39 protein-coding genes (2 of these 39 cut by a window edge) are annotated in these 57,671 nt (G+C 39.8%); 26 read left to right on the top strand and 13 right to left on the bottom strand.

Annotation, left to right across the window (positions count from 1 at the left end; translation table 11 throughout):
• Window positions 1-709, top strand: partial view of a 1-deoxy-D-xylulose-5-phosphate reductoisomerase gene (locus tag C1A09_RS11215; RefSeq protein WP_101544114.1) — the 3' portion only. Its footprint begins 446 nt before the window's first position; only the last 709 of its 1,155 coding nucleotides appear in the window; its start codon lies beyond the left edge, outside the window; the stop codon is at window positions 707-709.
• A 96-nt stretch (window positions 710-805) separates the two neighbouring features.
• The gene (gene rseP, locus C1A09_RS11210; RefSeq protein ID WP_101544113.1) at window positions 806-2,140 is read left to right on the top strand and encodes an RIP metalloprotease RseP; all 1,335 of its coding nucleotides are present in this window, start codon (window positions 806-808) and stop codon (window positions 2,138-2,140) included.
• Between the two features lie 134 nt (window positions 2,141-2,274).
• Here rseP and C1A09_RS11205 read toward each other — a convergent pair whose 3' ends face one another.
• Window positions 2,275-3,174 carry a diaminopimelate dehydrogenase gene (locus tag C1A09_RS11205; protein WP_101544112.1) on the bottom strand — a complete coding sequence of 300 codons (900 nt, stop codon included), beginning with the start codon at window positions 3,172-3,174 and terminating at the stop codon, window positions 2,275-2,277.
• Between the two features lie 181 nt (window positions 3,175-3,355).
• Between C1A09_RS11205 and ruvA the strand changes: the two genes are divergently transcribed.
• Window positions 3,356-3,955, top strand: coding sequence for a Holliday junction branch migration protein RuvA (gene ruvA, locus C1A09_RS11195; protein WP_101544109.1), 600 nt, complete (start codon window positions 3,356-3,358; stop codon window positions 3,953-3,955).
• Window positions 3,956-4,001: 46 nt separating this feature from the next.
• The gene (locus tag C1A09_RS11190; RefSeq protein ID WP_101544106.1) at window positions 4,002-4,997 is read left to right on the top strand and encodes a DUF3843 family protein; all 996 of its coding nucleotides are present in this window, start codon (window positions 4,002-4,004) and stop codon (window positions 4,995-4,997) included.
• Between the two features lie 164 nt (window positions 4,998-5,161).
• Here C1A09_RS11190 and C1A09_RS11185 read toward each other — a convergent pair whose 3' ends face one another.
• Both C1A09_RS11185 and gdhA read right to left on the bottom strand, forming a co-directional pair.
• Window positions 5,162-6,325, bottom strand: coding sequence for a M24 family metallopeptidase (locus tag C1A09_RS11185; RefSeq protein WP_101544104.1), 1,164 nt, complete (start codon window positions 6,323-6,325; stop codon window positions 5,162-5,164).
• 149 nt (window positions 6,326-6,474) lie between these two features.
• Window positions 6,475-7,812, bottom strand: coding sequence for an NADP-specific glutamate dehydrogenase (gene gdhA / locus C1A09_RS11180; protein WP_101544101.1), 1,338 nt, complete (start codon window positions 7,810-7,812; stop codon window positions 6,475-6,477).
• A gap of 360 nt (window positions 7,813-8,172) precedes the next feature.
• Between gdhA and C1A09_RS11175 the strand changes: the two genes are divergently transcribed.
• The 9 genes from C1A09_RS11175 to C1A09_RS11135 all read left to right on the top strand — a co-directional run bounded on the left by C1A09_RS11175 (window position 8,173) and on the right by C1A09_RS11135 (window position 23,688).
• A complete protein-coding gene (locus C1A09_RS11175; protein ID WP_101544270.1) occupies window positions 8,173-10,566 on the top strand; it encodes a glycoside hydrolase family 9 protein in 2,394 nt (797 codons plus the stop codon).
• 29 nt (window positions 10,567-10,595) lie between these two features.
• Window positions 10,596-11,408, top strand: coding sequence for a ThuA domain-containing protein (locus tag C1A09_RS11170; protein ID WP_101544098.1), 813 nt, complete (start codon window positions 10,596-10,598; stop codon window positions 11,406-11,408).
• Window positions 11,409-11,416: 8 nt separating this feature from the next.
• Window positions 11,417-13,453 carry a pectate lyase-like domain-containing protein gene (locus C1A09_RS11165; protein ID WP_233519896.1) on the top strand — a complete coding sequence of 679 codons (2,037 nt, stop codon included), beginning with the start codon at window positions 11,417-11,419 and terminating at the stop codon, window positions 13,451-13,453.
• Window positions 13,454-13,801: 348 nt separating this feature from the next.
• Window positions 13,802-16,945 carry a SusC/RagA family TonB-linked outer membrane protein gene (locus C1A09_RS11160; protein WP_233519895.1) on the top strand — a complete coding sequence of 1,048 codons (3,144 nt, stop codon included), beginning with the start codon at window positions 13,802-13,804 and terminating at the stop codon, window positions 16,943-16,945.
• A gap of 17 nt (window positions 16,946-16,962) precedes the next feature.
• Window positions 16,963-18,912 carry a RagB/SusD family nutrient uptake outer membrane protein gene (locus C1A09_RS11155; protein ID WP_101544096.1) on the top strand — a complete coding sequence of 650 codons (1,950 nt, stop codon included), beginning with the start codon at window positions 16,963-16,965 and terminating at the stop codon, window positions 18,910-18,912.
• 26 nt (window positions 18,913-18,938) lie between these two features.
• Window positions 18,939-20,342, top strand: a complete 1,404-nt coding sequence (locus C1A09_RS11150) for a DUF4959 domain-containing protein (protein ID WP_158557829.1) — start codon at window positions 18,939-18,941, stop codon at window positions 20,340-20,342.
• Window positions 20,343-20,355: 13 nt separating this feature from the next.
• The gene (locus C1A09_RS11145; protein WP_117737661.1) at window positions 20,356-20,748 is read left to right on the top strand and encodes a DUF4998 domain-containing protein; all 393 of its coding nucleotides are present in this window, start codon (window positions 20,356-20,358) and stop codon (window positions 20,746-20,748) included.
• 185 nt (window positions 20,749-20,933) lie between these two features.
• Window positions 20,934-22,271, top strand: a complete 1,338-nt coding sequence (locus C1A09_RS16355; RefSeq protein ID WP_180949213.1) for a TolB family protein — start codon at window positions 20,934-20,936, stop codon at window positions 22,269-22,271.
• 4 nt (window positions 22,272-22,275) lie between these two features.
• A complete protein-coding gene (locus C1A09_RS11135) occupies window positions 22,276-23,688 on the top strand; it encodes a DUF6057 family protein (RefSeq protein WP_145998983.1) in 1,413 nt (470 codons plus the stop codon).
• Window positions 23,689-23,795: 107 nt separating this feature from the next.
• Here the strand turns inward: C1A09_RS11135 and C1A09_RS11130 are convergent, their stop codons facing one another.
• From C1A09_RS11130 to C1A09_RS11110, 5 genes are all read right to left on the bottom strand, one after another.
• Window positions 23,796-25,517, bottom strand: a complete 1,722-nt coding sequence (locus C1A09_RS11130) for a glycosyl hydrolase family 18 protein (protein ID WP_101544082.1) — start codon at window positions 25,515-25,517, stop codon at window positions 23,796-23,798.
• A gap of 14 nt (window positions 25,518-25,531) precedes the next feature.
• Window positions 25,532-26,791, bottom strand: coding sequence for an MFS transporter (locus C1A09_RS11125; RefSeq protein WP_101544080.1), 1,260 nt, complete (start codon window positions 26,789-26,791; stop codon window positions 25,532-25,534).
• A 30-nt stretch (window positions 26,792-26,821) separates the two neighbouring features.
• Window positions 26,822-27,556, bottom strand: coding sequence for a 6-phosphogluconolactonase (locus C1A09_RS11120; RefSeq protein ID WP_101544078.1), 735 nt, complete (start codon window positions 27,554-27,556; stop codon window positions 26,822-26,824).
• 14 nt (window positions 27,557-27,570) lie between these two features.
• Window positions 27,571-28,512, bottom strand: a complete 942-nt coding sequence (locus C1A09_RS11115; protein WP_101544075.1) for an ROK family protein — start codon at window positions 28,510-28,512, stop codon at window positions 27,571-27,573.
• Between the two features lie 128 nt (window positions 28,513-28,640).
• Window positions 28,641-32,531 (bottom strand): hybrid sensor histidine kinase/response regulator transcription factor, encoded by a 3,891-nt coding sequence (locus C1A09_RS11110; protein WP_101544073.1) that lies wholly within the window; start codon window positions 32,529-32,531, stop codon window positions 28,641-28,643.
• A gap of 104 nt (window positions 32,532-32,635) precedes the next feature.
• Here C1A09_RS11110 and C1A09_RS11105 point away from each other — a divergent pair, with 104 nt between their 5' ends.
• The 9 genes from C1A09_RS11105 (at window position 32,636) to C1A09_RS11065 (ending at window position 46,453) form a co-directional block, all read left to right on the top strand.
• On the top strand, window positions 32,636-35,605 hold the full coding sequence (locus C1A09_RS11105; protein WP_101544071.1) for a PEP/pyruvate-binding domain-containing protein: 2,970 nt from the start codon (window positions 32,636-32,638) through the stop codon (window positions 35,603-35,605).
• A 197-nt stretch (window positions 35,606-35,802) separates the two neighbouring features.
• Window positions 35,803-37,233, top strand: a complete 1,431-nt coding sequence (locus C1A09_RS11100) for a DUF4493 domain-containing protein (RefSeq protein WP_233519894.1) — start codon at window positions 35,803-35,805, stop codon at window positions 37,231-37,233.
• A gap of 16 nt (window positions 37,234-37,249) precedes the next feature.
• A complete protein-coding gene (locus C1A09_RS11095; RefSeq protein WP_101544068.1) occupies window positions 37,250-38,515 on the top strand; it encodes a DUF4493 domain-containing protein in 1,266 nt (421 codons plus the stop codon).
• 5 nt (window positions 38,516-38,520) lie between these two features.
• Window positions 38,521-40,701, top strand: coding sequence for a DUF4493 domain-containing protein (locus tag C1A09_RS11090; RefSeq protein WP_101544066.1), 2,181 nt, complete (start codon window positions 38,521-38,523; stop codon window positions 40,699-40,701).
• A 12-nt stretch (window positions 40,702-40,713) separates the two neighbouring features.
• Window positions 40,714-41,445, top strand: coding sequence for a hypothetical protein (locus C1A09_RS11085; RefSeq protein ID WP_370738736.1), 732 nt, complete (start codon window positions 40,714-40,716; stop codon window positions 41,443-41,445).
• Window positions 41,446-41,450: 5 nt separating this feature from the next.
• Window positions 41,451-42,356, top strand: coding sequence for a hypothetical protein (locus C1A09_RS11080; protein ID WP_101544063.1), 906 nt, complete (start codon window positions 41,451-41,453; stop codon window positions 42,354-42,356).
• Between the two features lie 9 nt (window positions 42,357-42,365).
• Window positions 42,366-43,994: a PCMD domain-containing protein gene (locus tag C1A09_RS11075; protein WP_101544061.1), complete on the top strand. Its 1,629-nt coding sequence runs from the start codon at window positions 42,366-42,368 to the stop codon at window positions 43,992-43,994.
• 4 nt (window positions 43,995-43,998) lie between these two features.
• Complete coding sequence (locus C1A09_RS11070; RefSeq protein ID WP_245875012.1) at window positions 43,999-45,639, top strand: DUF4493 domain-containing protein; 1,641 nt, start codon at window positions 43,999-44,001, stop codon at window positions 45,637-45,639.
• 19 nt (window positions 45,640-45,658) lie between these two features.
• Complete coding sequence (locus C1A09_RS11065; RefSeq protein ID WP_101544260.1) at window positions 45,659-46,453, top strand: DUF4493 domain-containing protein; 795 nt, start codon at window positions 45,659-45,661, stop codon at window positions 46,451-46,453.
• A 481-nt stretch (window positions 46,454-46,934) separates the two neighbouring features.
• On the opposite strand, the gene C1A09_RS11060 is transcribed toward C1A09_RS11065, so the two are convergent.
• Window positions 46,935-47,816, bottom strand: a complete 882-nt coding sequence (locus tag C1A09_RS11060) for a metallophosphoesterase (RefSeq protein WP_101544059.1) — start codon at window positions 47,814-47,816, stop codon at window positions 46,935-46,937.
• Between the two features lie 91 nt (window positions 47,817-47,907).
• Here C1A09_RS11060 and menA point away from each other — a divergent pair, with 91 nt between their 5' ends.
• Complete coding sequence (gene menA, locus C1A09_RS11055) at window positions 47,908-48,819, top strand: 1,4-dihydroxy-2-naphthoate octaprenyltransferase (RefSeq protein ID WP_101544057.1); 912 nt, start codon at window positions 47,908-47,910, stop codon at window positions 48,817-48,819.
• 3 nt (window positions 48,820-48,822) lie between these two features.
• Here the strand turns inward: menA and rfbB are convergent, their stop codons facing one another.
• From rfbB to C1A09_RS11040, 3 genes are all read right to left on the bottom strand, one after another.
• A complete protein-coding gene (gene rfbB / locus C1A09_RS11050; protein ID WP_101544055.1) occupies window positions 48,823-49,962 on the bottom strand; it encodes a dTDP-glucose 4,6-dehydratase in 1,140 nt (379 codons plus the stop codon).
• A 57-nt stretch (window positions 49,963-50,019) separates the two neighbouring features.
• Window positions 50,020-50,892, bottom strand: coding sequence for a glucose-1-phosphate thymidylyltransferase RfbA (gene rfbA / locus C1A09_RS11045; RefSeq protein ID WP_101544053.1), 873 nt, complete (start codon window positions 50,890-50,892; stop codon window positions 50,020-50,022).
• A 174-nt stretch (window positions 50,893-51,066) separates the two neighbouring features.
• Entirely contained in the window at window positions 51,067-51,558 is a 492-nt protein-coding gene (locus C1A09_RS11040; protein ID WP_101544050.1) for a metallophosphoesterase family protein, read from the bottom strand.
• 121 nt (window positions 51,559-51,679) lie between these two features.
• Here C1A09_RS11040 and C1A09_RS11035 point away from each other — a divergent pair, with 121 nt between their 5' ends.
• Both C1A09_RS11035 and C1A09_RS11030 read left to right on the top strand, forming a co-directional pair.
• The gene (locus tag C1A09_RS11035; protein WP_101544047.1) at window positions 51,680-53,740 is read left to right on the top strand and encodes an RNA degradosome polyphosphate kinase; all 2,061 of its coding nucleotides are present in this window, start codon (window positions 51,680-51,682) and stop codon (window positions 53,738-53,740) included.
• A 76-nt stretch (window positions 53,741-53,816) separates the two neighbouring features.
• Complete coding sequence (locus C1A09_RS11030) at window positions 53,817-56,060, top strand: inorganic phosphate transporter (RefSeq protein WP_101544045.1); 2,244 nt, start codon at window positions 53,817-53,819, stop codon at window positions 56,058-56,060.
• Here the strand turns inward: C1A09_RS11030 and C1A09_RS11025 are convergent.
• Entirely contained in the window at window positions 56,017-57,477 is a 1,461-nt protein-coding gene (locus C1A09_RS11025) for a CCA tRNA nucleotidyltransferase (RefSeq protein ID WP_101544042.1), read from the bottom strand. The genes C1A09_RS11030 and C1A09_RS11025 overlap by 44 nt on opposite strands.
• An 81-nt stretch (window positions 57,478-57,558) precedes the next feature.
• Between C1A09_RS11025 and C1A09_RS11020 the strand changes: the two genes are divergently transcribed.
• On the top strand, window positions 57,559-57,671 hold the 5' end (the start) of the coding sequence (locus C1A09_RS11020; protein WP_101544039.1) for an outer membrane protein assembly factor BamD. It continues 718 nt past the right edge of the window; the window shows 113 of its 831 coding nt (coding positions 1-113); the start codon lies at window positions 57,559-57,561; its stop codon lies beyond the right edge, outside the window.

The following is a 57,671-nucleotide window of genomic DNA, read 5'->3' as shown; positions in this document are numbered from 1 at the left end:
TTCCGAACATTCCGCAGTATTTCAATGTTTAGCAGGAGAGACAGGCAACCCGATAGAAAAAGTCATATTAACGGCTTCCGGTGGTCCGTTCCGCACTTATACAATAGAACAACTGGCAACCGTTACGAAAACGCAGGCGTTGAAACACCCGAATTGGGATATGGGAGCTAAAATCACCATTGACTCTGCCTCCATGATGAATAAGGGTTTTGAGGTCATTGAAGCCAAATGGCTGTTCGGTGTGCGGCCAGACCAAATAGAAGTAGCAGTACATCCGCAATCGGTTATCCACTCCATGGTACAGTTTGAGGACGGTGCCGTAAAAGCGCAGTTGGGAATGCCGGATATGCGGTTACCCATTCAGTATGCATTCTCCTATCCAGAGCGATTGAAAGCTTCTTTCCCGCGTCTGGACTTCAAACTGTGCACGGAACTCACTTTTGAACAACCCGATACGACCCGTTTCCGTAATCTGGCACTGGCCTACGAGGCCCTGCATCAGGCAGGAAACATGCCTTGTATTGTGAATGCCGCCAATGAAGTGGTAGTCAATGCTTTCCTGAAGGATAAGATTTCATTCTTGGGGATGAGTGACGTGATAGAAAAAACGATGGCACGTATATCTTTCATACAGAAACCTACTTATGAAGATTATGTGGCTACGGATGCGGAAGCCAGACGGATAGCGGAAGAATTGATCAAGCAGTGATAAAATAATAACGTTATAAAGTATAATAGAGTGATAGATAAATAAGACTACATGTCTTAAATAGTAAATAGTAATTTGTAATTTGTAAATAACTAGATGGAAACATTCTTAATTCGTGCCCTGCAACTCATCATGAGCCTTTCGTTGCTCGTTATCGTCCATGAGGGAGGGCATTTTCTCTTCGCCCGCCTGTTCAAAACCCGGGTAGAAAAATTTTGCTTATTTTTTGATCCATGGTTTACCCTGTTCAAGTTCAAGCCTAAAAACAGTGAAACAGAATATGGCATAGGTTGGTTGCCTTTGGGCGGCTATGTCAAAATAGCCGGTATGATAGACGAATCTATGGATACCGAGCAGATGAAACAACCCATGAAACCGTGGGAGTTCCGCGCCAAACCGGCATGGCAACGATTGCTGATCATGGTGGGCGGTGTATTGTTCAACTTCCTGCTGGCATTGTTCATTTATGCTATGATACTTTTCACCTGGGGTGACCAATATGTCCCGGTACAGAAAGCCCCGCTGGGTATGGACTTCAACGAAACGGCGAAAGCCATCGGTTTTCGTGACGGTGACGTATTGATTTCTGCCGATGGTGTACCTTTCGAGCGTTATGGAGGCGATATGCTGACCAGTATTGTTGATGCCCGCCAAGTAACGGTATTACGCAACGGACAAGAAACATCGGTTTATATCCCCGAAGATATGATGGAAAGGTTACTGGCAGACAGTGTACGCTTTGCCGATTTCCGCTATCCATTTGTAATAGACAGTATAGCACCCGGTTCTCCGGCAGCCCTTGCAGGATTGCAACCCGGCGACAGCATCACACAACTGGATGGACGCATCATATCTTATACGGACTTTGAAGAAGACAAGGCCCAACGCCGGAAAACAGCTGATGCTTCACACGATATCTTGTTGACATACGCACGCAACGGTATAACCGATACGTTGACAATGACTACCGATTCTGTTTATAATATGGGAGTATTTGCACGTACACAAACCAGCAAGCTGCTTCCGGTCATTAAGAAAGAATACAGTTTCCTCGCTTCTCTGCCTGCCGGTGCCACTCTCGGAGTGAACACATTGAAAGGTTATGTCAGCCAGATGAAGTATCTGTTCTCGAAAGAGGGAGCCAAGCAGCTGGGAGGTTTCGGTACTATCGGCAGCATTTTCCCCGCAACTTGGGATTGGCATCAATTCTGGTACATGACAGCTTTCCTTTCCATCATTCTCGCCTTTATGAACATTCTGCCAATTCCGGCACTGGATGGTGGCCATGTGCTGTTCCTGATATATGAAATTGTGGCTCGCCGCAAACCCAGTGACAAATTCATGGAGCGTGCACAGATGGTAGGTATGTTCCTACTGTTTGGTTTGTTGATATGGGCGAACTTCAATGATATACTGAGGTTCCTTTTCTAGAAACGAAGAAGACGAGAATATGTAACTACGAAGTGAACACCGCGTAGTTACGGAACACAAAATGCGTAGTTACGGAATTTTATCCGCGCAACTACGCATTTTTTATTCTGTAATGAAGGGTGTGTTCTTCTCCCTTATACCAAATGTCCTATCCACTCTTCACGGTCACCCGGCAGGAGATCGATCACCGGGATTTCTACCATTGTATAGCAACCCGGCTGCTGACGCATGGCGGCACGAGCCACACATACCAGCACTTGTGCGGTAAGCGCGGGATTGTTGATACGCATATTGAATTCAAAAAGTTGATTTTGTGTCTTACCGGATACACCTTTGCGTGTCAGGTTCACGCCGTGTCCCATATCAAGCAAGGCATCCACACTGGGAACAAGTTTCACATGCGTTTCATCATTCACAAAGTAAGGATCAGCCTTGATGGCAGCGGCCACTTTGTCAAACTCATAACCGTCTTTCAGTTCGATGTAAACCATACGACGGTGGATACCTGTCCCGGTAGGAATGGTCATGGAAAGAGCCGCCTTCACTCCTTCGACAGCTTTCACGGCAACGGTATGCCCCATACTCATGCCCGGACCGAAATTGGTATAAGTGATACCTTTAGGAGCAATTGCTTCCAGTAGAGTGCGGACGATAGAATCGCTCCCCGGATCCCAGCCGGCGGAAATAACAGATACGGTATTATATTTCTTTGCTTCAGCATCCAATGTACGACGCAAATCCTTGATACCGGTATGAATATCAAAGCTATCTACAGTATGAATGCCCAATGCGAGTATTTCCTTTGCATATTTCTCGACGCTACGGGTAGGTGTACAAAGAATTGCCACATCTACGGCTTCCAATTCCTTAATATCTTTAACGACAGGATAATCGCTCAATTCGGCAGGACGGTTTTCAGCACCTGCACGACGTACTACACCGGCTATTTCAAAGTCGGGAGCAGCTTGTAAAGCTTCGAGTACAAAATGTCCGATATTGCCATAACCTATGATGGCAGCTCTTACTTTTTTCATTCTTTTATCGATTTTAATTATCAACTTTCTAGTTTATCGGCACAAAAGTAAGCATTTTAATTCACTTTCGCCACAGAGTAGCACAGAGTTTCACAGAGTTTTTTCTTTTTTTAGTGAGTGATAGTTCAATAATAATGCTTACATTCGCCAGCAGAAAGTAACAAAGTAGTAAAGTGAAAGTATGATAGAATATATCAAAGGCGGAATTGCTGAACTGAGTCCGGCTACCGCGATTATAGATTGTAACGGATTGGGATATGCCGTCAATATTTCCCTGAATACTTATGCTGCTATACAAGGGAAAAAAGATTGTAAACTGTATATTTACGAAGCCATACGTGAAGATGCCTATATTCTTTATGGTTTTGTAGATAAACAAGAACGTGAGTTGTTCTTATTACTGATTTCCGTATCAGGTATCGGTGGTAATACAGCACGAATGATTTTATCGGCATTATCACCTTCTGAATTAATAAATGTCATCAGTACTGAAAATGTCACTTTATTAAAAACGGTGAAAGGTATCGGACTGAAAACGGCACAACGCATCATTGTTGATTTAAAAGACAAGATAAAAACCGGAGGCATGTCGGCCGACGGTGTAACAATGGGCAATATGACCTCCCTTGCCAATGCACAAGTACAAGAAGAGGCCATATCAGCCCTCACCATGCTGGGCTTTGCACAAGCACCATCACAGAAAGTGGTATTGAGTATATTGAAAGAAGAGCCCAATGCCCCGGTAGAGCAAGTCATCAAACTGGCGTTAAAAAGACTTTAGGTTTTTATTTGATATAAATTTAATGAAATATTAACCGGAAGAAACGATGAGAATAGTCCCTATACAAATGAAACAATGGCTAAGGATGAATAAACGTAGCCAGGTTTTGCCATCCGATTTGTGGTACTTAAATTTTGCCATAAGACTTTTGCCTATTATAAAGGCATCGGGCTTATTTATCACAGACAAAGAACAAGTTGGAGCAGCCTTATCGCTCTGCTTATACTTTCAAGATGCAATTGCCCAGAAAGGCGGTTGGAAATCTTTCTCGGATGCATATTATGCTTTATATAAAACACATCTGCCTTTCTATTCATTATCCGATGAATATGTCGCAGATGAAATAAATACAGAAGATATTGCGTTCGTATTATGGACTTTGAAGTCCCATCCTGTGCTCCGGAAAGGCGGATCGTATACTATCCACAATCCTTTTGATAATAAATTAACAGAGTTGAGCAGCTCGGTATACAAACTGATGGATGAGACTTTTGAAGAAGCTCCCATCTGTGAAATTCCATCCTCCATCATGTGGGTTATGGAACCAAATCTTTTAGAAATTCCTGTCACTCCGTTGCCTGAAATAACTCCGGGAACAAAACTGAAAAGAGATGTGGAACATTGTTTGGAATATAATGACGGGAAACCGTTACTGTATTTTGCGACCTATCAGGACTTATGTAAGTTCTTCGTGAATGTATTGAAATGGGAAAACAAGCCTTCTTCCCTCCTTCCCGATTTGAAAGGAAACAGCGAGTTCATAGTTTATGCCAATGCTAAAGGAATATTAGTGGCTCCTAATGTTGCCGCCTATTTCTGTGAACCTCATAACCCCCTGTATGATGCTGAACGTACAAAAGTTAATGGTTATGAGCTTTTCTGCCGTCCGGGTTTATGTCCGATCGATTTATTAAAATATGGAATGATGAAGAATGTTTTGCCGGAAGTACAATTTGCTTATACGAATGGGAAAGAAGTATTACATAAAAATTGGGACTTCATTGCCCGTTATTATTTAGATGAATACTATGAGGGACTCTAAAAAAAAACAAATACCTACCCAACGAACAGGTAAAGCAAAACCTACGGGAAAAAGAATTGGTAAATCAAAACCAGCCAAAGCGAATAACCAGTTGAACAGGAGAGTGAAATAAATGAAAATTCAGGGGCGTTACGTCCCTGAATTTTCATTTATAGTCTCATTCCTCACAACTCTACAATCTCCTCTTTACACAGCGTCAGTTTCTCCAGTCCCGTAGCTGTTACAGCCCACGAGTTTTCAATGCCGACAGGACCTATACCCGGCAATACGATCTTCGGTTCTAAAGCAAATACCATACCAGGTTCGAGTTCCTGCTTCATTCGGGGAGCCAATACCGGCATCTCATTAATTTCCAATCCGATGCCATGACCAATGAATTTAGCTTTCTGCCCTACTCCCATAAAATAGTCTGCAAATCCGGCTTTATCTACGATCTTAATGGCTGTATTATAAAGGTCTTCACAAACAATGCCCGGTTTTGCCATTTCTACAACTGCATTCTGTATTTCCAAACAAGTCTGATGAGCAACATACGCTTTTTCCGGTAATTTACCAATGGAGAACACACGGCTCATATCACCCATATATCCGTAAAAGTTTCCTCCCATATCTACCATTATACTTTGTCCGGCTTGTAACAAAGTACCATTTACACCACCCGGAAGTGACGGATCCAGCCCCTCACCTCCCAAGGCAAAGTCGTAAGGGGAAGGTACAGCCGCATTATCACCCGCCAAAAGACTTCCCATGAATATTTCCATACTTTGACCGAACACACGAAAAATGCCCAAGCACCCTTCCAGGCGCATCAACCTTTCAATCTCAATAGATAATTGGCGATCAGTCATTCCAGGCTGATAAACAGAAGGTATCTGCTCGTAGGCTTGGGTATGGGCAGCTCCCGAACGACGCAACATCTCAATTTCCATGTCAGTCTTCACCGTTCTTGCCTGACGGATAAGAACAGTGCCACAGGATACTATCTCTGTCTCCGGAAAACAAGCAGCAAGACGATTGTACTCGGTAAATGAAAGTTCATCTCCTTCCAACATCAGTTTAGTCGGGAGCGAGAGTCCACATTCCTTCAAAAGTTCGGGAAGTTGTTCGGGTTTACGGATAGCATGGATATGTTCACCTTCAATATTATTGGGCCGTTTAATGAATAAACGTGCCGGTGCATTCAATGGCAGGTATAAATAACCGCTGACAACGCGTCCATACGTATAGATTAAATTTACATTGCAAGTAATAAGAGCGGCATCAATCTCTTGCTGAGCCATGAGGACACGTATTTTATCGCGTCTCTGTTTCAATTCTGGTTGTAACATCTCTGTTTTATTATTAATAATCGAGATACAAAGGTACAACCTTTTTGATAAAAAATAAAGACGGAAGAATTAAAAAAAGTACTGCCCATACCTTCACAGACGCGGGCAGCACAAACCACAAATACAAATACAACTAAACAAAGTTTCTTTTAGATAATTCCCTGACCCATCATCGCGTGAGCAACCTTCATGAAACCGGCAATGTTAGCCCCCTTCACATAGTTGATGTAACCGTCAGGTTCCGTTCCATATTTCACACACTGGGCATGAATACCGTGCATAATGGCATGAAGTTTCTCGTCCACTTCGACCGCACTCCAACTGAGATGCATGGCATTCTGTGACATTTCCAAACCAGAAGTTGCTACACCCCCTGCATTTACAGCTTTACCCGGTGCATACATTATCTTGTTCTCAATAAAGAGGTCGATAGCCTCAGGAGTACATCCCATGTTAGAGATCTCGCCTACACATTTCACTTTATGACTAATTAATTGACGGGCATCTTCGCCATTCAATTCATTTTGTGTAGCACATGGTAATGCTATATCGGCAGAAATCTCCCACGGACGTTTGCCGGAAACAAATGTGGAACCGGGGAACTTATCAGCATACGGAGCCACGATATCGTTACCAGAAGAACGAAGTTCCAACATATAATCTATCTTTTCACCACTGATGCCATTCGGATCATAAATGTAACCGTCGGGACCGGATATCGTAACCACTTTAGCACCTAATTCTGTAGCTTTGGTTGCAGCACCCCACGCTACATTTCCAAAACCGGAAATGGCAACGGTCATACCTTTAATATCCAAACCTTTTGTCTGTAACATTTGATTAACGAAGTACAATCCACCGAAACCAGTTGCTTCAGGACGAATCAATGAACCACCAAATTCCAAGCCTTTACCAGTAAAAGTACCTGTAAATTCACGGGTCAACTTTTTATACATACCAAACATATAACCTACTTCACGGCCACCTACACCGATATCACCGGCAGGGACATCCATATCAGGACCGAGATGACGCCATAATTCCAACATAAAAGCCTGACAGAAACGCATAATCTCCGCATCGCTCTTACCACGTGGGGAGAAATCGGAACCACCTTTACCGCCACCCATAGGAAGGGTAGTAAGAGCATTCTTAAAGGTTTGTTCAAAACCTAAGAACTTCAGAATAGAAAGATTTACCGAAGCATGGAAACGTATACCGCCTTTATATGGACCAATGGCGTTATTGAACTGTACACGATAACCCAAATTCGTCTGTACCTCACCCTTATCGTCTACCCACGTAACACGGAAAGTAAAAATACGATCAGGTTCTACCAACCGTTCTATAATCTTAGCTTTCTCGAACTCAGGATGTTGATTGTATATATCTTCGATGGAAAGAAGTACTTCCTTTACGGCTTGAAGATATTCAGACTCGCCGGGATGCTTTGCCTCTAAAGAGGCCATGATACGTTCGATATTCATAATATTACGTTTTAAAGGTTATTACCTTATTGGCTTAAAGTTATCCGAGCAAAATGTCAACGAATAACACTGCAAATATAATAAAACTTTTCAATAAACCTACATTTACAGCCAATATTTTGATTGAATAACAATAAAATGTCAAATCATTAAGATTACAGGAGCAGAATAGAACGAAGATAATGAAATAATTTATAAGAAAATAAACTGGTTAAAAAAATATCATCATAAGGTTTATATTCCATCAAATCGGTCTGTTTTGACGTTTTTTAGAACATTTATGGCAATTATCAAACCTTATTCTGATAAATATTGGTTATCCTTGCATCAGCGACAAAAGGCTAATATGAGATGAATAATATGAAAAAGACATTATTAATTCTATATCTGCTATCAGTAAGTAATACCTTTTTACTCGGACAACTCCGTTTAACTCAAGATAGCTGTTTGGAAAAACAGATACTGGAAAGTGGATTGATACATCAGCCCTTACCTTTGAATACTGAAAACTCTTTTGAAACCAATGGATGGAAAAAAGAAATATTACAGAGTGTTCCCCTCGTATCTTCCGGAAGTCTAAAACTTCAAATTCCAACTTATACGGGTAAAAGAGCTGTCGGTTCACCTTCAGATCCAGACTATGCCACCTATGGTAACGGTAGTGTTTCCTATTATCTAAATGGAGCCAATCTGGAAAAATATAACCGGATTGCATTCTCTATTTATCCTGATTGTGACGGTACACGTGTCGTTAATATGAACCTAACCTTTGTAAACGCTAATACACCTGTCAAAAGGGGGTATAATCAGCCTTCCGGTTCTCACTTAATTAACCTCGTGAACAAGAAATGGAATCAATGTTTCCTCGAGATTGATGAATACCAACGCGATAAAGTAATGGAAATCAGCTTTAGTACAGCTTCAAAAGGAAAAGACCGTACCACGGGTGATTCGGCCATTTATTATATTGATAGTCTGCAATTGCAAACAGTGAAAAATCCCGAAAAAGTGAGCGGTTGGATACCTGCTGATGGAAAAATCATATATTCTACCACAGGATATCCAATTAATCATCGTAAAACCGCTATTGTCAACACAAACTACCCTCTATATAACAGTAAGCATTTTCAATTGTTAAACTCAAGAAACAGGCAGATTGTCTATGAAGGCGAAATTAAGGATATACAAACGAGTATCGGTGAATTCGGATATATAGACTTTACTCCTTTTAATCATTCCGGAATGTACCAATTAAAGGTAGGTGATACAATAACCCCCGCTTTCCGCATTGGAGAACGTATCTGGGAAAATTCACAATGGAAAGTACTGAACTTTATTTTCTGCCAGCGGTGTGGATATCCTGTACCGGGTAAACACGCTACTTGCCACATCGACTTGATGTCCAAGCACAATGGGCGCAGAATTTCATACGCAGGAGGATGGCACGATGCAGGTGATTTATCACAACAAACACTTCAAACAGGAGACGTTACATTCTCCCTACTTGAAGCATACAATAAACTGAAAGATAAAAATCCTGCCCTTGCCGCCCGTTTGCGGGAAGAGGCCGAATGGGGTCTGGAATTTATTCTGAAAAATCGTTATGGTGATGGTTATCGCGCCAGTAGTATGGGACTTCTTATTTGGCAAGATGGTATATTCAATACTTTGGACGACATTTCTTCGGTACGTGTACAGAACATGGCATTCGACAATTTTTTGTATGCCGGATATGAAGCTTATGCTTCTATGACCCTGAGTCAAGATCCGATGCTACAGGAATATCTGCAAAAAGTTGCTGAAGAGGATTTTATGTTTGCTATGAATAAATTCAAAAAAGATGGCTTTGATAAATTTATCCAACCATACGAACACAGTTATAACACTTCCGAAAGTCAATATATGGCTACCATATCGTGGACAGCCAGTCAACTTTACAAATTGACGAGCAAACGTTATTATGCAGATATTGCAGCTGAATATATCCGATATACCCTGGATTGCCAACGTACAGAACCGTTGGAAGATAAAGACAATACGCGAGGTTTCTTCTATCGCAATAAGTCAAAAAAATCTATCGTACATTATATACATCAATCACGCGAGCAAATTTATATGCAAGCAATGGTATTGTTGTGTGAAACGCAAAAAGGACATCCGGATTATCATAAATGGACCAACTCCATACAGCTTTATGGTGAGTATCTGAAAGGCTTGATGAAATATACCTATCCATACGGAATGATACCAAGCGGGGTATATCATGCTGAAGAATACAAAGACTCAACCGGCTTTTATGCTCTTCACCTTTTTCCACCCCCCCATGCAAAAGAACTTTATACAGAACAACTAAATCGTGGAATAAAGTTAGACAAAGAACATTATATTAAACGTTTCCCTATTTGGTTCAACATTTTCAATGGTAATACCGCCGTACATCTTTCTACCGGAAAGTCCGCAGCAATCTGTGGCAATTTTCTAAATGATAAAGAACTACTAAATATCGGTCTTGAACAATTATATTGGACTGTAGGCAAAAATCCATTTGGACAATCACTTATCTATGGAGAAGGGCATAATTACCCACAAATGAACAGTTTCTCTTCCGGAGAAATGACAGGAGAAATGCCGGTCGGTATCCGGACCTTGGGTAATGGGGATATTCCTTATTGGCCACAAACCAACAATGCCTGTTACAAAGAGGTTTGGGTTACATCTGCCGGTAAGTGGTTGTCTCTTATCGCTGAATATTAAATGAATTATTAATTAAAAAATAGAATACTATGAAAATCATCAAAATCTGTCTTATTCTGTTATTTACAATATGTACATTATTTGTAAATGCACAAGTGCCTCAAGGTTATCCTGCCAACTATGCGCGCTTTCCACGCTTCAAAGCACTAATTTATTACACCAATCATGCAGAAGAAGCACATGTGCAATTTTCTCTGCAATCTATAGAATTTTTCAAGAAATTGAATTATGGTGAAGGATTCAAACTTGACATTACAACTGACTTATCCGAATATCCTTATGAAAAACTGAAAGAATATAGTGTTGTGATAATGTTAGACGGATATCCTATGGGGAAATCGGAAAGAGAAACATTTGAGAAATATATGGAGAATGGCGGTGGTTGGGTAGGCTTCCATGCCGCTGCCTATAATGACAAAAATACAAATTGGCCTTGGTTCGTTAAGTTTCTCGGTGGCGGAGTGTTTTATTGTAACAACTGGCCCCCTCAACCCGTATTGGTTGAAGTTGATAATACAGAACACCCTGTCACCAAAAACTTACCAACCTCATTTGTCGCTCCTGCAAGTGAATGGTACCAATGGAATCCCAGTCCAAGAGAAAATAAGGATGTAGAAGTTTTACTTTCTATTTCTCCCCGAAATTATCCGTTAGGTATCAAAGATGTAGTGAACTTTGGTGATTTCCCCATTGTATGGACCAACAAGAATTACAGAATGATTTACCTGAACATGGGACATGGCGATGAAGAATTTATTGACGCAACCCAAAACTTATTGCTCGTAAATGCCTTCCGATGGGTGGTAAGTACTGACAAGAATGGTGATCCTTTCCTTAAATAACAAATAATATGATGAAGTTTATAAAAACAATACTACTAGTATGTGGTATTTTGACAATCGTAACACTCCAAGCCAAAGAGGTTGAAATCAAAAACGGTAATATAGTTCTTGATTTCAGTTCAAAAGTTTCCCAAACTTCTTCTGGAAAATATATCGTTAAAAGGGCAATCGGAAGATTTGGTGAATATACAATAATCGGGAAAACCTCTTCAACAACCTTTATAGATAAAAAAGTAAAAGAAAACCCATACAGCTATTATTATCAGATAATAGACGATGCAGGCAACCTGTTAGCCCTAATGGGTATGGATATTGAACTCTTCGGCGAAAATGTACATATATATAATGATATGGACGATAAACAAAGTATAGGAAATGATGTCAACGGTATTCACGAAGCAATGTTTGGTAAGGAATTCAGTCCCGACCGTTACGCTCTTCTATTCAAACCCGGAAACTATCAAGAAGCCGGATTACTGAAAATACCTTTCTACGTGCACCTTGCCGGACTAGGTAGAACTCCATACGAAGTCGAGATTTATAATGTACACACTCCGCCTCATTTACGGAACGGAAACGGTACTTGCACTTTTTGGCGTTCCATGGAAAATATGGCAGTCATAGGTCCGGAAACGTATGATGAAGAACAAACATTCAAATGGGCTGTCTCGCAAGCGGCTCCTATCCGTCGTGTTTATTCCCAACGTATTGTACGTAATCAATGGGAAAACGGTTGGGTAAGTGGTGGTTTCACTGCTGATTGCTATTTTGATGCAGCTGCCGGTTCCAAGAACCAGCAACAATGGTATACTCGTAACTCTTATTTGAACAAAGGACGTGGAAAATTTGAAGAAATTAAGTATAACTATTGCTTCCAAGGTGTTGAACTAGGTTCTGAAGTAGATAAAGATACCTATAAAAATAATTGGGACAAAGGTGGAAATGTAACTTTCATTCCAACAACCCCAATCATTCGTGAAAAGCCTTTTCTTTTTATAGATACAGACGGTAGATATAAAGTCTTCCGTCCTGCTCTAAGGCGAGATTGCCTAGGTGTATCTTACAGTCGAACCGACATGGGTAAAGGAGATATTATTGACTTGTTGGACTCTTTCTATGTAGTAAAACCCGGAGTCTCCGCAACAGAAATGAATCGGCAACTTAAAAACAAAAAACATCTGCTCATTACTCCTGGCATGTATGAACTTTCCGAACCATTACATGTCATCCATCCCAATACAATCATACTCGGTATCGGATGGGCAACATTGATTCCCGGAGCAGAAAATTCAGACACAGCAATCCGGATAAACAATGTAGACGGAGTAAGCGTCGCTTCTATCTTGTTCGATGCTCACTATACTTCAAACACCTTGATTCAAATCGGTAATAAAGAGGAGTTTGACAGGCACATAGAAAACCCTACTTTGCTTGCCGACTTATTTTTCAGAATTGGAGGTTTCCGTCCAGCTAAAGTACACGTTGACCATACAGTAGAAATCAATAGTAATGATGTTATCGGTGACCATTTTTGGATATGGAGAGCTGATCATGGCGTTCATGGTAGTGTAGGATGGGAAATTAATACAGCCAAGAATGGTTTAGTAGTCAATGGTAACCATGTCACGATCTATGGGTTATTCAACGAGCACTTCCAAGAATATCAAACCTATTGGACGGGAGAATATGGTCGAACCTATTTCTATCAATGCGAAACACCGTACGACGCTCCTTCACAGAAACATTATATGAGTGAGAATAATACCCGTCCTGGATATGCGGCTTATAAGGTGGCTGATAGTGTCAATATACACGAGGGTACAGCTTTTGGGATTTATGACGTTCTCCATCGCGACATCATGATAGAAAATTCGGTAGAAGTACCTGATAAAATAGGGATAAAGATGTACCATATCTGTAATAATACACTTTCCGGTGGAGGTTTAAAAGGGTTCAACTACATATTGAACGGCATCGGGAAAAGTACCTACAATACTTATCATGACAATAGGGTTTATATTAATGAATTTAAAGGAAACAAATAAAGACCAATAGCATCTATATATATTCTTTCATTGTGTTTTTATAGCTATTTTTTCTAAAGTACCTTACTATCCCAACAAAGTAAGGTACTTTTTTTAGTTCATGAGGTTTAAAGTTCATCCGAAAAAGGTTTAATTTTCATCTTTTTTTATATTCATAAACGAAAATCAAACCCTTTATAACAGATATTCAACTTCCCTTCACATTTTTTTCAAGAATATTGCAATCATATATAATATAACAAAGAAATACTATGAATATCACAATATTCTCTTCAATGCCAAGTCAATAGGTTCAATATATTATGATGTTATTAGAACTAATTTTTGTTTCACTTAAATTTAACTACAATGATTAAAAAAGTTTTTTTTGTACTTCTGTCTTGTATGCTACTCAGCCCGCATCTCTCGACATTAGCACAGACACAAGTTGTTAGAGGACTTGTAGTGGATGTAGACGGAACTCCGTTGCCGGGTGTCAATGTCTATGCCAAAGGAAAAGAAAGTAAAGGCGTCATCACCAATATTGATGGAAAGTATGCCGTATCCGGTCTTGCAGCTAATGACTCCATTTTCTTTACTTATATTGGCTACAAAACACAAACGTTCCGTGTTGGCAACAAATCAACATTAGATGTCATCATGGAAGAATCTGCAACCGAACTGGAAGAGACTGTTATCGTGGCTTTCCAGAAACAGAAAAAAGAAAGTGTTATCGGTGCTATCCAGACCGTTACTCCCAAAGACTTGAAGGTACCACAATCTAATTTAACAACCGCTCTTGCCGGTCGTGTTGCAGGCTTGATTTCCTATCAACGTTCTGGCGAACCCGGTCGGGATAATGCAGAATTCTTTGTTCGTGGTGTTACCACCAATGGTTATGCAAGTTCTCCACTTATCCTAATTGATGGCCTGGAAGTATCCTCTGAAGACTTGGCACGTTTGGAACCAGAAAATATTGCCAGCTTTTCAATTATGAAAGATGCGACTGCAACAGCTTTGTACGGTGCACGTGGTGCCAATGGCGTAATCTTAGTAACCACCAAATCCGGTCAGAAAGGTAAAATCAGAATTACAGCCCGTGTAGAAACATCTATATCCACTCCTACCAAAATACAAGAATATCTAGATGGTGTATCTTACATGGAATTATATAATATAGCAGAACGTGCACGTAACCCGGAAGCTACCCCTACTTATTCTAAAGAAAAAATAGAAAATACTCGTTTAGGAAATAATCCGATGTACTATCCCAATGTAGATTGGTATGGTGAGTTGTTCAAAGATCAAGCTATCAATACTAAAGCCACTGTAACAGCATCTGGTGGTGGTGAAGTTGCCCAGTACTATCTTTCTGTAGCTTATACCAATGAAAACGGTTTGATGAAAGTTGATAAGCTTAATAATTTTAACAACAATATCAGTATCAATCGTTATAATATTCGAGCCAATATTGATGTCAACTTGACTAAAACGACAAAAGGTTCCGTAAAGGTATACTCTTTACTTGAACGCTACAACGGTCCATCAGCTGAAACTAGTAGTATCTTTGATGCCATCATGCGTGCTAATCCAGTCAATTTTGCCAAGACCTATGACAAGAGTATTGACAAAAGTTATTATTATGCCAACCATATCTTGTTTGGAAATACCGGTCAGGCTCAGTATCCCAACCCCTATGCTCAGCTTGTATCTGGTTACAAAGATCGTTTCACCTCCAATACTAACGCACAGTTCCAATTGGAACAAGATTTAAAAATGATTACGGAGGGTTTGAAACTACGCGGTTTAGCTTCATTCCAATCTTATGGACAAAACACAAACACTCGTACCATGACACCCTTCTACTATGGCTTATCAGCATCTACTACAGAATTGGGGACTCAATATTCATTAACCCAACTGACTGAAGGTTCTGAAACATTAGGAGATCCGGCCTCCACGAGTACAGCAACCAGTAGTTTTTATTTTGAAGCAGCTTTACAATACAATCGAATATTCGGTGAAAAACATGATATCGGCGCCCTATTAGTTGGCCAGATGAAAGAATCACTGAATACTATTAGTAATGACAATGCTTATGCAACTTTACCCTCTCGCAATTTAGGCCTTTCCGGTCGTTTAACTTATGGATATGATGGCCGTTATTTCATTGAGGGTAATTTCGGTTATAACGGTTCTGAGAAGTTCGCCATTAAACATCGTTTCGGTTTCTTCCCTTCTGTCGGTTTAGGTTGGATTGTTTCTAATGAAAAATTCTATCCGTCAAGTTTCAAGAAAATTATTCCAACCCTTAAATTCAAAGGAAGTTATGGATTGGTCGGTAACGATGCAATCTCTGCAGCATCTGACCGTTTTTTCTATCTTTCAGATGTTAACACAAACAATGGTGATTATGGTTATGCTTTCGGTTCTGATTTTGGAAATGGATATAATGGATATTCAATAAACCGATATGCTAATGCAGAAATCGGTTGGGAAATAGCAAAAAAAGCCAACTATGGTATTGAAATAAATCTGCTGGATATCTTTAATGTCCAATTTGAGTACTTTACCGAGAGACGTAGCGATATTTATCAAACTCGCGAATCAGTTCCATATACTACAGGTACAACGGCAGCTATTAAGGGGAATATCGGTAAAGCAAAATCACATGGTATAGACACCTCAGTAGACCTAAACTGGAGTATAAATAAAGACTGGTGGATTTCCGGTCGTTTTAATTACACTTGGGCTACCAGTGAATATGTAGAAGGTGGTGACATTAAATATCAAGAACCCTGGAGAAACAAAACCGGTTACTCTCTAAATCAAAAATGGGGATACGTTGCCGAACGTCTGTTTATCGACAAAGAAGACATTCGTAACTCTCCTGTTCAATTTGACGCAAAATTATCAGACAGTCCATATGTAGAGGCATCGGACGACGTAATGCCAGGTGATATCAAATATGTAGACATCAATAAAGATGGTAAGATTGATGAAAAAGATCAAGTTGCCATAGGTTTTCCTGATACTCCGGAAATCATCTATGGTTTCGGTATCTCTACCGGTTATAAAATTTTTGATTTTTCTTTCTTTTTTCAAGGATCAGCACGTTCATCATTTTTCATAGACCCGAGTAGCATCGAACCATTCACCAATTATCGTAATGCACTCCAAATTGTAGCTGATGACTATTGGTCAGAATCCAATCCCAATCCTAATGCTTTTTGGCCTCGTTTATCAACCCGTTCCATCGCTAATAATAATAAAACTTCCACATGGTGGTTACGTGACGGTTCTTTCTTACGCCTAAAGACTCTTGAATTCGGTATTTCCATACCAGAAAAGACTATTCGCAAATGGGGACTAAACCAAGCTCGTCTTTTCTTCTCAGGAAACAATCTGCTTTGTTTCAGTAAATTCAAAATGTGGGATCCCGAAATGGGAGGATACGGTATCGGTTATCCGACACAACGTATTTATAATGTCGGCATAAATGTTTCATTTTAAAGATATGCATAAGTAATATGAAAAAATTAATAAAATATACATTCATCTCATTGCTAGCTATTATGAGCAGTGGATGTGCGGATTACCTGGATGTGGTTCCAGATAAAACACAGGAAATATCCTTACTTTTTGATCGTAAAGAATCGGCTTATCGGGCACTTGCCACCTGTTACCATTACATTCCAGTTTATGACAACACCTATGGTATGATCGGTGCATCCGATGAAATGATCATGAATCTTGATCGTGTAACTCCAGGTAAACAAGTTGTTCTTGGACAATTAAATGCAGATTATCCAGTCTTAGGGTATTGGAATGACGCTGTAGATAACTGGAAAGCTTTATCTCCTGCTGATAAATCATTTTTCGTCCCTATTCGTATCTGCAATGAATTCCTAGAAAATATCCAGCGTGTACCGGATATGACACAAAGTGAAATCAGTCGTTGGAGCGCAGAAGTAAAATTCTTAAAAGCCTACTATCATTTCATGTTATTCTCCCAATATGGTCCTATACCCTTGATTAAAGAAAATATCCCTATTGATGCAGAAGGTGAAGCAGCCATGCCGAAACGTCAGCCGGTAGATGATGTGGTAAATTATATCGTTTCGCTATTAGATGAAAGCATCGAAGCATTACCTACTAAAGTTACAAGTGCTACAGAATTGGGACGTATCGACCAAGTGATAGCTAAAGGTCTTAAAGCCAAAGTATTATTATATGCTGCCAGCCCTCTGTTCAATAATAATCCGATGTATGCTGGTTTTACCGATAAAGATGGTGTCAAGCTATTTCCATCAGGTGATACACAAGCAGAGCATCAAAAATGGGTAAATGCTGCCACAGCATTAAAAGAAGCCATTGATGCCGCAGAAGGAACAGGTAGTAAACTATATAAATATACAGATAGCTACCCGGAATATGATACAGAATACATAAAAAGTGATCCAGACCGGCTACCTTATATGTATAACTATCAATATATGATGGTAGATAAGTGGAATGAAGAATTAATATGGGGACTTTCACGGATATCAAATAAAGGAGCATACGGCAGTCAGGATTGGCATTATATACAACGTTCCGTAAATTTCAAACATAAAGACGAATCAAGTACCGGTGATGCATGGCAATGGTTTAGTCCTTCCATGAACGCAGCAGAGTTTTTCTATACCAAGAACGGTCTTCCAATGGATGAGGATCCTGACTTCGATTATGATAACCGTTATGAACTCACCACTATTACCGATGCGGATGCCGACGTAGCAATCCCCGGTGAACAAACAGTGAAAATACATATGAATCGTGAACCACGTTTCTATGCTTCTATCGGTTTCGACCGCTCCAGAGTACGAGGATATGGTCAAATTTATGACTTAAAATTCCGTTTTAAGGAAAGTAATGGACGGCCCAAAGAAAATGACATTGATTTCAGTCTAGGTTATTTTTTGAGAAAAGTAGTTCATCCAGACAGCAAGGGAACTAATTCCAGTTACGTTCTTTACGCATGGCCCATTATTCGTTTGGGGGAACTTTATTTAAGTTATGCAGAAGCCTTAAATGAAGCTTACGGAACAGAAAAGCAGAGTGATATATTATTCTATCTGAATGAAATACGCAGACGTTCTGGAGTTCCAGATATCGAGGAGGCATGGGCTAAAGCTAAAAAACACCCTGATTACTATAAAACTCAGGAAGGTATGCGTGAAATTATTCATCAGGAACGTACTATTGAGTTATCATTCGAAGGCTATCGTAACGATGATGTGCGCCGTTGGTTAAAGGGAGATATATTCAACTCAGTTATCAGAACATGGAATGCCAACTCGAGTACCGCCGAAGGTTTTTATCAAATACAAGAACTGAAAAACATGCTTCATGTATTTACCCAACGTAATTATCTCTGGCCTATCGCCACTAAAGAATTGGTGAACAATACAAACCTGGTACAAAACCCCGGATATTAAAAATGATTTATTAAAATAATATGAATATGAAAATAGATTATTTAAAACGATTAACTTTATTCTTGCCAGTACTGTTACTTTGCTTGGCAAGTTGTAAAGATGATGATAACATCTCAAGTTTAGGAGCTGTGACAAACATAAACTGGACACCTATCAGCGGTGGAGCAATCATTACTTTTACAGCTCCAAACAGTAATGAACTTCTCTATGTGAAAGCAGCCTATACCAATTCGTTAGGCAAAGACGTCTTCAATGTAGTAAGTATTTATGATAATAAAATTGAAATCAGTGGATTGGCAGACGAAGCGAAAGAATATCCGGTAGCTATATCCGCAATCGATAAAGAAGGAAAAGAATCTCCGGTAGAAACAATCAAAATAAAACCTGGACGATCATATATTAACATTATCAATGACAATCTTCAAATTATTGAGATTGTAGGAGGTGTAGAGTTACGATGGACCAATCCTTCTGGTGAAGATAATGGTGCCGGCGGAAAAGCTGTATACATAACGCTGAATTATACGGATGGTGACGATATAAAAACACGTTATCTGAGTTCAGCTAAAGAAACAGCCAAAGTCAAAGTTCGTGGCATTACCCCAGGTGTCCATAAATTCAGTTTTACTGTAGAAGACATGATGGGAAATAAAACAACCGAGTCGTCCCAAATAGAATATGATATCAAGGAAGAAGTAACCATTCCCAAATATATAGATGATGAAAACGGTTACAGAACCTATATTTGGACATTGGTTGACGACCAAACTACACTGAAAGAAAAATGGGAAAATACGAACAGAGCTATTTTTGACGGTGTAATAGACAATAAGGATATAAAGGAGGTAATTACTGACGCATCCGGTTCCTATGACCAAAGTTATGCGGGAACAGAAAAAGGCGAATATGGAAACTCTTGGCCATGGGATACAGACCAAATGGATATTGTTATCGACTTACACCAAACAATTAATATCTCCCGTATCAGAGCATGGCAACGTGCCCATTGGTATGGTTGGAGTAATTATGCCCAACATTGGTCTACAGATGGTACAAGTAAGGATTATTTTTACTATGAACCTGAAAATCTTAAATCATTCAAAGTTTTTGGTTCAATGAATACACAAGAATGGTTCTTGATACAAGATTGCGATATCGCGACAAATACTGACCAAGGGCCACTTCCTGTTCGTGAAAACAGAACAGTATATTCATTTGAACAAAAAGCCGACTGGACGACATGGATGCCCAACCAAGCTTCATACGACGCAGCATTGGAAGGACATTTATGGGAACTGGATACTATGTCACCGGAAGTACGTTATATAAGGATACGATTTACGTCTAATTGGGATACCAGTAAAGGTAGTTGTTCCGGACTCTCAGAAATCACATTTTATGGTGGTATTATCGAAGAAGAATTAGATTAAAAGGAGGAACATTATGAAAAAAGTTATATATTTTATATTATGCTCTTTTACAGTATTAATCAACATATCTTGCGAAGGTATGGACGAGAACTATAAAGACTATCGGGATGAACATCCCACTTATTCACCAGCAGTGACCGAGGTAAATGCCATATCACCGGAAGCGGGTTCATTAACACTCACTTGGACTTTTCCAAAAACAGATCGTATAAAATCTGTAGAGATTGTTTATAAAGAATCAAGTACGAAGTCCGAAAGTGTAGAAGTCGGTATGAAAACAGAGTATACTCTCAGTGGATTATTACTGCAAAGTTATACTTTTGAAATATATACCATTGATATATATGGTAATCGTTCCATACCTATTATCAAAAACTATACTCCCATCCCTGGGCGTGAAGGATAAGTAACAGTTAGTTTGACACTAAATCTGAAGAGTGTGTCCGGTATAAAACCGGACTCACTCTTGTTTTCATTTTATTAGAACCCTTATCTATCATGAAACACATTCCTTTTATACTGATCTATTATTGGTCGTTTTTTATAATTTCAGCATGTTCCAACAGCCATAGCAATACTATTGAGAAATCAATGGAATATCCGAAGATTTTCCCTGACTACACCTTTGTGACCATTCCTGCAAATATTGCTCCCTTAAATTTCCGGGTAGAAAAGGCTAATAATATCAAAGTTGAATTTACAACTCTCAATGGGACTCCATTGTTAACTGTATCAGGGGGAAAAAGACTTAATATTCCAGAGAAGAAGTGGAAACAACTAATGAATAATCAAATAGGTAATACACTTTGCGTTACCGTTTCTATCTGGAGTCCCCAATATCCGCAGGGTATCATTTACAAACCTTTTGAAATAAATATCAGTAATGACCTCATCGACCCATACATTGTTTACCGTCTGATTGACCCCGGCTACGAGCCATGGAATCACATGGGAATTTATCAACGTGAGCTGTCATCCTTCAAAGAGAAAACCATAGTAGACAATCATAAGAACACATTGAAATGCTTTAACTGTCACTCTTCTTGCAAAAATTCGTCTGATATGTTTCTTTTCCATGAACGTGGAAAAGAAGGGGGAACTATTATCGTAAAGAATGGAATAGTTCAAAAAATAGACCTAAGTAAAATGGGAAAGCACCAACATGGTGTCTATCCAGCTTGGCATCCCAATGGAAGATGGATACTATTCTCGTCCAACATGACCTTGCAATCATTCTATAATAGAGGGAAAAAAGCCATAGAAGTATATGACAGTAGTTCTGATTTACTACTTTATGATTCAGAAAAGCAGCAGGTTCTGACAGATACACGTTTTAACCAATCAAATAATTGGGAAACCTTTCCCACATGGAGTCCTGACGGAAAAACACTTTATTTCTGTTCAGCAATCCCGGAAGAAAATATTCCTGTAAAATGTACCAACGTGAAATATGCTATTTTATGTGTTAATTTCTCAGCGGATAACGGGACATTTGGACAACAAATTGATACACTATACAATCCGAAAAAACGCCATGGCAGTGCATCTCATCCACGCGTTTCGGCAGACGGACGTTATCTGCTTTATTCGGAAGCAGCTTATGGTACTTTCCCCATATGGCATTCGGAAGCAGATCTTAAAATTATAGATTTAAAAGAAAATAAAGAATTAAATACCAATATTCTGAATAGTCCGGAAGCTGAAAGTTTTCATTCCTGGTCATCCAACGGACGATGGATTCTCTTTACCAGCCGCCGAATGGACGGAAGACATACACGGTTATATATCGCACATTTCAGTAAAAATGGACAAATAGGAAAGCCATTCCTACTTCCACAAAAAAATCCGGAAGACAACTGGACACGTATACAGTCATATAATGTCCCTGACTTTGTAAAAGGTGAGATTAAATTTAAGTATAATTACTAACATTATGAAAAAGATTATTCTATTCCGGTTACTTTTGGCTGGTATCCTATTCGGGCTCTGGTATATTTGTTATCCTCATACAATCCAACATCTCGAAGAAACCACTTTCTATGCTAATATTCCCGACTATTTCTATAAATATCATTCATTACCTACAGATTTTATCAAAATAATCGGTAACTATATCGCACAATTCTATCAATACCACTGGGTAGGTGCAATTCTACAAACGATCTTCGTTCTATTCGTTTTAGCAGCTTGTGATATAATATTTTATCGGTTATTAGGTAACCGAAAATGGCTTTGGATATCCTTTATTCCATCTTATATATTTGCCATACAGCAAACAGAGAAAGTAGGTATTGAGTTTTCCATAACATGGGTTATCATTATTTGGATATTGGCTATAATCAGCCTATTGATACGAAAAGTTCCTATTATTACTCATATCCCCCAAACAGATAATAAATACCTATTAAAGATTTGTGAATATTCTGTTCCCATCATCTGTATATTATTAGTTATACACAATTTGTTGTATAACCCCAATCGCCTATACTTTGAAAAGATGCAACGGATAGAGCACGCCGCTGTCAACCATCAATGGGATGTAATACTAAAAGAAATTCCCAATGACATACAGCCAATAAGAGAAGTACAGTTCCGCTATTTCCTGTTAGCACTTAGCGAAAAAGAACTATTGGGCGAATACCTGTTTCACTTTCCAATAAGAAATGAAAAAGATTTTTTATTTGATACACAAGGTTCTGTCCCATATCGTTTCAATTCTCTATTTTATTGGAATTTAGGATTACCTAATGAGGCGATACGATTCGCTTTTCAAGAAAATCAGGCTGGAGTTTCCGGTGACATGACTTTTGCAGCCACACGGCGCTTGGTAGACTGGTACATGCAAAAAGGAGACATTAGACAAGCCAAATTCTATCTAAATATACTTTCACATAGCACTTGTCACAAAAAATTTATCAGAACTCGTAATATCTTTCTACAACAGACTACCCAACCGGATATACCACACAGAGTATTTTTTATCAATGCCAAATTATCAGTAACAGCACTCTATTTATTAGAATTAGACTGTACAGATCAACGTGCACTTAACTATCTGCTCTGTTGTTTATTATTAGAAAAAGAACTGGATTCTTTCTATAGTATGTTCCGAACTTATTGGTCTGAAGAAAAGGCTATTCCTACTCACTATGCAGAAGCCCTACTAATGCTTTCCGACAAATATCCTGAAATTTTAAGCCACTATGACATCAGTAGACAAAAGCAAACCGAATACAAAGAATATTCAGAATTACTTCAAAAAGGTTCATCCGGTCTCCAAACAATAAATATGAAATATCGTAATACATTTTGGAGATATATGTTATTCAACCAACAAAACTATTAACAAATAATAAATAGAAGCGTGGATTACTCAACCGGAAATGAGAATATAAACTTCCGGAAGAGTAACCCACAAAATTTACATCAGAAAAAGATAGCTAAATCTAATTATTACTTATCCAATACCCATTGTATCGCATTATGGAACATTTGGGTGAAAGCTTCTGTCTGATATAACTTCGAGCTATGTCCTATTTGGAAATAAACATTCCGTGCTTTCTTATACGGATTTATCCAAATTATAGGATGATCACCCATTTTTATATCAGAAGCCGGTTGGTAACTGTATTCATCCACATGTGCCAAGACATGCACATTGGGACGTGGACTTTTATCATAGGTGTACCATTCATCATCAGGAATTACAAATGTATCGGGTATCCCTTGCATCACCGGATGTTGCGGATCTTCTACCACAGCTACACCATCGGCAAGCGGTGCTATATAGCTTTTGAAACGGATACCACCCATAAAATTCGAGAACCATTGCCATAAGGGATATCCATCAAACTCTCCCAACAAAGTAGCATGATGAAAACCAATCCAGCCACCATAACCTTTATCAATATAATTAATGAAAGCCTCTTGAGCCTCGTTACTCCAAGTATAAGGCGGGAAGTCGAGTTGAATGATCAAATGGAATTGCTTGAGATATTCTTCTGTTATCGGTTTTGTATTATTGATTTCCGTTACTTCAAAGTTCAACTTCTCACTTTCTTCATTGAGCCATTGTAAACCAGCATCCGTAAAGCCTTCATGTTGTCCACCGCGTTCTGTCAGCACCAATACCCGACGAGTAGCAATCTTTCCTTTCTTATATTGAATTAAACTTTCATAGAGCGTACGGCTCATATCCCCTTGAAAATTATCACCTGCATAGTCCCAATACATACCTCCCAGTAAGTTATTATCCAATACATATTGACATTTGATTGCAAGCGAACGGGGATTTTCAAAACCAAAAACAAGAGTACCCTTCTCATCAGCCAAATATGGAACTTTTGCCACTTCATCCCATTCTTGAGTAAATCGCTTATCCGAAGTATCTATCTTATTAAAATCCTGAAAATTAGGATATTTTTTTCCACCACGGCCATAGAAAGGTATCCCCATCACCAATTTGGAAGCAGGAATACCTGCTGTTAGATGAGCCTCAACTGCTTTGGAAGCAGTCATCCATCCACTGTTGTCCGAGGAATAAAGAGCAGCATGGTGTTTGGGAGCAGTTCCCATATCATAAGACATGATATTAACAAAATCGATATAGGGCAAAATTGCTTTAAAATCAATATATTCAGCCGAAGCCACTGTAGCAAGAGTAAGTAATTTTTTCTTACCGATAGCTTTCCGGATATCACGCATCAAGAAAGTAAAGTTCTTGGTATCATCCGGTGAAGAAGAAATATCAGCGGCAGAACTAGTAGGATATTCCCAGTCAATATCTATACCATCCAACCCATACTCTTTTACTACACGTTGGCAATCTTTAGCAAAAGATTTACGATAATTTTCATCAGCTGCCATCTCACTAAAACGGCCACTTCCCCAACCACCGATAGACAACATGACTTTCAATTCCGGCTTCTGTTTTTTTAATTCAACGATCCGACGCAAACGTGTTTCATTGGCTATCCCTACACCGTTAAATGTCTCACTAACGTGTCCAAAAGCATAATTAATATGTGTCATGTATTCAGGATTCGGTATAACCTGACTCCAAGAAGTTACATAAGCCACAATAACTTTTTCACTCAAGATACTTTTGGTCTGCGCACTGCCGTATGAAACAAATATTGCCAATACAGCCATCATGATAATTTTCAGTTTCTTCATAAGTATAATTTTATTTAATCAGCAAATTGACGAATACGTGAACCTATCAAAGCATAATACAACATAAACATTTCTCCCAAAAGAACAATAAGCCAGGACCATCTCCAACTACCCAAAATGTCTGCCAATACTCCTTGTAACAAGGGTAATATAGCTCCGCCCACTACTCCAATCATAAATACTCCGGAAGCAATCGATGTATATTTCCCCAAATGAGCTACGGACAGAGTAAAAATTGCCCCCCACATAATTGAATGGAACAATCCAACGGCTGTAAGCAACCAGGGATTATTAAACAAAATGGCCAGTAAAGCAAATACTCCCGCTACTATCGTTGTAACCGTCAATTGTACACGAGGAGAAATTTTACTCAACGAACTACCCACCAAACGCCCTACAAGCATACCACTCCAATACAAAGTAGCCATTAATGCAGGAGAGGCATAATTCATTTCAATAGCATAAAGATTGATATTGGCACCTATACATACCTCCACTCCTACATAAAAAAAGATAGCGCAAACCCCAAAAGTCAAATGTTTGAAAGACCAGATGCTTTTTTCGAGTTTTTCACCTTTTTCTACACGCGTCCCTTGTATATCGGGTAAAGATAACTTTATCAATAGAAATACAATCAAAGAAATGACTACCATTAACACTAAAAACGGCATCATTAATTGATTAATTTGGATATCTTCCATTGCTAAACCGCCAAATACAACACCCGTCACAAAATAAGGAGCAAGTGTAGTACCCACGGAGTTGGCGGAGCCACCTATAGCCAGGCGTTGAATGGATTGAGTTCCCTTTACGTGGCATGCAGTAAGATAAGGATTAATGACTACTTGCAAAATAGTGGCAGATGCACCTACCACAAAAGAACCTGCCAAGAAAATCAGAAAACCGATAGGTATCACATTCCCACTTACTCCCCAGTTGACATCCGGGTAGTGAACCGTGAAATAGGAAGAAACAAAAAAAAGTCCCAAGCCTGTTATCATCACCAATAATCCACGAATCAGGGTTCCCTTATAACCATATTTACTAATCCAGGATGAACCGATACCGCCACAAACGGGATAAGCCAAAAACCAGGAAAAAGTAATCAAGGTAGCGAAAGTATTTTTCAACCCTCCGACTTCGGCAAGGAATGTTGCTTTCAACGGACCTTGAAACTGCGTATTGGCAGTGGTCAAAAAACCTACTATCAAGAATAGGAATACCATTGTGATGAATGGTCCTATGTGATTTACCTGTTTTTCTTGTTGTGTCATAAAACCATAGTATTAAATAAATGAACCGAATTATCTATTGGTTAGCGCCGCAGCCGAAGTATCATCCAACAAAAACTCGCAATTAGGATGCAGCTGAAGGACAGATGCCGGAACATCAATAGTTACCGGTCCTTCAAGCATCTTCTTTACAATCTCTGCCTTATTCTCTCCTTTAGCTACTAATACGATCTTACGAGCCTGCATAATATTCTTTATTCCCAATGTTACTCCTCCTAACCGCATTTCGAGTGATGAATTAGTCTCTCGTCGAATACGTTCTTCCAGACGATTGTCCATCTGGGTAACCCATGTTTCACTTTCAAAAGGTGACTGGGGTTGATTAAATCCTAAATGTCCGTTTTCCCCTAACCCCAAAATCAGCAAATCAATTCCCCCGCGTTTTTCTATTTCGAGCTGGAAGTTTTTACAAGCTTTCACAAAGTCATCTGCTTGAGTAGGTAACATTAAGAAGTTTTCTTCTTTGATGTGTAATGTATCTATCAATTCTGTTTTTAGCATAGTATAACAAGCACCCACATACTCACGCGGAACATTTGTTACTTCATCCAATCCAAAGAAGGTTACACCTGAAACATCAAACGGATATTGGATATATATTTCTCCGACAAGTCTATGAAGATTGCCCGTAGTACGCCCTGTTGAAAGTCCGATAACGCAATTATACTTATTCAATACCTCACCGATAATACGCCAAGCTGCAATACAATCAAATTCTCTCTCGTTTTTGGCAACAGTTATTTTCATAATAGAAGAAGAAGTTACATATTCATAGCTACAGCACCTGCACCCAATAAGCCTATAAAATCAGGATTCAATTTTGTAATGACAACTCCGTTACTGACAAACCGCATTGTAGTAGAATTTAGTTGTTCCAGAATTTTGGAATGTATATAGCCATCGGCTACCACACCACCTCCCAGCACAATAGTATCCGGATCGGTCATACGTACCAAATTCATTATCAAGTTAGCTAAAGCTGCCGAACCGTTCTCTACCAGTTTTTCGCACAGAGGATCGCCTTTCTGACTTAATGCAAAAATCTCGCTGACGGGAATTCTTTCTCCTCTGTCTGCCGGAATATGTAGATTAGTTTCATACTCCTCACACAGAAGCCGGGCGCAACGGTCAAAACCAATTCCCGAAGCTATTGCCTCAACACAGTCCATACGTCCACAAGTACATTTAACACCAACATTCACACCAACGCGTACATGCCCTACTTCCCCTGCATTAAAATGACTTCCACGTATCTGCCTACCATTAATTACCGTACCGACTGCAATACCAGTACCGACATTCATATAAATAAAATTCTTGGATATTTGTCCAAATCCCCAGACACGTTCGGCTCTTGTTGCACTCTTTACGTCATTATCTATATGGCATGGCATACCATATAAATCTGACAGTTCTTTAGCCAATACTATCGGCTGTGTCCTACTCGGATCAATCTGTAACCAGACACCTTCATCCGGGTCTACCCTACCAATTAATCCTACACCCATTGCCAACGGTTTCTGGTCATACCAACCAACCGTTTTAATGTAATCATCAAGTGATGTCTTTATGATTTCCAATGCAGCCTGTTGATTAAAAAAACCGGAATCATACTTCTTATATTTCAAGATGTTTCCACGGTTATCTATTTCACCTATCAACAATTTAGTACCGCCCAAATCAAGGCCCAAATACGTTTCCATTTTTGTTCTATGCTTTATGTAATATTTCTTTCGACAATATTACGCACTTATAGAGAAACGAGGGTTCATTTTTTAACAAAAAAGGTTTGTTAACCGTCCGAACAAGTTTGAATATAGTTATTATTACTTTAAATTTTACTTGGACTAATACCAAACTGTTTTTTAAAGCAAGTACTGAAGTATTTGGGATCTGAAAATCCCACCATAGAAGAAACCTCTCCAATAGCGTATTTTCGCGAAAGTAATAGCTCCTTCGCTTTGTTCAAACGTACAATACGGATAAAATCGTTAGGTCCTTGCCCGGTCAATGTCTTTATTTTGTTGTAAACGGAAGTACGGCTCATACCTAGCATCCTACAAAAGTCATTGATAGAAAGTTCCGAATTTGCTAGTTCCGTATTAACAACCTCCATCACCTTATCTAAAAATTCTTTATCAAGCTGAGTGGTATAGGCGGTCTCTTCAATAACAGTATCCATAGAAAGAACAGTTTCACGAAGATGTTGTCTACTTTGGAGGATATTTCTTAAACGAACTTTCAAAACAGATAAATCAAAAGGCTTGATAATATAATCCGTTGCACCAGCTTCCAGCCCCAGAATAATATTTTCGCGTTCATTGAGTGCCGTTAATAAAATGATAGGAATATGGCTCGTATCGACAGAAGATTTCAACATCCGACAGAGTTCATCACCTTGCAATACTGGCATTACAATGTCTGAAATAATAATATCCGGATTCATCTCTTTTGCCATTTCCAACCCCTGCCCACCATCCATAGCCATAACAACTTTATATTCTGATGACAGACTGTCTGTGAGATATTCGCGCATATCTTTATCGTCTTCTATCAAGAGTAGAACGTCTTTATCCGCACAATCCACTTTTTGCGGCGTATCTACTCTGGATGTTGTTTTCATGCCGTTCTCTACTGTCTCAACGACTATTACCTCTGCTGATTTAATTTTTTGCGGAAAGGTTACCACAAAAGTGGTTCCAACACCTTCCACACTATCAAATGATATTGTCCCATGATGTTGCTGTACCAGCCGACGAGTAATCATCAACCCGATACCGACTCCGGTTTCCTGAGAGTTAACAACATTTTTTGCCCGATAATACTCGTGGAAAATATTATTCTGTTCATCTTGCGGAATACCAATACCTGTATCCCTTACTTCAATAGACCACTTTTTGGAGGCCTTCTTCACCGTAATACCAATTGTTCCTTTTTCCGTATACTTCAAAGCATTAGAAAGCAGATTGTCGATAATGTGATCCATCTTTTCTCTGTCAAGCCAAATCAAGGGCATATCTGCTTCAACTTCCAGCTGTAAATCAATTTCCTTTTGCCGGGCTGCTATCCGAAAACCAGATATCTTTTCTTCCATATATACCTTGATATCCACTAAGACTACTTTCAAAGAGCCAGGATATTTTTCCGTTCTCTGCAAATCCAGCAGCTGAGTTATCATGGTGAATAACTTTTCTACATTCCGTGCCGCTACCGCAACTTTCTTCTTACTTACATCCGACAAATCAGATTGCATCTCCAGCTCGCTCAATGGAGCTTTAATCAGACTGATAGGAGTACGTATATCATGGGCTATACTAATAAAAGAGTCTATCCGTTCTTTAATCCTGTCCTCATTTACCTTATGTTTCCTAAATTGAATTAGTAAATATATAAAGGCAGAAAAGGAAATAGCATACAACAATAAAGCCCACCCAGTAATCCAATAGGGTGGATTTATCACTATGTCAAGATCACGTTTACCTAAAAGTTGTCCCGTATACTTGTCGAAAGCCCGTAACCGAAATACATATTTACCAGGAGAAAGATCCATGTAATTTACGCTCTGCACAGAATTTGTACCTTTCCACTCATCAATAAAATTTTCCAACATATATTCATATCTTATTTTATGAGAAGCCATAAAATTAATAGCCGAAAAAGAAATAGAGAAAGAGTTTTGTACATACTTAAGTCTGATGTTCTGTGTATCGTTAATATTCTTTTCCAATGGAGATCCCATACCTGCCTTTACCGATTGATACAACAATTTGAAATCCGTAAATATCAGGTTGACCGTATTATTCTGCTCCAAATTAAAAGAAGGGGTAAAGAGTAAAGCTCCCTCCGCAGTACCAAATGCAAGATTTCCGTCACTTAATTTTAAGGCAGAGTTGGGATTATAATATCCCCAGCTTATATCCAGAAAGTCGTTAGCACTGATAATGATATTTTGGGTTAAATCCATACAATAAAGTTCTTTTTCCGTATTGAACCAAATACGGCCTTCATTATCCTCCAATAAACTATTGATTGAATTGGAAGCAAGCCCATCACTGGTTGTATAAGATTTTGCCTGTTCGGTATCTGGATTAAACCTTATCAAACCGTCTCCATCCGTTCCCATCCATATATCCCCTGTTGATGACTGTAAAAGGCAACGGACGGGAAAACGTAGAGTGATATTACCAAATTCGTGATGCCACTGTGTTTTTCCTGTTGATTTATCAAAAAAAGCAAGTCCATTACAACCGGCAAGCATCAACGAACTTCCATCTCCGACAGGTTTTATATCTCCGATACAATCAATCGGATAATAAGTATATGCATCTGTCCGTATGTTATATCGGGTGAAATCCCCCTCAATACCGCCTAACCAGATATTATCGCCTTCCGCATACATCGCATAGATATAATCTGTAGCTATCCCTTTATCTCCAGATTTATCCTTTTTACCCATCTGCCGTATCCGCCCCGTCTTTTTCTGAACGCAATACACACCTATACCATACCCACCTATCCAAATATTTCCTCTTCTATCTTCACATAGAGTTAAAACCACTTTAGCACCATGTCCCCTACCATTCAGAAAATGTGTCCATTTTCCTTGTTTGGGTTGATACAAACTGACACCATTGTTCGTACCATACCAATAATCACCTTCCGAATCCTGTAATATAACGTTTGTATGATTGGCGATTAATGAATTAGAATTATTTTGTTCATGTTTCATCCACTTCACATCTGGTATATCCGGATCCAAATAGCTGATACCATTGGTAGAAGTACTTATCCATATTCTATTATACTCATCTACACAAATATCTGAAACCGTATTACCATTCAAGCTTCTTTCATTATCTTCATCCGTCACATAGTGTTCTATAAGTTCTCCCGTAACGATATTGATACGGAAAACTCCTGCTCCATCGGCACCAACTAATAAAGTATTATCTTTAGTCTGGGCAAATGCACGAATAGGAACATGTGGAATAATGTCCTTGAAAGATTTTACCTTACCCGTTATCAGGTTTACAGAAAACATTCCATCGGAAAAAGTTCCGATAAACAAATTCAGCCCGGATGTATACAAGGATTCAAAATGTACCCCAACCAGAGAAGGAAAAACTTCTTCTGAAAAAGTACAGTTCGGTTCATCCAGTTTCAGTTTATAAAGATGCGTATTCGTCCCTGCAAAAAAAACTGAATTATCTCTTTGAACAAGACAATAAACCGTTTTTCCTTTCAGTCCCGCCAATGTTAAACCTTCCTCTTCATTCCAGGAATAAATCCCCGATGATGTACAAATCCACAAATGATTATTATCATCGAACAAGATGTTATGTAAAGTTAAACCGGACAAAGAAGAAAACAAATCAATATGCAGTCCGAAAGAGTCGGTACGTTTATCGTAAGTATAGATTTTTCCACTTTTCAATGCAATCCAAAGAGTTCCATTTTTATCACAACACATCACGGTTGATGATAAAATATGATCTTTGGAATCACTTGTTCCTTCAAGTTTATAGTGTCGTATTTCATTTCCATCATAACGGTCTACCCCCATATGAGTATACGCCCATATAAATCCAACAGAGTCTTTAGCAATTTGAAAAACCTGTCTGCTACTTAATCCTTCTTTCACATTCAGGGATCGAAATGTACCGGCAAACAAATTTGCGCAAACAAAAATAAATACGAATATGATGAATATATGTTTTTTCATGTTGCAATATTACGTACAAATATCAAAAAAACGGTTGAAAAAACATCTAAATAGGTTTGATTTCTATTACTTTTGTCCTTCGAACTAATAAACCGTAAGGAAACATGCTCAGTAAGTATAAATTAAACCAACTTTATTTCAAAGATACACAGTTTGCCAATCTTATGACAAGACGTATCTTCAATGTCCTCCTGATAGCCAACCCATATGACGCCTTCATGCTGGAAGATGATGGACGTATCGATGAAAAAATATTTAATGAATACACTTCCCTTTCTCTACGTTATCCACCACGTTTTACACAGGTATCTACTTACGAAGAAGCTTTAAAGCAACTATCTTCCATATCTTTCGATCTCATTATCTGTATGCCAGGTACAGGAGATAACGAAGGGTTCGATATAGCGAGAAACATTAAAAACCAGTACGAACATATTCCGATGGTAATACTGACTCCTTTCAGTCATGGTATCACCAAACGCATCGCCAATGAAGACTTGAGTCCTTTTGAATATGTTTTCTGCTGGTTGGGAAATACGGATTTATTAGTTTCTATCATTAAACTGATAGAAGATAAGATGAATTTGGAGCATGACGTTAATGAAGTAGGCGTACAACTCATATTGTTAGTAGAGGATGGCATCCGGTTCTATTCCTCCATCTTACCTAACCTCTATAAATTCGTATTGAAACAGAGCCAAGAGTTTTCTACCGAAGCACTGAATGCTCACCAACGTACGTTGCGTATGAGAGGTCGCCCCAAAATTGTTCTCGCCCGTACATACGAAGAAGCTATTAATATCTACGAAAAATATAAGAACAATATATTAGGAGTTATTACCGATGTCCGCTTTCCCCGAGTAGAACGTGGAGAGAAAGACGGACTGGCAGGTATAAAGCTTTGTGCCGCCATACGGAAAGAAGATCCGTTCGTTCCACTCATTATTCAATCTTCCGAATCGGACAACGTGGCATATGCTGCCAAATACGATGCAGCCTTTATTGACAAGAACTCCAAGAAGATGGATGTAGACTTACGTCGCATCGTATCAGATAATTTCGGTTTCGGTGATTTCATTTTCCGTAACCCAGACACACTGGAAGAAATAGCACGAGTAAAGAACCTAAAAGAGTTACAAAATATCCTCTTTGCCGTACCGGCAGAATCATTCCTTTACCACATCAGTCGCAATCATGTCAGCCGTTGGCTTTATTCGCGCGCCATGTTCCCCGTTGCAGAGTTCTTGAAACCTATCACTTGGAACAGTCTTCAGGATGTAGACGCTCACCGCCGGATTATATTCGAGGCAATTGTGAAATATCGTAAAATGAAAAATCAGGGAGTGGTAGCCGTCTTTAAACGTGACCGCTTCGACCGCTACTCCAATTTTGCCCGTATCGGTGACGGTTCATTGGGCGGTAAAGGACGTGGTCTGGCATTTATTGACAACATGGTGAAACATCATCCCGAATTTGAAGAGTTCGAGAATGCACGGGTAGCCATACCCAAAACCGTCGTACTCTGTACGGATGTCTTCGACGAGTTTATGGACACCAACAACCTATACCAGGTTGCACTTTCTGATGCTGACGACGATGTAATCTTGCGTTATTTCCTTAAAGCTAAACTACCTGATCGCCTAGTCGAAGATTTCTTTACATTCTTCGATGTTGTGAAGTCTCCTATCGCTATCCGTTCGTCTTCACTCTTGGAAGACTCTCACTATCAACCCTTTGCAGGTATCTACAATACTTATATGATTCCTTATCTGGATGACAAGTACGAAATGCTCCGTATGCTTAGCGATGCCATCAAAGGTGTGTATGCCTCGGTTTATTACCGTGATTCGAAGGCTTATATGCAGGCTACGAGCAATGTCATCGATCAGGAAAAAATGGCTGTAATCTTGCAGGAAGTAGTCGGTAATCAATATGGTGACCGTTACTACCCTTCCATGTCGGGTGTGGCGCGTTCGCTCAATTATTATCCTATCGGTGATGAAAAGGCAGAAGAAGGTATTGTCAATCTCGCTCTCGGATTAGGAAAATACATTGTAGACGGAGGAATGACGTTACGTTTCTCTCCCTATCATCCCCATCAGGTATTGCAAACCAGTGAGATGGAAATCGCATTAAAAGAGACGCAGACCCGCTTCTATGCACTCGACCTGCGTAATGCCGGTCACGATTTCTCCATCGACGACGGTTTTAACCTACTCAAGCTTCATGTAAAAGAAGCCGAAAAAGATGGTTCGTTGAACTATATAGCATCTACCTACGATCCATACGACCAAATTATCCGCGATGGCTTGTATCCCGGCGGGCGTAAAGTTATCACCTTTGCCAATATTTTACAACATGATGTTTTCCCCTTACCGCGTATACTGCAATTAGCTTTGAAATATGGTCAACAGGAAATGCGCCGTCCCGTAGAAATAGAATTTGCCGCTACCATGAGCCGCGAAAAGGACAAAACAGGAACTTTCTATCTATTGCAGATCCGCCCCATCGTAGATACTAAAGAGATGCTTGATGAAGACCTCACCACCATCTCCGAAGAAAAGCTTTTGCTACGTTCCAATAATTCCCTGGGGCATGGTATCATGAACGATATTCAAGATGTGATTTATGTAAAAACAGATGATTATAGCGCTTCCCATAACCAGGAAATTGCCTGGGAAATAGAAAAGTTAAACCAGCAGTTCTTGAGTGAGGGCAAAAATTACGTGCTGATAGGCCCGGGACGCTGGGGTAGTAGCGATACCTGGCTCGGCATCCCTGTGAAATGGCCACATATCAGTGCCGCCCGTATTATTGTGGAGGCTGGCCTGACGAATTATCGAGTTGACCCCAGTCAGGGTACACATTTCTTTCAAAACCTGACTTCATTCGGGGTAGGCTATTTCACCATCAATGCTTTTATGAATGACGGTATATACAATCAGGAATTCTTGAATGCACAACCGGCTGTATATGAAAGTAAATACTTGCGCCATGTTCACTTTGAGCATCCGGTAATTGCTAAAATGGACGGTAAAAAGAAACAAGGAGTGGTACTGCTACCTGAATTCTAAGCGTTTAATAATTAAGAATAAGCCAAAAGCAAAATAATCAACTTTTCTTTTTTTGTTAGAAATGGGACAAAGTATGTCCCATTTTTCATTTACCCCTGTAAAATAGCGATATAAAAGGAGCTATTATTGGACTAAAACCGTATCTTTACATCCGGTTTCAAAATATAACAGGTAAAAAATATAATTAAGTATTGTCAATGGGTAAAAAATACACAACTATTCTTACCCTGTTTGTAGCGATATGTTTTTCGTTATCCGGATGCAGTAAAGATAACGATGAGACTGCGGCAACGGGAAAAGGAACGCTCAGTATCAAACTGACGGCTGACAACAGTACACAGGATGTAACCACACGTACAGAAGAAACTTTACCAGAAGTAGGTGATTTTGCTGTATCCATATTAAAAGGAAATGATATACAGTATTCTTGGGAGAAATTCAGTCAATATCCTGACGAAGTTTTATTCCCAATAGGTCAATATACTTTAAAAGCTTCGTACGGGCAACTCCATAATGAAGGATTTAATATGCCTTATTTTGTAGGTACTAAAGAATTTTCAATTGAAGATGAGAAAGAAACAGATGTAGAAGTGACCTGCTATCTTGCCAATGTCAAAATTTCAACAACCTATACAGAAGCCTTCAAAAAATATTTTTCTGATTATTATGTTGAAGCTAACTCCGAAGGAAATTCAGCTATTAGGTTCACTAAAGACGAAAGTCGTTCCTGCTATTTTAAGCCCGGCAAACTCACACTCATGCTCAATGTAACCAAACGTGATGGTGGTTCTCAATCGACTTATCAGGCCATTGTGATAGATAATGCTCTTCCACAACATCACTACCAATTCAATTTTGATGTAAATGCCGGTAGTTCTACTATCAATATAACATTTACAGACCGGACGGAACAAGTAACATCTACAATTGACGTTTCAGATGGAACAATGCGTACTGAGCCACCTTTCTTCATTCTTCACGGATTTACCAGTAATGAAACATTAGAGATCAAAGAAGGAAAAACAACAGACCACCCCATTTCAGTATATCTGAATGCCCGTGCCGGTATCGAAGAGTGTATATTAAGTACCTCATCCGCTTCTCTTATCTCACAAGGATGGCCAGCGGATATTGATTTGGCCAATTTAACGACAGATAAGCTACAACTATTACAATCATTTGGTTTACAAATGAAAGGACTTGGAACAAATAAAGACAAGATCGCAACCATCGATTTTACCAACGTCATCCCTCATTTGGAATATGATAATGGAACTCCCAGTGTTTTTAAACTCATAGCAAAAGACAAATTGAAGAAAGTAAATGCATCAGATGTAATATTAAAAATAAACAGCCTTAGTAACCAATTCGCAGTAGCTACTCCAGGGACACTCAAAAAAGGAGCTACTTCCATAGACCTACAAGTTACTTTAGACGGAGATCCTAAAACTATCAAAACCAGTTATATTATGTATGGTGCTTCACAAGATTTAGAATGTGGGGTCATTTCTACCGAAGGCATTACACATCAAATTCGTGTCACATTCCCAGTAGCATTGACATCATCTACACAAATGACAGTTACCTGCGGACGAAAAGAAAATACATTTACTATATCTGTAAATTAATAGAACTAACATTAATATGAGAAAATTAGAATATATATCGGCAATCTTTTTAATGTGCCTATTTACATTAACTTCCTGTGAACGCGAACAATTCTCAGAAAAAGACAACAGTAAAACCGAAACAATTGCAGAAGGTCAGCTTAATTTATCATCTTTAAAGCTGACTGTAGATGTTAACGCCAATACCCGGTCAGTAGACACAAAAGACTATATTATCCGTATTTACAGTCGTGATAACGCCAACAAGCTTGTACAAGAGTGGAAATACAGTGAAATGCCGGAGATATTTTCACTGAAAGTCGGTAACTATACTGCCGCAGCCTTTTCACATGATGTGCTCCCGGCCGAGTTTGAAAACCCGTACTATTATGGAAAGGAAGATTTTGAGATTACAGAAAACCAGATTACCAATATCAATACTCTACAATGTGTATTACGCAGTATCATGGTTACTGTGGAATATGACGAAAAATTATCAGAACTTTTAGGTGATGATGTAAAAGCCAATGTAACGTCGGGCGAAGGCTCGCTCGATTTTGTAAAAGATGAAAAGCGTGCCGGCTACTATCAAGCAATCAGCGAGAATGCCAATATGCTCACTACCCGACTGACTGGGACAATAGAGGGTGAAAATGTGGATATCTCTAAAGGTTTTCCACAGGTAAAAGCCGGTTCTCACAAAATCATCAAATACACATTAAAAGACATTGATGAAAGTGGTAATACTGAAGGTGGCAATGCAAATATCAGTATTCGTATAGATGTTACCTGTACAACCATTGAGCAAGATATTATAGTCGATCCGGATGAGGACGTGATTCCTGATGAGCCTGATACACCGGACGTACCCGACGATCCAACCGGCGAACAACCCACTATCAAAGGAGATGGATTTAATATATCTAAAGCTATCGTATTACCCGAAACAACAAACGTCAATAATCCATATCCGGTTGTAGTGAATATCGCAGCCAGCAATGGCATCGCCAATTTGAAGGTTACCATCGATTCTGACGTATTAGACGAAGAAGCTTTGGCGGATGTTAATTTAAAGAAGAATTTCGATTTGGCTTATCCTGAAGAATTGGCAGAGGCTTTAACCGGTTTAGGTTTCCCTGTAGGTGAAAATGTTATAGGTAAAACAGAATTGGTATTCAGTATTACCAAATTTACCGGACTACTGACGATGTTAAATCCTGGTACACATAACTTTGTTATTACTGTCGTAGACACCAAAAATAATAAAACGACTGAAACTTTAACACTTATTTGGAGCAATTAATATCCATGAAACGAAATATATACCACATATCAGTTTTATTACTTTTCGTTCTCATAGCCATCAGTTGCAGGGAAGACGAATTGAATGAAAATGGTTTACTCAGATTGAATATCGGAGTAAAAGATAAAGTAACTACCGTTACCCGTAATTTATCAGACGAGACTCTGAAAGCCCTTAAAGAAAATTGTAAAATCCGCATATACAGTGGCAAAGGCCTGATACGTAAATACAGCGGAATGGGAGAAATACCTGAAGAAGTACAGCTCGCCACAGGTGACTACAGTATAAAAGTGGCAGCCGGTGATTCTGTAGCAGCTTCCTTTGATAAGATATTCTACCGTGGAGAAGAAACTTTTAATATCTTAGCCGGACAAACCACTTCTGTAGATGTAGAATGTCATATTGCCAATACTTTAGTAAAAGTTGAATTCGGGAAAAGTCTTACCCAAGCATTTCAAAGTTACGAAGTACAAATAGCTTCAGCAAAAGGTAGTCTAACATTCACCCCTGATAATGAAGATGCTATCGGTTACTATATGATGCCCACAGACAATAGCCAGTTGACATGGACATTTAAAGCAACCACTCTTAGCGGTAATAACTATACCCGTTCAAACACATTAGACGTTTTACCCACAACACGCTACGATTTAATCTTCGGATACGAAGAGAATAGTGACAGTTATGTTGATGGTGGAGCCTCTCTTACATTAGATGTAAATACGGAACCGTTGGAAACAACTACTGTTGAGGTTCCTGTTTACAGACGTCCCAGTATAAGTGGAGATGGTTTTACGCTGGAAGATGAACAATTTATAGAACTGAATAAAGGAACAGCCAAAGCATTCTGGATAGCAACCTCTTCCATACTGACCAAAGCCTTGATAACCTGCGATCAGTTCAAGAATATGGGACTGCCTGTCAATTCCTTTGATATTGTGTCAATGAGTAAGGAGGACAAAGAGTTCTTTGCCACTAATTACGGAGTCACCATTAACTCAAAATACAATGTAAATACAGGACAAGGTAATGCTAAAATAACATTCTCTGATGCACTCATGGCAAAGATATCACAGGCCGAAGGAGTCTATGACATCTATATCAGTGCCACAGATGACAATAAACTACAACGTACCTCCTTGCTTCGTTTCATCGTATCAGATGCAACAGTAATTACCACCAATGTAGCAGAAGAAGATGTCTGGGCTACCAAATCTACTTTGCGTGCTACATTGGCAAAAGAAACGACAGAGGCACTTGCTTTCAAATATCGTATCAAAGGTACTAAAAACGAATTAACCGTTCCGGCTCAAAGGGTGAATAATTCCAAACAACTTTATGCAAATATCACCGGATTAGCCCCCAGAACAACTTATGAATATTGGGCAATGGCAGGTTCCGCTGCCTCAACAATAATCAGCCAATTTACAACAGAATCTACTACACAATTAGAAAACTCCAGTTTTGAGTATTGGACCGACGGTACGCCTATGTTAGTTTATGGTTCCGGACAGTCTATGTGGTGGGATAGTGGAAACCATGGCTCGTCAACCGCCAATATAAATATCACAACTTACAGTGAACAATATAAGCATAGTGGTAACTTTTCTGCCAAACTGGAGTCCAAGAAAGCCGGCCTGATGGGGGTATATCAATTCGCAGCAGGCAATCTGTTCGCCGGGAAATATGTAAAAACAGTAATGGACGGTGTCAGAGGTAACGGAACATTGGGTTGGGGACGTCCTTTCACCTCCCGCCCTGTAGCTTTAAAAGGTTATATCCGTTATGAACCTAAAGCGGTTGATATGACAAATAACTGTAGCTATATCAACGAAGGTGATATGGATAAGGGACAAATATATATAGCACTTGGCAACTGGGTTGGAGAAACCGCTAACGGGGAAACATGGCCCGTTATCATTAAGACTAATTTCAAGAATGGTAATAATGCCCAACTCTTTGATTCCAATGACACCCACATCATTGCTTATGGTGAAAAAACTTGGGATGCTGCTACTGAAGGTGATGGTATGATTGAATTCAGGATACCTATTGAATATCGTAGTACAGACACTAAACCTACCAGCATTATATTAGTTGCATCCTCCAGTAAATATGGAGATTATTTTACCGGTGGTATAGGCAGTACTATGTGGCTTGATGATCTTGAATTAGTATACGAATAACCGGATATTCGCGTGAAAAAAATTATATACATATGTATTTTGCTGTCAGTGCTTTCTTTAATAAAAGTACAAGCGCAAGAATTTAAACGAGCTATCGAGTTGAAAACTTTTGTTCCCAAAGGACAATGGATTGTAGGAAATTCTATCTCCTATTCGGAACACAATGAGAGTAATTATAATTTTCTCATTATAGAAGGTATCAATTCAGACGGGTATACCTTCAAGGTAAGTCCGATGCTCTGTTATGCGTTTAAGGATAATCTGGCAGCCGGAGGCCGCTTCAGCTATGGGCGCACACTGACCAAGCTGAGTGGAGTAAGCATCAATGTGGACGAAGATAACCAATTCGACCTGGATGACATGTATCAACTGAAACATTCGTACGCCGCCATGGCAATGATGCGTAGTTACATCAGCCTGGGAAACAGCAAACGTTTCGGATTATACTGCGACATACAGATGCAGATGGGTGGTAGCCAGTCCAAAGTAGTCAGTGGTTCCGGCGAAGATGTTACAGGAACCTTTGCTACCTCTACAGACATCAATATAGGGGTAGCACCGGGAATGGTTGCTTTCATCAATAACTATACAGCGGTAGAGGTCAGTGTAGGTGTTTTGGGATTTGACTTCAGCAAAACCCGGCAAACGACTAACCAGGTTTATGTGGGCGAACGTTCTTTAAACTCTGCGAATTTTCGCATTAACCTATTTTCCATAGGCTTAGGCATCGCTTTTTATTTGTAATAAAGATGAAGATACGAACGATATTAACATATATATTCTGCTGCATGACAAGTATCGGTTTCGCACAGAGTCAATTGAGCGATACACTCCGCAGCAAAGACGGACGCGATTCGCTTATCCGCGAAACAATACTTATACATGATACAGTTTATGTACAAGCTCCCAAAGTGACAACAAAACCGGAAGACATGATTCGCACCAAAGCCATTGGACGTTACGACCGTGGTATTATCAATTATCGCTTCATTCCGAAAGGTAAATGGATCGGCGGTGCAACGGCATCTTACGTTGACTTTGATAGCGAAGACAGTCGTTTGTTGTTCTCTTTACTGAAAGACTTTGATTGTCATGCCCGTACAGTTTCGGTTAAACCTTTCATTGGTTATGCCTTACGAAACAACATCGTTATCGGTGCTAAATTAGGTTATAACCATACTATTGCCCAGCTGGACAACTTGGCTCTGAACATGGATGATCTTGATTTCTCCCTGAAAGACATACGTTATACGGAAGATACTTATAGTATCGGTCTGTTTCATCGTTCTTATGTAGGATTAGATGCCGGCAGACGTTTCGGTTTGTTCAATGAAACTACTCTTTCATTCAATACAGGTAGTACTCGCTTCTCCCGTGGCAAAGAAAATGGAGAAACAGATGCTACGGAAGCCGAAAACGCATTCAAAAGTACCGAAACAACCTTGTATGAACTTCATATAGGTATCAATCCGGGAATTGCCGTATTTATTATGCAAAACGTATCGGCAGAAATGTCTTTCGGAGTAATTGGTTTTAAGTATAACAGCGAAACACAAAAGAACAATTTGGGAGAAACCGGTAAGCGTCGTAACAGCGGTGCCAATTTCAAAATCAATTTGTTCAATATCAATATAGGTATCACCCTTTGTTTATAATATAAAAGTATGGATAAAAAAGTGTATATGCAAGTCCGTTTAGGATGTTTCTTGATTATGGCTGCTCTGTTTAGCGCTTGTATCGAGAATGATGTGCCCTATCCGTACATCAAACTGTTTGTCACTGCGACCGAAGTGGACGGACAAATAGGAAGTGCCGTCATTTCAAATGATGATCGGACAGTAACCGTTAATCTGGAAGATACCGTAAACATGAAAAAAGTACACGTCAAGAGTATTACGGTAACAGAAGGAGGACGTTGTAGCCTGCCCAACGATACAATTATAGACCTTAGCAATCCTTATCCGATGACGCTTTCACTATATCAGGATTATCAATGGACTTTGAAAGCCAATCAAACCATAGAACGTCGCTTTACCGTAGAAAATCAGGTAGGTACCGCAGTCTTCAATGAGACAGAACATTTTGCCTCGGTCAATATCAGTACTAAAGGTAATTTGAAAACAATCAAACTGACCGATCTAAAATTAGGTCCTACCGGTTCCACTGTCAACATGAGTAGTGGCATTCCCTATCTGGAATGGGAGCAACATGGCAACTATGCCAAAGCCAATGTAGTGGTAAACTTCCGTGATTTCATCGTAATGGAAGAATGGACACTCTATGTATTCCAGGTAGAGACTAATGTAGTCACCAAGTCGGCAGATGGTTGGGTAAATGTAGCGTGGCTCTACGGCGAGGGACAAGAAAACGCAGATAACGGTTTCGAGCTGAAAGAGAAAGATGCTGATGAATGGCAAAAAGTAGACATCTCGTATATTACCGCCAATGGCGGTAGTTTCACGGCATGTGTTCCACATCTGAAAGCAAATACCGCCTATACATGCCGAGCCTACTCCGGTGAAGACAAAGGTGAGGAAGTGGAATTTACTACCGGTACAGCAATCGAATTGCCTAACGGGTCATTCGATGAATGGCATAAGACGGGTAAAGTATGGAATCCTTGGACAGAAAGCGGTACACAAATCTGGGATAGCGGGAATGATGGTGCTACCACTTTGGGAGAAAGCATTACCATACCTACAAGCGATACATGGAGTGGCGCGCCAATGGGTGGGCAAGCAGCACAATTAAGTTCTAAATTCGTAGGCTTAGGCAGTGTAGGAAAGTTTGCTGCCGGAAACTTATTTATCGGTGAATACATACGTACAGACGGTACAAACGGTATTTTAGGTTTTGGCAAAGAATTTACGGCTCGTCCCACTAAGCTTAAAGGTTATTACAAATATACCACGGCCCCCATCACTTATCTGCCGTCAAAATCGAATACCGCCGACTATAACCGTTTTCTTCCTTATCAAAATAAACCGGATACATGTTCGGTATACATAGCATTGGGTGATTGGGAAAATCCGGTAGAAATCAGGACTAATCCCAGAGACCGTAAATTGTTTGACAAAAATGATCCGCATGTCATCGCTTATGCAGAGTTCAACAGTGGTACAACGGTCAGCAGCTATACTCCGTTAGAGTTAAATTTAAAATATAATTCAACCAGCCGTATCCCTACCTACCTTATTGTGGTATGTTCAGCCAGTAAATATGGTGATTATTTCACGGGAGCAGCAGGAGCTACATTAATAATAGATGAATTTAGTTTGGAATATGATTATTAGAAGTATGAAAGTTTCACGTTATATCTTGACTATTCTCGTTGTACTGGCAGCACTCACTGCTTGTCAGACAGACGACTCCTCTTCTATCATAGGTAAGGGAAAAGGAAGAGTGGTTTTAGGAGGCGTAGACATAGAAATAGAGGCAACAACCCGTGCATATTCTATTCCTACACCAAGTATCAATGATATGATAATTGAAATCATTGATCCTGATAACTTTGTGATTGAAAGTGGACACATGGATCATTACGCTAACGGAGTCGATCTTTTTGTCGCTACTTACACTCTCCGTGCTTACTACGGAAATAAGCAACAAATGGGAAACAGTCCTTATTTTGAAGGAACAGCAACCTTTTCTATCCGTGAGGGAGAAACAACTAAATTAGGAACCATTATCGCAACTATGGCAAATGCCATTATAACCCCCAATATACCCACAGATATTATTGATCACTTTACCGGTGTACCTAAATTCTATGTTTCATACGGAGAACAAAGAGAAGAAGTCACAAACGGACAATCTTTATATGTATTGCCCGGGAAATATACATTAACGCTGGAAGGAAAAAACAAAGCAGGAATTGAAATCAAAAAAACAATTACTGAATTGGATGCTATGGCACAAAAGATATATAATATTAATTGTAATTTGACGTTACCGACATTGACATTGCCAAATCAACAGGCAGGAGCATGGGCTAAACGACTTTATATAACTCCTGCTATAGCAACAGATGAGAAGGGAAACAAAATAGATACACCTCAAGGTATAACTTATGAACTAATGTTAGCAACTTCTTCAGACTGGAGTTCAGCCGAAAAAATTAAAGATTACGAAAATAAAGGAGATATCATATTTACAAATCTTTCCCCAAATACCAAATATAAAGTAAGGGCACAATTAAGTGAAGAAATTACAACCAATTCAATAGAAATTACAACAGAGAATATTATTAATATTCCTAATGGAAATTTGGATGAGTATTCAATTATCACAGGAAAAGACAATGATAATTGGGGAGGAGATTCTTGGGGAAAGAATGGGTGTGGAGCTATTTATGAATTTTATTCAAATAATAATTCTAATAATAGTCCTTGGAGAACTAACAATGAAACTAAATGTCCTAAAAATTATGGATATATCTACAGTTGGAGTTCACGCTCTGGGACACGTCCTGACACCGATTCCAAATCTAATAATTGTGCTAGAATAATGACAAGCGGATACGGAATTACCGGAGTATCACTAAACGCCCCAGACAATCCTAAATATAGTGCCATAGGACGTCTCTACACTGATAAAGTTAGTTGTACTTCAAGACCTAGTATATTAGCTTTCTATTATAAATATATTCCAACGGAAAACGATAAACCAGTTCTTAAAATAAATATATACAATGGAAATACATTAATAGGAAAAGCCGAATTGACATCCCCATCCTATTATACAGAATATCAGAAAGAGAAAAGTAAGTTGAAAATAGTATATGATGATTTTAGAACTCAAGCAACACATTATGAAATAATATTTGAATCAGGAACCAATACTAGTGTTTCCAAGTACCATAGTGATAAAAATGGAGTAATGCCCATGTTTATAGGTAGTCAACTATTTATAGACGAAGTTGAACTTATTTATGAATAACCCATACAATCATATAACAATGAAAAAATATTTATCCTTCATCGTACTATCCATTCTTTTAGCGGCATGCAGCAATAATGATGTTCCTGCATTCACAGAGTATGGATACATTAATCTCAACATAGGTACTAACCCTGAAATATCTGTAGCTACGACCCGTACAGAAACGATATATCCGGAAGCAGATGATTCCTATCTGATAACAATTAAAAGTGGGGATATTATTAATCTGAATAAAAAAACTTATGGACTCATTAAATCAACTCCTCTACGATTTATAGAAGGCACCTATACCATTATAGCAGAAAGCTGTATAAGTGATGATGCAGAGACGGCTAATAACCGTTGGGGGAAAGCCCGCTATTACGGAGTCCAAGACGTTAATGTCGTTGTTTCACAGACAACAGATGTAAATATTGTATGTAAAATGCAAAATGCAAAAGTGAATGTGCTATACGATGAAACATTCAAGAACATTTTTGGTAAAGACCCAGAAAATCCTTATAGTGTAACTATTTACCGGGAAGGCAAGCAAAGCCGTAGTTTAGAATTTAAAGAGAATGCAACTTTTGATACTCAATCGGCATATTTCAATATATTGGAAGGCGCAAGTAATAAGCTTATTTATGTCGTTAAAGGTACTTACAATGGAAAAACGGTGGAGAAAGAGGGAGAAATAAACTCTCTTGAACCCCAGAAATGGATAAAGTTAACCATTAAGGCTACTCAAACCGGTAAGATAGAATTGGGAGTACAAGTAGACTCATCGGTCACTGAAGAAAATAATGATTTTGATGTAAATCCTTACGCTTAACAATTTCCCACATTAAAATGCAGGATTACAAAATATTTTAAAGAAAAACCACTATATATTTGACATCGCCTTTCCAATACAGTATATTTGTATCCTGAATTTATAGATACTTCAATTTTAAATTAGCAAAAACGGAGGAGCATTGCTTCTCCGTTTTTGTTTTCTCCCTGTTCCTGTCTGTTTGGAATGACGCACATTTGCAGGGCAAACGACGCAGTTTTACTTCCCAAATGCCACATTAAATAGGCAAAACACCCGTAGTTTGCGATAAAAATGCCTGAAGATCCGTCGATTAACCTTGATGTTTAGGGAGCTAAAGTACATGGTTACGGATGTAATGTTCAACATTAGCAGATAGTACGTTTAGAGCAGGCAAACCGGATGCTACGGAAACAAAAACGGAAAGTTTGAATTTTCCGTTCGTTAATCTTACATAAATCTGCTCTTGACAAATTTCGGTTCATTTATCCAGATAATGATACTATTCATCTAATCTTTTCAGTGTAATCACCACCACCTCGCTTGGTGCAAACAAACGAATATTTTTATTGGAAGTACCAATACCGTTGGTAATAATAATCGGTGTACCTTTTGAATTATATTTCAGTCCCGTAAGGAAACGTTGTCCATAACGGGAAGGAATAATAGGGGCATATAGACCGAATAATGTAACTTGCCCTCCATGCGTATGTCCGGCAAGTACCAGATCTGTGTTGGTAATGGAAACCTCTTCCGCATAATCGGGAGTATGTGTCAGCAGAATGACAAAATCATCAGGGGACAGAGAGAGTGTAGGCGACTGGCCATTCTGTTCAAGATTAAACGGATCACGTATACCGGCTATTAAAATCTTCGCACTATCCCGCTTCAACGTATCGACTTTATGCTCCAGCAAATGAATATTCTGACGCTCCATTTCTTTCACAATATCCTCATAGCAAGCTTCATAATCATTATTGCCTAAAACGGCATATGTGCCCAAAGATGTTTTTATTGCACCCAATGCAGCAATAGCAGCAGGTACATACTCGCATCCTTCATGTAAATCGCCACCAATGAGCAGGGCATCGGCATGCAAATCATTGAGTAAGCGGGTAACATCTTTCAGTCCTTTTTCTTTCAACAAACTCCGGTAATGCAAGTCGGAAACAAATACCAAACGACAACCATCAAAAGCTGCAGGAACATCGCGATGGGAAAATTCATATTCCTTGACACGCTTCACATTCTTATAACCGGACGCAGAAGATGCCGATATTTTTACGGAATACTCACCGGGAAGTGGTGAAGTGAAGTTACGGGTAGACTGGCAGGAAGACAAAAGCCATGCAGCCAACAGAGACAAATATAAAAACTTCTTCATCTGATATATTAATTCTTTATCATAGCCGTAGACAAAGATAGGCAAATTCAGTATCTTTGCGAACAGACTCTAGTAAAAAAATGAAATCAACATGAAAGAGATAAAGCCTAACTCACTCCACGCCTGGCTACTTGCAGCACGTCCCAAAACATTAACAGGAGCCATTATTCCTGTATTAATAGGTTCTTCTTTGGCATTTGCCGACGGAGGTTTTGAAATAGCCTTAGCATTATTGTGCGTCTTGTTTGCCTGCGGCATGCAGATTGCAGCCAATTTTATTAACGATCTCTATGATTATCTGAAAGGTAGTGATCGGGAAGACCGGTTGGGACCAGAGCGTGCCTGTGCCCAAGGCTGGATTACCCCCAGGGCCATGAGGTGGGGAATAGGAAGTACGCTTGTATTTTCTTGCCTGATGGGATGTGCCATATTACATGAATGTTGGGAACAACTGCCTCATGGCGGTTGGGAATTAATACTCTTGGGAGTACTATGTGTTGTATTCGCATTTTTATATACCACTATCCTTTCCTACCGTGGATGGGGAGATCTACTAGTCTTGATCTTTTTCGGTTTCATATCCGTGGGCGGAACATATTATGTGCAAACACATATCCTCACTACAGATGTATGGATAGCTTCACTTATTTGCGGATTGGTGATAGACACACTTCTGGTTGTAAACAACTACCGGGATCGGGAGCAAGATGCACTTAGCGGCAAACAGACATTGATTGTACGCTTCGGAGAACCTTTCGGGCGCTATCTATATTTGGGCTTGGGCGTAGTTGCCACACTTCTCTGCCTATGGTTTGTCTATAGCGGAAAAATGAATCCATTTGCCTTTATAGGAGCACCCTGCATCTATCTTTACTTGCACATACTCACCTGGCGGAAAATGGTTACAATAAGAAGCGGTAAAAAATTAAACAGCATATTAGGCGAAACATCGCGTAATATGCTGTTCTTTGGTCTATTATTAACGATAGTATTGGTTGGTTGATTCTTATCGCTTTCCGTACATCTTTTCGTAGTATTTCTGATAATCACCGCTGGTCACTTCTTCTACCCAGTCCTGATTATTCAGATACCATTCAATGGTCTTTACAATACCTACTTCAAACTTCGTTTCGGGGAACCACCCTAAAGCTTTTGTTATCTTTGCCGGATCGATAGCATAACGTTGATCATGCCCTAAACGATCTTTCACAAACGTAATCAGGTCTTCATTGATCCAACTGATATCAATCTGTCCATCGGTTCCTTTGACTTTCTTTTTCAGAACTTCACGGTACTTGGGTTCTTCTTCCATCAGACGACGGATAGTAGCAATCGTAAGTTTCACAATCTCCAAGTTGGTCTTTTCATTATGACCGCCTACATTATAAACTTCCCCCTCTACTCCCTGACGCACAACAAGGTCGATGGCCTTGCAATGATCTTCCACATACAACCAGTCGCGTACATTACTTCCGTCACCATAAACGGGCAACTTCTTTCCTTCAAGAATGTTCTTTATAATCAATGGGATCAGCTTTTCCGGGAAGTGATAAGGGCCATAATTATTAGAACAACGGGTGATAGTCACCGGCATCTTGTAGGTGTCGTGATAAGCCATCACCACCATATCGGCACTTGTCTTTGAAGCGCTATATGGACTATGTGGACAAAGCGGGGTTTGTTCCGTAAAGTATCCCTCGGCACCCAACGAACCATATACTTCATCGGTAGATACCTGATGATAACGAACGCCCTTACGCCAGGTAGGATAACCATACTCATCCTTTCCCGTCACCCATGCACGACGAGCTGCATCAAGCAAATTTTGAGTACCCAAAATATTAGTTTGCAAGAAAAGTTGCGGATTTTCGATACTGCGGTCTACATGGCTCTCAGCAGCAAAATTCACTACATAATCAAATTTATATTTAGCAAACAGTTCATCGGCAAGCATACGGTCACAGATATCACCTTTGACAAAAATGCAACGATCGTCATCTATATCTTTAGCGATAGTTCCCAAATTTCCCGCGTATGTCAGGGCATCCAATATCACCACTTTTATATCATCATGTTTCGCCAGGATATATTTTATATAATTGGCTCCGATAAATCCGGCAGCACCGGTTACGAGATAAGTCTTCATACAATTACAAATTATAAATTACTAATTACAAATTATCCACCATCAATCATCAAGCAATTAACGGTGAGAATCGGCGAGTTCCATCAGGTATTTGCCATATTCGGTTTTACCCAGTTGCTCACCGAGGTGATAAAGCTGGTCGGCATCTATCCAACCCTTGCGCCATGCAATCTCTTCTATACAGCTGACACGGAAACCTTGACGGTTCTGTATGGTAGCCACAAAGTTACTTGCTTCAAGCAGACTGTCACAGTTACCCGTATCAAGCCATGCAAAACCACGTCCAAAAAGTTCTACTTTCAATGTACCTTCATTTAGATAAAGGCGGTTGAGATCGGTAATTTCATATTCACCACGTGCCGAAGGTTTTAGAGCAGCGGCTTTAGCTGTTACTGTAGAGTCGTAGAAATAAAGACCGGGAACGGCATAATTACTTTTGGGTTGAACCGGTTTCTCTTCAAGAGAAATAGCTTTACCATCGGCATCAAATTCCACCACACCGTATGCACGAGGATCCTTTACGTAATATCCAAAGATGCAGGCACCTTTTTCAATGGATGCGGCACGCTTCAGCATGGCCGAAAAGCCTTGACCATAGAACATATTGTCACCCAGGATAAGGCATCCCGGCTCACCATTCAAAAACTCTGCACCCAAGACGAAAGCCTGTGCCAGCCCGTTAGGCTTCTCCTGTATTTTGTAAGAAAAAGCCATTCCGAGTTCTTCACCTGTACCCAGTAATTCGCGGAACATAGGCAAATCGCGCGGAGTGGAGATTATCAACACCTCACGTATTCCGGCCAACATCAATGTGGAAAGAGGATAATAGATCATCGGTTTGTCGTAGACAGGCATTATCTGCTTGGATATAGCCTTCGACAATGGATAGAGACGAGTGGCACTGCCACCGGCAAGAATAATTCCTTTCATATTTCAGTTCTTTTTGGTGTTACATCAAATGGAGAATAAAATAAGAAGGAGGACAACGCCCCACGGCTCTCGTTGCTATTCAGGGTACAAAGTTCGATAAAAATCGCAAAATTACAAAATATACAATGATAATTTATTCTTTCAGGAATAGTAAACTCCTAAAAAGCAAAAGCCTTATCCGGCAAGCTCTATCACTTCCAAGTCCTTAAACACTCCATTATCCACCACAAAGCGAACCATGGTACGCACTTTATGAAAGCCAGAAATACCGGCTGCTCCGGGATTGATATGTAACAGATTGAGAGTCTTGTCATATTTCACTTTCAGGATATGAGAGTGTCCACTGACAAACAGTTTGGGTGGATGTACCAGAATACTGCCTTGTATAGAAGGGTCGTATTTACCGGGATATCCACCGATATGCTTCATCAATACTTCCGCTCCGTCTACCGTAAAACGTAATACCTGCGGATAGAGCCGACGGATATCCTGCCCGTCTATATTGCCATAAACTGCACGAAAGGGACGGAATTCCGCCAATTTCCGGGCAACTTCCAGCGAACCTATATCACCGGCGTGCCATATCTCATCACACGTTTCAAAGTATTGAAGATATTTCTCATCCCAATAGGCATGCGTATCCGATAGTAAACCAACTTTTGTCATCTTTCTGTTGTTTATTAACACAAAGGTAATTATATTTGGAAAAAATACAGGAAAAGCAATGGGAATTTAGACGTGTAACACTGGCAAATTATCATTTTTCTTTTCTTTAAACTGATATTTTATGGAACACAGATATTTCAAACGTGACATCAGCTGGTTATCATTCAACTACCGGGTGTTGCTGGAAGCTGAAGACGACACATTACCGCTATATGAACGCATCAACTTTATTTCCATATACTCATCTAATCTGGAAGAGTTCTATAAGATACGTGTTGCAGACCATAAAGCGATAGCAACCGGTGCTGCGCATAGTGATGAAGAAAGTGTACAGTCTGCCATTGAACTGGTGGGAGAAATCAATGAAGAAGTAAACCGCCAGTTAGAAGAACGTATCCGCATCTATGAAGAAAAGATACTGCCTGCGCTACGGGAACACCATATTATATTTTATCAAGGTCGTAATGTAGAACCGTTTCACAAAGATTTTCTACATCGTTTCTTTAGAGAAGAGATTTTCCCCTACCTGTCTCCCGTTCCCGTCAGTAAAGACAAAATAATCTCATTCCTCAGAGATAACCGGCTTTATCTTGCCGTACGCTTATATTTAAAAGGTGTACCACTGAATTCCCCTAACCGCACGCAATATTTCGTAATGAAACTCCCCTACAGCAAGGTACCCCGTTTCATAGAACTACCCAAAGTGGGAAAGAATTATTATCTTATGTTCATAGAAGATATAATCAAAGCAAACATCGGTACTATCTTTCCTGGTTATGAAGTGGACAGCAGTTATTGTATCAAGATTTCGCGTGATGCAGATATCCTGATTGACGACACTGCCAATACTTCTGAAATCATAGAGCAGGTAAAGACCAAAGTAAAGAAACGCAAGATTGGTGCAGTCTGCCGTTTTGTGTACGACCGTGCCATGCCGGATGATTTTCTCGATTTCTTGGTAGATGCTTTTCGCATCAACCGCCAAGAGCTGGTACCCGGTGACAAACATCTGAATATGGAGGATCTACGACATCTCCCCAACCCCAATCAAACCGTACGTCCTATACGAAAGCCTCAACCCATGAGATTAACTTGTCTGGATGAACGGGAATCTATATTCCGGTATGTGGAAAAAAAAGATTTATTACTGCATTATCCATACCATTCTTTCGAACATTTTATACATTTTTTATATGAAGCCGTTCACGAACCTACCGTACGTGAAATCATGGTAACTCAATATCGTGTTGCAGAAAACTCTGCAGTTATCAACACATTGATAGCTGCTGCCCAAAATGGTAAGAAAGTTACCGTTTTCGTTGAACTGAAAGCCCGCTTCGATGAAGAGAATAATCTGGCAACCGCTGAAATGATGAAAGCGGCAGGTATCAATATCATCTTCAGCATACCGGGATTAAAAGTACATGCCAAGGTGGCTCTCATACTCCGCCGTGATAAACAGGGGCACAAACTACCCAGCTACGCATATATCAGCACGGGTAATTTTAATGAAAAGACTGCAACATTATATGCAGACAGTGGATTGTTCACCTGTAATCCGATACTTGTCAACGATCTGCATAACCTGTTCCGTACTTTGCAAGGCAAGGAAAATCCTGTGTTCCACCGCCTACTGGTGGCTCGCTTCAACTTGATACCGGAGTTGAACCGTCTCATCGAACACGAAATAAACTTGGCTAAGAGTGGAAAACAAGGACGAATTATCCTAAAAATGAATGCTTTGCAAGACCCCACCATGATAGACAGGCTTTATGAGGCATCGCAAGCCGGAGTAAAGATTGACCTCATTGTGCGAGGAATCTGCTGCTTGATACCGGAACAAAAATATAGCCGTAATATCCGCGTCACTCGTATTGTAGACACTTTTCTGGAACATGCCCGAATATGGTATTTCGGAAATGGCGGTAAACCCAAACTTTTTCTCGGTTCACCGGACTGGATGCGTCGCAATCTTTACCGCCGTATCGAGGCCGTAACCCCGATACTGGATCCAGACTTGAAACGCGAACTGGCAGATATGCTCGCCATCCAACTGGCAGACAAACGTAAAGCATGTTTTGTAGATGCCAATCTACAAAACCGCTGGAAATCAACACGCCCACAAAAGGAAAAGATACGTGCGCAGTATACTTTCTATGAGTACTTAAAAGATAGATTGTAACACTTCTGTAACATATATGACATTTCTCTGCAACACGAAAACTGTTCCTTTGCAGCCAGAAATAAAATACATATTTATGGAAACTATCTACCTTTGTATTGTCATCTTCCTGTTCATCCTTGCCGTGTTTGATCTCGTAGTGGGTGTCAGTAATGATGCAGTCAATTTTCTCCAATCGGCTGTAGGAGCAAAAGCAGCATCTTTCAAGACCATATTGTTCATAGCAGGTATCGGTGTTTTTATCGGAGCTTCCCTCTCTAATGGCATGATGGATATAGCCCGGCATGGTATCTATCAACCTGAACATTTCTATTTTGCCGAAATCATGTGTATCTTGCTTGCCGTGATGTTGACGGATGTAGTGCTACTGGATGTATTCAATACGATGGGTATGCCTACCTCTACTACCGTTTCTATGGTATTCGAACTTCTGGGAGGAACATTTGCATTGGCGCTTATAAAAGTATACGACAGTGATACACTGGGACTTGGAGACCTTATCAACACAGACAAGGCATTGTCTGTAATCATGGCAATTTTTGTATCTGTAGCAATCGCCTTCTTCTTCGGTATGGTGGTACAATGGCTGGCGCGCGTGGTGTTCACTTTTAACTATAAAAAGAAGATGAAATATAGTATTGCCATTTTCGGAGGTATCGCCGCTACATCTATCATTTATTTTATGTTGATAAAGGGGCTGAAAGACAGTTCGTTCATGACTCCTGAAAATAAACAGTGGATACAAGATAATACATTTTTACTTATCGGCTGTTTCTTCGTATTCTTCACCCTACTGATGCAAATACTACACTGGCTAAAAATCAATGTATTCAAAGTAGTGGTACTGATGGGTACATTTGCTCTTGCTCTGGCTTTTGCAGGTAACGACTTGGTTAATTTCATCGGTGTACCTCTCGCCGGATATTCCTCTTTCGTAGATTATACCGCGAACGGAACAAGTGTTGGTGACGATGGATTTCTTATGACCTCCTTGCTTGGCCCTGCCAAAACACCTTGGTATTTCCTTATCGGTGCCGGTGCCATTATGGTATATTCACTTTGTACTTCCAAGAAAGCTCACAATGTTATCAAAACATCCGTTGACCTTTCTCGTCAGGACGAAGGTGAAGAAAACTTCGGTAGTACTCCTATAGCACGTACCTTAGTACGTTTCAGTATGACTTTTGCCAACGGGCTCTCCAAAATAATGCCCGAACGTAGTAAACGCTGGATTGAAACCCGTTTCCAAAAAGATGAAGCCATCATTGCCGACGGAGCCGCTTTCGACTTAGTCCGTGCATCTGTCAATCTGGTGCTCGCCGGTCTACTCATTGCATTGGGCACTTCCCTGAAACTCCCTCTCTCTACCACCTACGTTACCTTCATGGTAGCCATGGGTACCTCTCTTGCCGACCGTGCTTGGGGACGCGATTCTGCTGTGTTCCGCATCACCGGCGTATTAAGTGTTATAGGCGGATGGTTTATTACTGCCGGCGCTGCATTCACCATCTGTTTCTTCGTAGCAATGATTATATATTTCGGCGGTTCCATCGCTATTGTAGGTCTTATCGGCCTGGCAGTATTCATGCTGATCCGCAGTCAAGTGATGTACAAGAAACGTAAAGCGAGAGAAAAAGGGAACGAGACCATTAAACAGTTGATGCAAAGCACGAATAATACTGAAATCCTTGAACTCCTGCGCAAACACACCCGTGAGGAGTTGGGTAAAATACTTGAATTTACAGAAGATAACTTTGAACGTACCGTTACTGCCTTCTTGCACGAAAATTTACGTGGACTACGCCGCACGATGGGTTCAATCAAATTTGAAAAACAGCTGATCAAACAGATGAAGCGTACCGGTACACTTGCCATGTGTCGTCTAGACAACAATACAGTTCTGGAAAAAGGCCTTTATTTCTATCAGGGCAATGACTTTGCCAGTGAATTGGTATATAGCGTAGGACGTCTGTGCGAACCATGTCTGGAGCATATAGATAATAACTTCAAACCATTGGATATTATTCAGAAAGGTGAATTTGCCGACGTCACGGAAGATATTATTTATCTGCTACAAGTCTGCCGCCATAAGCTGGGAAACAATGACTACGAGCATCTTGAAGAAGATATCCGCAAAGCCAATGACCTGAACGGACAACTTGCCCATCTGAAACGTGAAGAACTACAACGCATTCAGACCCAATCGGGCAGCATCAAAGTAAGTATGGTTTATCTGACAATGATACAAGAAGCCCAGAATGTAGTGACTTACACAATTAATCTGATGAAAGTGAGCAGGAAGTTCCAGGCCGAAGACTAATTCCCATTTTCTCTGCCCGTTGCACCATAAATGCACGGGCAGCTTCGTATTCATTCGGGATGACTCCATCCAAAATAGCATCTTTTATGGCACTTTTCAGTGCACCCACTTGCTGACAAGGAGGCAGATTGAAAGTCTTCATGATCTCCTCTCCACTGACAGGGGGTTGAAAATTACGAATACGATCACGTTCTTCCAGATCTTTCAGTTTTTGGCGAACCAACTGGAAATTATTCAGAAAACGTTGTTTGCGTTCCATATTCTTGGAAGTGATATCCGCCTCACACAAAGTCATAAGGTCGTCAATATTGTCTCCAGCCTCAAAAAGCAAGCGGCGAACGGCAGAATCAGTAACCACATCATCCGCTATGACAATGGGGCGCATATGAAGACTTACCAGCTTTTGCACATATTTCATCTTTTCATTCATCGGTAACTTCATTCTCCGGAAGATTTCCGGTATCATTTTTTCACCGATGAAGTTGTGGTTATGGAATGTCCAACCTGCACGAGGTTCCCAACGTTTAGTTACAGGTTTTGCAATATCGTGCAATAATGCCGCCCAGCGTAACCAAAGATTATCAGTCTTCTTACTAATGTTATCCAACACTTCCAACGTATGGTAAAAATTATCCTTATGTGCTCGTCCATTGCGGGTCTCTACCCCTTGTAGAGCTACCAATTCGGGAAAAATAAGTTCCAGCAGTCCGGAACGATCAAGATCAATAAATCCCTTGGAAGGTATGGGAGAGAGTAATATTTTATTCAACTCATCTGAAATGCGTTCTTTGGATATAATGGAAATACGCTCTTTATTGCGACACAAAGAATCGAATGTAGTATCGTCAATATAAAAACCGAGCTGAGTGGCAAAACGGATACAACGCATCATCCGTAATGGATCGTCACTAAACGTGATATCCGGATCGAGCGGCGTACGGATAGTCTTTTCTTTCAAATCCTCCATTCCACCAAACGGATCTACCAGCTCACCGTAACGGGCTTGATTGAGACAGACAGCCAAAGCGTTGATAGTAAAATCTCGACGATTTTGGTCATCTTCCAGCGTACCGTCTTCCACAATCGGTTTCCGCGAATCGTGTGTGTACGATTCTTTACGGGCACCTACAAACTCCACTTCCGTACCATGGTATTTCAGTTGTGCCGTACCGAAATTCTTGAAAACCGAGAGATGAGCACCACGCCCCAAGCACTTGCCTAAAGCTTCCGCCATCGCGATACCACTGCCCACCACAACCACATCTATATCTTTGGAAGGACGTTGCAGGAAAATGTCGCGTACATAACCACCAACCACATAGCATTCCAACCCCAAATTATCCGCAGTTTCGGATATCCGCCTGAATATGTCATCATTAAAACGTTGCTTCAATTCTTCTGCCGTCAGTTCAATCATAATAAATTCTTTTATAAAGCGGGTACAAAGATACGGATATTATTTCTAATTTTGCTCCCACTAACACCAAGAACAAAAATTATGAAAAAAGCAGTTATCCTTGCGTGCCTCTGCTGCACGCTTTCTTCTTGTAGTAATGTAGAGAAAAAAGCAAGTGAGAAGCTACAGATTGCCCGGGCAGCTTACGAACGTGG

The organism is Bacteroides cutis (genome assembly GCF_900241005.1).
Taxonomy (GTDB): Bacteria; Bacteroidota; Bacteroidia; order Bacteroidales; family Bacteroidaceae; genus Bacteroides; species Bacteroides cutis.
This window is presented reverse-complemented; position numbering and strand designations above follow the sequence as displayed.

Excerpts from the sequence above, each read along its gene's own strand:
- C1A09_RS11080 (WP_101544063.1), top strand. The coding sequence starts at position 41,451 with ATGAAGATACGAACGATATTAACATATATATTCTGCTGCATGACAAGT.
- rfbB (WP_101544055.1), bottom strand. The coding sequence starts at position 49,962 with ATGAAGACTTATCTCGTAACCGGTGCTGCCGGATTTATCGGAGCCAAT.
- C1A09_RS11120 (WP_101544078.1), bottom strand. The coding sequence starts at position 27,556 with ATGAAAATAACTGTTGCCAAAAACGAGAGAGAATTTGATTGTATTGCA.
- C1A09_RS11095 (WP_101544068.1), top strand. The coding sequence starts at position 37,250 with ATGAGAAAATTAGAATATATATCGGCAATCTTTTTAATGTGCCTATTT.
- C1A09_RS11090 (WP_101544066.1), top strand. The coding sequence starts at position 38,521 with ATGAAACGAAATATATACCACATATCAGTTTTATTACTTTTCGTTCTC.
- gdhA (WP_101544101.1), bottom strand. The coding sequence starts at position 7,812 with ATGAATATCGAACGTATCATGGCCTCTTTAGAGGCAAAGCATCCCGGC.
- C1A09_RS11105 (WP_101544071.1), top strand. The coding sequence starts at position 32,636 with ATGCTCAGTAAGTATAAATTAAACCAACTTTATTTCAAAGATACACAG.
- C1A09_RS11185 (WP_101544104.1), bottom strand. The coding sequence starts at position 6,325 with ATGTTACAACCAGAATTGAAACAGAGACGCGATAAAATACGTGTCCTC.
- C1A09_RS11110 (WP_101544073.1), bottom strand. The coding sequence starts at position 32,531 with ATGAAAAAACATATATTCATCATATTCGTATTTATTTTTGTTTGCGCA.
- C1A09_RS11155 (WP_101544096.1), top strand. The coding sequence starts at position 16,963 with ATGAAAAAATTAATAAAATATACATTCATCTCATTGCTAGCTATTATG.
- C1A09_RS11205 (WP_101544112.1), bottom strand. The coding sequence starts at position 3,174 with ATGAAAAAAGTAAGAGCTGCCATCATAGGTTATGGCAATATCGGACAT.
- C1A09_RS11070 (WP_245875012.1), top strand. The coding sequence starts at position 43,999 with ATGAAAGTTTCACGTTATATCTTGACTATTCTCGTTGTACTGGCAGCA.
- C1A09_RS11035 (WP_101544047.1), top strand. The coding sequence starts at position 51,680 with ATGGAACACAGATATTTCAAACGTGACATCAGCTGGTTATCATTCAAC.
- C1A09_RS11135 (WP_145998983.1), top strand. The coding sequence starts at position 22,276 with ATGAAAAAGATTATTCTATTCCGGTTACTTTTGGCTGGTATCCTATTC.
- rseP (WP_101544113.1), top strand. The coding sequence starts at position 806 with ATGGAAACATTCTTAATTCGTGCCCTGCAACTCATCATGAGCCTTTCG.
- C1A09_RS11130 (WP_101544082.1), bottom strand. The coding sequence starts at position 25,517 with ATGAAGAAACTGAAAATTATCATGATGGCTGTATTGGCAATATTTGTT.
- menA (WP_101544057.1), top strand. The coding sequence starts at position 47,908 with ATGAAAGAGATAAAGCCTAACTCACTCCACGCCTGGCTACTTGCAGCA.
- C1A09_RS11100 (WP_233519894.1), top strand. The coding sequence starts at position 35,803 with ATGGGTAAAAAATACACAACTATTCTTACCCTGTTTGTAGCGATATGT.
- C1A09_RS11175 (WP_101544270.1), top strand. The coding sequence starts at position 8,173 with ATGAAAAAGACATTATTAATTCTATATCTGCTATCAGTAAGTAATACC.
- ruvA (WP_101544109.1), top strand. The coding sequence starts at position 3,356 with ATGATAGAATATATCAAAGGCGGAATTGCTGAACTGAGTCCGGCTACC.
- C1A09_RS11030 (WP_101544045.1), top strand. The coding sequence starts at position 53,817 with ATGGAAACTATCTACCTTTGTATTGTCATCTTCCTGTTCATCCTTGCC.
- C1A09_RS11150 (WP_158557829.1), top strand. The coding sequence starts at position 18,939 with ATGAAAATAGATTATTTAAAACGATTAACTTTATTCTTGCCAGTACTG.
- C1A09_RS11040 (WP_101544050.1), bottom strand. The coding sequence starts at position 51,558 with ATGACAAAAGTTGGTTTACTATCGGATACGCATGCCTATTGGGATGAG.
- C1A09_RS11075 (WP_101544061.1), top strand. The coding sequence starts at position 42,366 with ATGGATAAAAAAGTGTATATGCAAGTCCGTTTAGGATGTTTCTTGATT.
- C1A09_RS11065 (WP_101544260.1), top strand. The coding sequence starts at position 45,659 with ATGAAAAAATATTTATCCTTCATCGTACTATCCATTCTTTTAGCGGCA.
- C1A09_RS11165 (WP_233519896.1), top strand. The coding sequence starts at position 11,417 with ATGATGAAGTTTATAAAAACAATACTACTAGTATGTGGTATTTTGACA.
- C1A09_RS11170 (WP_101544098.1), top strand. The coding sequence starts at position 10,596 with ATGAAAATCATCAAAATCTGTCTTATTCTGTTATTTACAATATGTACA.
- C1A09_RS11060 (WP_101544059.1), bottom strand. The coding sequence starts at position 47,816 with ATGAAGAAGTTTTTATATTTGTCTCTGTTGGCTGCATGGCTTTTGTCT.
- C1A09_RS16355 (WP_180949213.1), top strand. The coding sequence starts at position 20,934 with ATGGAATATCCGAAGATTTTCCCTGACTACACCTTTGTGACCATTCCT.
- C1A09_RS11190 (WP_101544106.1), top strand. The coding sequence starts at position 4,002 with ATGAGAATAGTCCCTATACAAATGAAACAATGGCTAAGGATGAATAAA.
- rfbA (WP_101544053.1), bottom strand. The coding sequence starts at position 50,892 with ATGAAAGGAATTATTCTTGCCGGTGGCAGTGCCACTCGTCTCTATCCA.
- C1A09_RS11025 (WP_101544042.1), bottom strand. The coding sequence starts at position 57,477 with ATGATTGAACTGACGGCAGAAGAATTGAAGCAACGTTTTAATGATGAC.
- C1A09_RS11145 (WP_117737661.1), top strand. The coding sequence starts at position 20,356 with ATGAAAAAAGTTATATATTTTATATTATGCTCTTTTACAGTATTAATC.
- C1A09_RS11160 (WP_233519895.1), top strand. The coding sequence starts at position 13,802 with ATGATTAAAAAAGTTTTTTTTGTACTTCTGTCTTGTATGCTACTCAGC.
- C1A09_RS11125 (WP_101544080.1), bottom strand. The coding sequence starts at position 26,791 with ATGACACAACAAGAAAAACAGGTAAATCACATAGGACCATTCATCACA.
- C1A09_RS11115 (WP_101544075.1), bottom strand. The coding sequence starts at position 28,512 with ATGGAAACGTATTTGGGCCTTGATTTGGGCGGTACTAAATTGTTGATA.